Below are 56944 nucleotides of genomic sequence, written 5' to 3' on the forward strand. Positions count from 1 at the left end.
CGCGGTGGGCCGCGACGTCAGGCGTCAGCGTCTGCGCAGCGACCCGGCGGCCAAGCCCGGTCCGAGCGACTGAGCCCTCATCGCAGTCAGCTTCCGACCTGGATTCGACGAATGCAGGTCAATCCCCGACAATCCAAGGAGACGACTTTATGGCCCAGATCAATCGCCAGGTGCTGCTGGTTTCGCGCCCGCACGGCGAAGCCACGCCCGATAACTTCAAGCTCGTCGAAACGCCGCTGGCGCCGCTCGCCGACGGCGAAGTACGAGTGCGCAACCACTATCTGTCGCTCGACCCGTATATGCGCGGACGCATGAACGACAGCAAGTCGTACGCGCCGCCGCAGCCGCTGAACGAGGTGATGATCGGCGGCACGGTCGGCGAGGTCGTCGAGACGAGGAATCCGAAGTTCGCGGTCGGCGACAAGGTCGTCGCGATGTTCGGCTGGCAGGAGTACGGCACCTCGAACGGCGCGGGCATGCAGAAGGTCGACGACACGCACGTGCCGCTGTCCGCGTATCTCGGCCCGGTCGGCATGCCGGGCGTCACCGCGTGGTACGGGCTGAACCGCATCATCGCGCCGAAGGCGGGCGAGACGGTGGTCGTCAGTGCGGCGAGCGGCGCGGTGGGCAGCGTGGTCGGCCAGCTCGCGAAGGTGGCCGGCGCGCGCGCGGTCGGCATCGCGGGCGGCGCGGACAAGTGCCGCTATGTGGTCGACACGCTCGGCTTCGACGCCTGCGTCGACTACAAGGCCGGCAACCTGTACCAGGACCTGAAAGCCGCGACGCCCGATGGTGTGGACGGCTGCTTCGAAAACGTCGGCGGCGAGGGCCTCGACGCGACGCTCGCGCGCATGAACGCGTTCGGGCGCATCGCGCTGTGCGGCTTCATTGCGGGCTATGACGGCCAGCCGCTGCCGCTCAAGCAGCCGTCGCTGATGCTCACGCAGCGGCTGCTCGTGCAGGGCTTTATCGTCAGCGAACATATGGACGTGTGGCCCGAGGCACTCAAGCAGCTCGGCACGCTCGTCGCGCAGAAGAAGCTGCACTATCGCGAGACGATCGCGCAAGGGCTCGAAGCCGCGCCCGAGGCATTCATCGGCTTGCTGAAGGGCCGCAACTTCGGCAAGCAACTGGTCAAGCTGATCTGAGCACGACGTCGTCATGCATCGGCCAGCCGCCACTCAAACAGGGAGTCACTCGATGTTCGAATTCGCAGGCAAGGTGGCGGTGATCACCGGCGCGGGCAGCGGCTTCGGCCGCGCGTTCGCGCACAAGGGCGCGGCGCTCGGCATGAAGCTCGTGCTCGCCGACGTCGACGCAGAGCAGCTCGCGCAGACCGTCGACGCATTGCGCGAAGGCGGCGCCGAAGCGATCGCCGTGCCGACCGACGTATCGAGCGCCGCGCAGGTCGAGGCGCTCGCGCGAGCCGCGCTCGCCGCGTTCGGCAAGGTCCACCTGCTGTTCAACAACGCGGGCGTCGGCACCGGCGGCTTCCTGTGGGAAAGCTCGGCCAACGACTGGTCGTGGGTGTTCGGCGTCAACGTGATGGGCGTCGCGCACGGCGTGCGCGTGTTCGCGCCGCTCATGCTGGCGCAGAACGAGCCCGCGCACATCGTCAACACGGCGTCGGTCGCGGGGCTGCTGGCGCCGCCGGCGATGGGCATCTACAACGCGTCCAAGCATGCGGTGGTGGCGCTGACCGAGACGCTGTATCACGACCTGAAGCTCGCGCAGGCCGGCACGGGCGGCGAGGTCGGCTGTTCGCTGCTGTGTCCCGCCTTCGTGCCGACCGGCATCGCCCAGGCCGAGCGCGCGCGTCCGGACGAGCTGCGCAACGCGAGCCGGCCGACGCGCTCGCAGATCGCTGCGGCCAAGCAGTTGCAGCGTGCGGTGCAGTCGGGCAAGCTCAGCGCCGACGATGTCGCCGACATCGCGTTCGAGGCAATCGCCGCGCGCCGTTTCTATATCATCACGCACCCGGGCATCATGGCGACGGTCAAGCTGCGTCACGAGGACATCGAGCAGTTGCGCGAGCCGTCCGATCCGATGTCGCTGAAACCCGAGGTGAAGAACGCGGAGTAGCGGCCGGCTGCGTGGCCGCTGCACCGGGTCCTGACAACAATCGGCGCACCGCGCGCCGCGCTGCGCTGTGCGCATCACGTTGCTGAAACCATGCCGCTGAATCCAACGATCGAGCAGGTGCTCGACATGATCGCGCGGGCCAAACGCCCGCAGTATCACCAGATGAGCGCGCAAGCGGCGCGCGCGTCGTACGAGAAAAGCGCGCCGATCCTCGAGATCCCGAGCGCGCCGATGTTCTCCGTCGAAGACCTGCGGGTGCCGACGCGCGACGGCGCGACGATCCGCGCGCGCCTGTACTTCCCGGTCGAGCCGAACTGGGCCGAGCCGCTGCCGGCGTTCGTGTACTACCACGGCGGCGGCTTCACGGTCGGCAGCGTCGACACGCACGATGCGCTGTGCCGGATGTTCGCGCGAGACGGCCAGTGCGCGGTGCTGTCGGTCGATTACCGGCTCGCGCCCGAGCACAAGTTTCCGACCGCGGTCGACGATGCCTTCGACGCCCTTAGCTGGCTGCACGCGCACGCGGCCGAGCTCGGCATCGACGACACCCGGCTCGCGCTCGGCGGCGATAGCGCGGGCGGCACGCTCGCGACGGTCTGCGCGGTGCTTGCGCGTGATGCCGGCATCGCGCTCGCGCTGCAATTGCTGATCTACCCGGGCACCACCGGCCATCAGCAGACCGACTCGCACTCACGCCTCGCCGACGGCTTCCTGCTGTCAGGCGACACGATCCAGTGGTTTTTCGAGCACTACCTGCGCGATAGCGGTGATCGCGACGACTGGCGTTTCGCGCCGCTCGACGGTGAGCGCGGCGCGCCGGATTTTCGCGGCGTCGCGCCCGCGTGGATCGCGACCGCCGAATACGATCCGCTCAGCGACGAGGGCGATGCGTATGCGGAAAAACTACGCGCGCTCGGCAATCCGGTGGCGCTCAAGCGCTACGCCGGCATGATCCACGAGTTCTTCAAGATGGGCGGCTTCGTGCCCGAAGTCGGACAGGCGCATGCGGATGCCGCGGCGGCGTTGCGCGCGGCATTCGGCATCGGGTGAGGGCAGTCGTCGCGAAGCGGTGAGCGGCCGGCGGCGCATGCGCCGGCGAGGCGCCGATCAAACGATCACGCCACGCTCATCCGGTCGCGCTCGACGTTGAACGCGAAGCTGCGCTCGAAATCGCCGGGCCGCACGATGCGGTGCGAGCCGTTGTCGTCGCTGCGCTCGGCGACCGCGACGCCGATCACGTCGCCATAGGCGGCGACGCGCAGCGCGGTGGTGCTGCGCGTGCCGTATTCCGGCGATTCGATGAACGCCGCCGACAACACGCGCTCGCGTTCGAGCGGAATACCGGTCGACGGCAATTCGTCGTCGCGCGCGAGCCGCGGATCGCGCATCAGATCGATCAGGCGTTCGAGCGGCGGCATTGCATTGCGCGCGAGCAGCGTGCCGAGCTCGCCGCGCTTTCTGACCAGCTTCGGCCACGCGGTGTCGAGCACCGCGTTCGAGATGCCGTGCGTGCCGGGCGCGAGCAGCGCGGGGCCACTATTTGCGTCGACGGCGCCGCGATTGCAGTACCACGCGAGCTCACGGCGTGTCCAGTCGCCGACCAGCAGGTTGAAGCCGTTGTAGATGTCGCCGCTTTGCGCGACGTGCTCCAGATAGGCGAGCGGCGTTTCGTGCGGATGGCCGTCGGCGTCGCGCGCGGCGCTCGTGAGCCAGTTGCTGACGAGCGTGCCGCGGGTCGGCGCATCGGCGCGCATTTCGCCCGGCGCGCGGTAATTGGTCAGCGCGGCGAAGCGGCCGTCGCGCGACAGCCCGAGCCACGTGCCGCCGCCCACCAGATCGCGGCCCGCCAGCACGCCCGGCGCGTCGCGCCACCAGCCGATCGGCTCGGCCGTGCGGCGGAAAAACTCATCGCGATTCGCGGCGAGCGTGAACAGTGGACCATCGACCGCATCGGGTCGCCAGTCGAAAACGATCAGGCACATCGGGGAGCATCTCCCGTTCAGAGCATGGGCGGCCGCCTGATGCCGCAAAGGCTGACGGCAAAGAAAGCGACAAAAATCAGACGAGAATAAAGCAGCCAATAAAAAACGGCGCCCGATTGCGCCGCTTCTCACCTGCCCAACGATCAGACCTCGGCCGGCAGCCCGTAGGGCAGCGTCAGGAAGCGCAGCGCGGGGCCGTCGGCCGCGCCGACATGCACGCTGCCGCTGTCGAGCGCCGTGAGCTTGATCTCGACCAGCAGATCGACGCCGCCGCCTTGTGCCGATGCCGCGTTGACGATCATCCCGCACGGCTGGCCAGGATCGTCCGAGTGGAACAGCTCGGCGCCGGGGCGCACCGTATCAAGCTCGCCGGCGACGTTGGCGAGCGACGTGCGCCGCTTGATCGTGCCGCGATACTGGCTGCGCGCGACCACTTCCTGACCCGGATAGCAGCCTTTGCGAAAATTGACCGCGCCGAGCACGTCGAAGTTGACCATTTGCGGCACGAACTGCTCGACGACCGGCTGCGTGATGCGCGGCTCGCCCGCGCGGATGTCGAGCCAGTCCCAAACGGCCGGCGACACGCGCTTCAACTTGCCGTCGAGCGACGGCAGCAGCGCTTCGACCTGCGCCTTCGGTCCGATCCACAGATAGCGCAGCCGCTCCAACGCGTCCGGCACGCGGATCAGCGTGCCCGCGGTGCCGTCGACCTGCACGTGCACACCGTCGGGCAGCGCGTCGAACACGCCGGACAGCGCGCCGCGCACGTCGCCCGCGAGGCCGACCACCGCGAGCTCGCCGCTCGCGTCCACGAGCCTGGCTTTTGCTCGCAGCACGAACATCGACAGGCGCTTTTGCACGGCGGCCTGCACGTCTTTCGATACCAGCAGGCGGATCGTGTCGCCGCTGCGCCAGCTTAGGAACGACGCGAGCAGCCGGCCCTTGGCCGAGCAGTAGCCGGCGAGGCGCGCGTTCGCAGCATCGAGATGCTGGACGTCGTTGGTCAACTGGGCGTGCAGGAAGCTTGCCGCATCGTCGCCGGTCGTGTCGATCACGCCGAACTGCGACAGCGGCATGTACGCGCCGTGCTCCAGCACGGCAGCGAATTCTTCGGCCGACGGGCGCGGCAGGATGGGCAGGGCGGCGGGTGCCGCCGCCGTGGGAGCGAGACCGGAAGCGTTACCTGGGGCGTTCACGAGCGGTGTGTTCATGGATTCCGGGAACAGTCAATTCTGACTTTGGCTAAGGCAAACAGTTATTATATTCAGTCCAACCCAGTCACGTTTCGCATGACCCTTTTCAAGAAATGTTTCGCAGCCGGCGCGCTCGTCGTTGTGCTGGCCGCGGCGGCCATCGCCGCTGGATACTACTGGGCCACCCGCCCGCTCGAATTGACCCCGGCGCAACTCGACGTCACCGTCAAACCGCACAGCAGCCTGCGCAGCGTCGCGCTGCAGCTCAATCGCGGCGGCGTGCCGGTCGAACCCGAGCTGTTCATCGCGATGACACGGCTGCTCGGCCTGCAAAGCGACCTGAAGTCCGGCAACTACGAGTTCAAGAGCGGCATCACCCCCTACGAAGTGCTGCAGAAAATCGCCCGCGGCGACGTCAACGAATACGTGGCGACGATCATCGAAGGCTGGACCTTCAAGCGCATGCGCGCCGAGCTCGACGCGAATCCCGCGCTGAAGCACGACACGCTCGGCATGAGCGACGCCGATCTGATGAGCGCAATCGGCGCGCCCGAGGCATCGATCGGCAACGGCGAAGGGCTGTTTTTCCCGGACACCTACCTGTTCGACAAGGACACGAGCGACCTCGACATCTACCGCCGCGCGTACCGGCTGATGCGCGTGCGTCTCGACGAAGCGTGGCTCGCGCGCGCGCCGAACCTGCCGTACAAGACGCCGTACGACGCTCTGACGATGGCGTCGATCATCGAAAAGGAAACCGGCAAGGCGTCCGACCGGGCGCTCGTCGCCGCCGTGTTCGCCAACCGTCTGCGCGCGGGCATGCCGCTGCAGACCGACCCGACGGTGATCTACGGGATGGGCGACAGCTACGCCGGCCGCATCAGGAAGAAAGACCTGCAGACCGACACTCCCTACAATACCTACACCCGGATGGGCCTACCGCCGACGCCGATCTCGCTGCCGAGCGTCGCGTCGCTGCAGGCGGCGATGAACCCGGCGCCGAGCAGCGCGCTGTACTTCGTGTCGCGCGGCGACGGCAGCAGCATCTTTTCTGACACCCTCGGCGAACACAACAAAGCCGTGGACAAATACATTCGAGGGCAATGATGGCGCGCGGCAAATTCATAACGTTTGAAGGCATCGACGGCGCGGGCAAGACCACCCATCTGGGCTGGTTCCGCGAACGCCTCGAGGCGAAGCTCGCGCCGAGCGGCCGCTCGGTGGTGATGACGCGCGAGCCCGGCGGCACGCCGCTCGGCGAGCAGATCCGCGAGATCGTGCTGCATCAGAAGATGGACCTCGAAACCGAGGCGTTGTTGATGTTCGCGCTGCGCCGCCAGCATCTGGCCGAGGTGATCGAGCCGGCGCTCACGCGCGGCGACTGGGTGCTGTCCGACCGTTTCACCGACGCCACCTTCGCGTACCAGGGCGGCGGCCGCGGCCTGCCGCGCGACAAGCTGGAGACGCTCGAGCGCTGGGTGCAGGGTGGTTTCCAGCCGGATTTGACCGTGCTGTTCGATCTGCCGCCCGCCGTCGCCAACGAGCGGCGCAGCGCGGCGCGCAACCCGGATCGTTTCGAGAGCGAGTCGGCGGCGTTTTTCGAGCGCACGCGCGCCGAATACATGCGCCGCGCCGAAGAAGCGCCGCATCGATTCGCTATCATCGACTCTTCGCAGAGCATCGTGCGAATTCAGAAGCAGCTTGAAGAGTTGATCGCAACTCTTTGATTTCAAGCCGATATAATCGATTCTTATAACCACCTGTCAAGTTGATTCGTCACCTGAAGTAACGCGTGCAACCAATTGATTCAAAAACACCAAGATGATCTATCCGTGGCAAGCCGATGACTGGAACCGCCTGCAGCAGCTGCGCGGCCACTGGCCGCACGCGTTGTTGCTGCACGGCCAGGCGGGGATCGGCAAGCTGCGCTTCGCGCAGCACCTCGCGCAGGGCCTGCTGTGCGAGGCGCCGCTGCCGAACGGCGAGCCGTGCGGCGCGTGCGCGGCCTGCAACTGGTTCGTGCAGGGCAATCATCCGGACTACCGCATCGTCGTGCCGGAGGCGCTCGCCGCCGAAGCCGGTCTCGCGAACGCCGCGAACGGCGCCGACGACAAGGCCGAAAAAGCCGATGGCGACGAAGGCAAGAAGACCCGCACGCCGAGCAAGGAAATCAAGATCGAACAGATCCGCGGTCTGCTCGACTTCGTCGGCGTCGGTTCGCACCGCGGCGGCGCGCGCGTGGTCGTGCTGTATCCGGCCGAGGCGCTCAACGTCGCGGCCGCCAACGCGTTGCTGAAGACGCTCGAAGAGCCGCCCGCGGGCGTCGTGTTCCTGATGGTGTCGGCGCGCATCGACCGTTTGCTGCCGACCATCATCAGCCGCTGCCGTCAGTGGCCGATGAGCGTGCCCGCGCCGGACACCGCCGCGCCGTGGCTCGCCGCGCAAGGCGTCGAAGACGCCGCCGCGCTGCTCGCCGAAGCGGGCGGTGCGCCGCTCGCCGCGCTCGCGCTCGCCAGCGACGAGAACCGTCCGCTGCGCGACTGGACGCTCAAGCAGCTCGCGGCCGGCGCCGGCTGCGACGCATTCGCCTGTGGCGAGGCGCTGCAGAAGCTGCCAGTGCCGCTCGTGCTCGGCTGGCTGCAGCGCTGGATGTACGATCTGCTCGCGCAGCGCACCGCTGGCGCGCCGCGCTATTTCCCGCAGGCGTCGGCCGCGCTCACGCGCTGCGCCGCGCAGGCCGACGCCAATGCATTCGCACGCTTTCTGCGCACCGTCACGCGCCAGCGCGCGGTCGAAAACCATCCGCTCAACCCGCGGCTCGTGTTCGAGGAACTGTTCATCGGCTATCGCGCGCTGTTTGCGTGAGCTCGCAGCCAGACAGCCTTCCGTCTCATTCCATTCAAGCCAAGCCACCATGAGCCTTTCCTACCGCGACGCCACGCTCGACGATCTGCCCGCGATCGTCGCCATCTACAATTCGACGATTCCGTCGCGCCAGGTCACTGCGGACCTCGAACCGGTCAGCATCGAGAGCCGGCATGCATGGTTTCATGCGCACGGCCCGCAGAAGCGGCCGCTGTGGGTGGTCGAAGATCCGCAGCAGGCGGGCCGCGTGATCGCGTGGCTGAGCTTTTCCGATTTTTATGGGCGTCCGGCCTACCAGCGCACCGCCGAAGTCAGCATCTATCTCGACGAAAGCGCGCGCGGCCAGGGTCTCGGCAAGCAGTTGCTGGCGGCGTCGCTCGACGCGGCACCGGGTCTTGGCATCGACACGGTGCTCGGCTTCGTGTTCGGTCACAATGAAGCGAGCGTGCGGCTGTTCCGCGGCTTCGGCTTCGACGCATGGGGCACGCTGCCGCGCGTCGCGGTGCTGGACGGCGTCGAGCGTGATCTGGTGATTCTTGGCAAGCGCCTTGCGCACGCGAGTTGAGCACGCTACCTAGGCAAGCTGCCTGAGCAAGCTGCCTGAGCCGCCCCAAGCGGCCCCGGCCACGCCGTCGCCCGGCCGTAAGGCCCTTTTTCGCAGGACCTGACCATGTTTGTCGATTCACACTGCCATATCAACTTCGAAGGACTCGCCGACCGTCTGCCGCAAGTGCTCGACAACATGCGCAGCCATTCGGTGTCGCACGCGCTGTGCGTGTCGGTGGACCTCGAAACGCTGCCGTCGGTGCTGGATATCGCCAGCCGCCATGACAACGTGTACGCGTCGGTCGGCGTGCATCCCGATCACGAGCACATGCGCGAGCCGAGCGTGGCCGAACTGGTCGAACTGGCCGAGCACCCGAAGGTCGTCGCGATCGGCGAAACCGGGCTCGACTACTACCGCCTCGAAGGCCGCTCGATCGCCGACATGGAGTGGCAGCGCGAGCGCTTTCGCACGCACATCCGCGCCGCGCACGCGACCGGCAAGCCGCTCATCATCCACACCCGTTCGTCGTCGGAAGATACGTTGCGCATCATGGCCGAGGAGCGCGCGGGCGTGCCGGGCGGCGTGATGCATTGCTTCACCGAACCGTGGGCCATCGCCGAGCAGGCGCTGGCGCAGAATTTTTACATTTCGCTGTCGGGCATCGTCACGTTCAAGAACGCGACCGATGTGCAGGAGGTCGCGCGCCGCGTGCCGCTCGAGCGTCTGCTGATCGAGACCGATTCGCCGTATCTGGCGCCGGTGCCGTATCGCGGCAAGCCGAATGAACCTGCGTACGTCAGTTATGTCGGACGCTTCATCGCGCAGCAACGCGAGATGCCGGACGAGGTGCTGGCCGCCGCAACCACGCAAAACTTTTTCAGGCTGTTCGGAATCGCCGCGCCGGCCGGTGCCTGAAAAAGCCGAGTAACATCAAGGAGATAGGAAGCTTTCCTAAAGCACCATATGAAAAATATTTCGACGTCGTCTGCTGCTTTCCAACCGCTGTCCGCCGGGCCGGGCGCCCGGGCTCTCGCGCCGGCACGCCGTCTTGCGTGCGCCGCCGCGCTCGCCTGCGCGGCGCTGGTCGTGGTGCCCGCGCATGCAGCGCCGATCGACACGCTCATCAAGGCGGTCAAGTTCGACGACGTCAGCGGCGTCAACAAGCTGCTAGCGAAGGGCATGGACCCGAACAGCGTCGACAATCAGGGCATGCCGCTGCTCGTGATCGCCGCGCGCGAGAAATCCGACAAGGTCGCGGCCGCGCTGCTCGCAAATCCGAAGACCGACATCGAGATTCAGGACAAGGCCGGTGAGAACGCGCTGATGATGGCGTCGCTGGTCGGCGACCTGAACCTCGTGAATCTGCTGATCGCGAAGGACGCCGAGGTCAACAAGAAGGGCTGGGCGCCGCTGCACTACGCGGCCGCCAACGGCCACGACGACATCGTCAAGGTGCTGCTCGACCACTCGGCCTACGTCGACACGGGCTCGCCGAACGGCACCACGCCGCTGATGATGGCCGCGCGCGGCGGCCACGTGTCGACGGTCAAGCTGCTGCTCGACAACGGCGCGGACCTGTCGGTGAAAAACCAGATCGGCATGACCGCGCTCGATTTCGCCAAGACCTACAAGGAGCCGGACGTCGTCGAAGGACTCACGGCCCGCATGCAGCAGACCCAGCAGCAGAAGCAATGACGCTGTCGGCAGGCGGCGCGGCGGGCCCGCGAGGCCGTGCCGTTTTGCTGCGGTTTTATCCGAGCCGCGCGGCAGCGGGCCTGCTGCCGCCGTGTAAAACAGTGCAGAATGACGACTTCGGCGCGCCGCGTAGCGCGCCGCCCGGACGCGGCAGAAAGACCGCGTGATAAACAACCCTGGAAAAGGAACACCATGCTGCGGGCATTGATTTTCGCCGGCGCGCTTGCCTTGCCGCTTTCGGCGGCCGCGTTTACGGGAGGCGACCTCAACAAGCTGTGCACCAAGACGGACATCGCTTCGCGTAGCGCCTGCGCGGCCTACATAGAAGGCGCGGCCGACGGCATCTTCAACACGATCGACGCGATCGGCGGCACCACCGGTCCGCGCGTCGGCCAGTACTTCTGCCTGCCGCCGGATGCGCGCTCGGCGCAGTTGACCGACGCGGTGCGCAAATACATCGCCGAGAATCCTAACGCCGCGGGCTACAACGCTAGCACGGCGATTTCGCTGGGTCTCGGCAAGGCGTTTCCGTGCAAGAGCGGCGGCTGATCGATAACCGCCGCGCATCGAAGAACCCGTTGTAACGCCTGAGGCGCCGTCGAGCGCCTTGGGTGTCGGGGTCGTCGCTCCCGCTGGGGCGCCCCCGGATGTCAGTAGTCCCGCAGGCGCGCCGCCGCTCATCGAGCCCGGAGGAAGATGCCCGTTATGCCTACTATCGACGACTTCTACCGCGTGGCCGCCGCGCCGCTGCATACGTGGCTCGGCGCGCTAATCGTGACGGCATTCGTGACGATCGTGGCGATCGGCGTTCACCGCCTTGGCGCGCGCGTCGTGATGCGTCTGGCGCGACCGCATGCGCTGACGAGCGTCGTGCTGCGCTATATCGACAAGCCGTCGCTGTTCGTCCTCGTGATCCTCGTGTTCGCGTGGGTCTGGTCCGAGGCGCCCGATACCCTCAACTTCATCGAACCGGTGCGCGACATCACCGGCATCGCGCTGATCGCCGCGCTGACGTGGCTGTCGGTGCGCTCGGCCGCGGCGATCGGTGAAGCGATCATCCGCGCTCATCCGCTCGATAGCGCCGATAACCTGCAGGCGCGCCGCATCCATACGCAGGCGCGTGTGCTCGCGCGCTCGGTGATGATCGTGATCGTGATCATCGGTGTCGGCGGTGCGCTGATGACCTTGCCCAACGTGCGGCAAATCGGCGCGAGCCTGCTGGCTTCGGCCGGTGTCGCCGGTCTGGTCGCCGGTATCGCGGCGCGGCCGGTGCTCGGCAACCTGATCGCCGGTTTGCAGATCGCGCTGTCGCAGCCGATCCGCCTCGACGACGTCGTCGTGATCCAGAACGAGTGGGGGCGCATCGAGGAAATCACCGGCACCTACGTGTCGGTGCGGCTGTGGGACCAGCGCCGCCTGATCGTGCCGCTGCAATGGTTTATCGAAAACCCGTTCACGAACTGGACGCGCAACAGCTCGCAGATCATCGGCACCGTGTTCCTGTTCGTCGATTACCGGATGCCGCTAGCGCCGCTGCGCGAGGAGCTCGCGCGCATCGTCGAGAATGCGCCCGAGTGGGACCGCCGCGTGCAGGTGCTGCAAGTGACGGACTGCACCGAGCGCGCGATGCAGTTGCGCGCGCTCGTCAGCGCGCCCGATTCCGGCCTCGCATGGGATTTGCGTTGCCGCGTGCGGGAAGGGCTGCTTGATTTCGTGCACCGGCATTACCCGGAATACCTGCCACGGGCGCGTGCGGAGGTGTCGGCGGAGCTGGAGACGAGCGGCGCTGGCCCGATCGACTGGCTGCCGCGCAGCCGCCAGGCGCCCGCCGGCAGCACCGCCGCGCATACGGAAGCCGATCCGGTGGCGAGCCGCCTCGGCCGCACTGGGACGGGCGAGGTCCCGCAGCAGGCGAAGGAGCAGGCTTAGCCAGGCGTTGCCGAGCGCCAATCTCGAATCGCGCGCCGCGAACGTCGAGCGCGCTCACGCCCTACGATCCCCGGGCACACCGATTGCTCTTTACGGGCGCACCACGCCGGCGCAGTCGGCGCGGCGCAGCGCAAGAAATGGAGGACATGCACTATGGGCCGATTGATCGTCGTGTCGAATCGCGTCGCGACGCCGACGGAGACCAAGGGATCGGCGGGCGGACTGGCCGTCGGCGTATTCGGCGCGCTCAAGGATGCTGGCGGCGTCTGGTTTGGCTGGAGCGGCGACGTGGTCAGCGAGACGGTCGCCAACGCGGGGCCGATGCTCGAGCAGGACGGCGCGGTGACCTTCGCGACCGTCGGCCTCACACGCAAGGACTACGACCAGTACTACCGCGGCTTCTCGAACGCGACGCTGTGGCCGGTATTCCACTACCGCAACGACCTCGCGCGCTACGAGCGCGACGAGTACGCGGGATATCGGCGCGTGAACGCGTGGCTCGCGCACAAGCTGGTCAAGCTGCTCGAACCGGACGACATCATCTGGATTCACGACTACCATCTGATCCCGTTCGCCGAGGCGCTGCGCAGCGAGGGCGTGACGAACCGCATCGGCTTCTTCCTGCACATCCCGTTTCCCGCGCCGCAGATCCTGCTCAACATTCCGCCGCACGAGGAACTCGTCAAGTCGCTGTCGTGCTACGACCTGCTCGGCTTCCAGACCGCCACCGACCAGCAGGCGTTCCACGACTACGTGACCCGTCACGCGCGCGGCACGGTCAGCGCCGACGGCATCGTCGAGGCGTTCGGGCGCAAGCTGCGCACCGGCGTGTACCGGATCGGCGTGTTCCCCGACGAAATCGCCGAGCAGGCCAAGCGCTACGAAAGCCGCCAGCATGTGCTCGAACTGAAGCAGAGCCTCGAAGGGCGCAAGCTGATCATGAGCGTCGACCGGCTCGATTATTCGAAGGGGCTGGTCGAGCGGTTTCGCGCGTTTGAACTGCTGCTCGAACGCTCGCCCGAATGGCGCGGCAACGTCACGCTCGTGCAGATCGCACCGCCGACCCGCTCGGACGTCGCGACGTATCAGAAGATCCGCCAGGATCTCGAATACGAGGCCGGGCGCATCAACGGCCGCTACTCGGGGCTCGATTACACGCCGATCCGCTATCTGAACCAGCAGTACGACCGCTGGAAGCTGATGTCGCTGTTTCGCGAGTCGCAGATCGGCTTCGTCACGCCGCTGCACGACGGCATGAACCTCGTCGCGAAGGAGTACGTGGCCGCGCAGAATCCCGACGATCCCGGCGTGCTCGTGCTGTCGATTTTCGCGGGCGCCGCGGCCGAGCTTTCCGGCGCGGTGCTCGTCAATCCGCACGATGCGATCGGCATGTGCGAAGCCTTGCAGCGCGCACTGCAGATGCCGCTCGACGCGCGCCAGCGGCGTCACGAGATCAACATGGCCGCTCTGCGCGAGAACGATCTCGGTGTATGGCGCGACAGCTTTCTCAGAGATTTGCGCAGCGTGCCCGTGCGCCGATCGGGCGAGGGCGGGGGCCACCAATGACGACGCGGTGATGGCGCGGCAAACGCAAAGTTCGGCCAAAGCCGGCGCGCGGCCCGTGTCACCGGATGTAAGCCGTATGTAACAGCACCGAGCAATTGCAAGACCTGCGGCTTTTCCACCGACGCCAGGGAATAATCCTCCGTAGCGACGATGCATGCGGTGCTTAGGGACCGCGTGAATTGATCCGACGTCATGGCGCTGTCATACTCGGCGTCGCCGACGGCATCGCGATTGCGCGGCAGCCGCCGGCTCACGGAGACACAATATGAAGATTGCGCAGATCGCCCCGCTGACCGAATCGGTGCCGCCGAAGCTTTACGGCGGCACGGAGCGGGTCGTGTCGTACATCACCGAGGCGCTGGTCGAGCAGGGCCACGACGTGACGCTGTTCGCGAGTGGCGACTCCGTCACGAGCGCGAAGCTCGAACCGGTGTGGCCGCGCGCGCTCCGGCTCGATCCGGGCATTCGCGACCGCGTCGCGCCGCACATGCTGCTGATGGAACTGGTGCGTCGCCAGGCCGAAGACTTCGACGTGCTGCATTTCCATCTCGACTATTACTCGTTCTCGGTATTCAAGCGGCAGGAAACGCCGTTCGTCACGACGATGCACGGGCGGCTCGATCTGCCCGAGCAGCAGCCGGTGTTCGACACCTTCAACTCGGTGCCGGTGATCTCGATCTCGAATGCGCAGCGTCATCCGCTGCCGCAGGCGCGCTGGCTCACCACGGTCTATCACGGCCTGCCGGAGCAGCTCTATACGCCGCAACCGGTCGAGCAGAAGTACCTCGCGTTTCTCGGCCGGATTTCGCCGGAAAAACGCGTCGATACGGCGATCCGCATCGCGGGCCGCTGCGGCATGCCGATCCGCATCGCCGCCAAGGTCGATGCGGCCGACCGCGAATACTTCGAGCGCGATATCCGGCCGTTGCTCGACCTGCCGTACGTCGAGTACATCGGCGAGATCGCCGATCATCAGAAGGCCGAGTTTCTGTCGGGCGCGCATGCGCTGCTGTTTCCGATCGACTGGCCGGAGCCGTTCGGCCTCGTGATGATCGAGGCGATGGCATGCGGCACGCCGGTGATCGCGTTCAATCGCGGCTCGGTGCCGGAAGTGCTCGAAGAGGGCGTGACCGGGTTCATCGTCGAGGACGAGATCGGCGCGGTGGCGGCCGTCAACCGGCTGCACAAGGTGCCGCGCGCGGGCGTGCGGCGCCGCTTCGAGGAGCGCTTCACGTCGCACCGGATGGCGCGTCAGTATGTGGAGGCGTATCAGTCGGTGATTCGCGCGCAGAAGCGCTCGCGGTTCAAGGTGATCGATTCGTCGGGCGCTTGACGCGGGATCGTTCGCAACTGTCGAAGCGAAGAACGGCGGTGCGCGAGGCGCGGCGCCGTTTTTTTCGCGCCTGAGTTTTCTGGCGTATGAGCGCCGGCGTCGACACCGCACAACAAAAAAGGCCGCGCGATGGCCCACACAGGGTCCCCTCGCGCGGCCTTCGTCGCGATGCGATCCGGATGCAAAGCCTGCGCGCGTGTCGGGATGCGCGCGCGCAGGTGTTCAGCGAAGCGTACCGGGCAACGCGCTCAGATCTTCAGCCGCGTGACCTTCGTGCCTTGCAGCGACACGTCGCCCATCAAGCCCGCGTTGGTCAACACGAAAACCTGCACCGGCGCGGTGGCCGTGGTCGTGTCGACGGCGCCGTTCGCACCGATCTTCACGAGCGCGACCGATGCATCGACGCCGGCCGACCAGCCGTCCGCGTTGCGGAATTTGTCGAGCGAATCCTGCGTCATGAACAGGAAGATCAATGCCTTCGACTGCGCGCCCGCCGTCAGGCCCAACGAGCCCGACACGGTGCTGTAGTAGCCGACCGTCGCGCCGCCCACTCGCAATGCGCCTTCGCCATACTGGCCGCCGACGATGAAGCCCGCCTGTATCACCGACGGGAACACCAGCACGCCGCGCGCCTTCGACACCAGCTCACGCGAGCCCGGCACGGTCGTGAACAGCCTGGACAGCGTGCCGTCGACGCTGGCGTCGATCGACTGTCGTTTCGAGGCGTTGACATGAGCATTGTCCGGAGTGTTGCCCGTCGTCGTGCACCCGGCGAGTGCAAGGCCTCCGAAAGCTAGCGCAGCGGTCGTCTTCAACATGAAGTGTCGTCTTTGCATCGTTTTTCTCCGTGGTGGATCCGGGGCGCAACCGTGTTGATGTCGCCTGGTTGCCTCTGAGTTATAACACAGCCTGGTCTAAAAGGCGCGTTGCGTGGCAACGCGAAAAGCCTTATGGGACAAGGGTTTGAGGCTAATCGCAAGGTGCTTTTCAGTAACTTTGACCGGCCCGCCGGGTGGTGTCGAAGTACGCGTCGAGCGAAGCTCGGAGGAGGCGAAGCAGACGAGCGCCCGAGGCGCGGCGATTTTGGTGACGCCTCGCCACAGCCCCGCGATGCGCCTGTTTTTACCGATTTTCGCGTGGCGCGGCGGCCCATCGACATGGAAATGAAAGTGTTGTTTCGACGCAGCAAATGGCAGCGGAGTAAAAGCGGCGCGGCCGCTGCTCACCCGTGATTCACCGGGCTCTTGACCGCGGGCGGGCGCCGCAGCGCGCGGCGCACCATGCCGATGATCGCGCCGATCGCGAACAGGATCGCAGCCGGCACGATCCAATAGCCGACGAACGCGTGCCACAGATACGCGAACAGCGTCGAGCGGCGCACGCGGTATTCGTTGATCGCCTCCTGCTGACGCGGCGCGTTGGCGGCCAGAACGTCGGCCGGGCAGCCGGCGGCTTTTGCGTCGTCGGGCTTGCCACGGCAATGCGCGGGCGCGCCGGCGGCGCGCTGCGCCTGAGTGAAATTCCAGGTGGTCAGCGCGCGCTCGAGATCGACCGCGTTGTACGACATTTCCTCGCGGATCTCGTTGACCGCGACGATTGCCACGGGCACGGCCCAGAATATGATGACCAGCAACCACCGCCTTAACCAGCGGTTTTTGTGTTTCGATACCATCCTTGCCTCCGATCGATGCTCAGTAGCACCAACGACAAGATGGCGGCCCCGTTTTAATTGGTTCTATATGTGAGGGTGGGCCGTCTCCGCAGCCATCATAGAAGAAAACGGCGCGTTGCGCCGGTGGGCTACGAAGAAGGGGGCGAGCTGAGCGCCGCGTGGGTGGAACGATGCGCCGGCGCCGCGTCGACAGGCAGGGCGCCGGCTGGAGGAACGGCTACGCGTCTCGCTCAGTTGGCGGGCGCCGACGAGGACAGGCAGGTCTTCATGAACGCCTTGCGGTCGTCGCCTTTCTTGTCGCCCGCCTGCTTGTTGCAGGCCTTCATCTTGTCCTGCTGGCTCATCGGCGCGGCGGCTGCCGGCTTCGCGGAAAGACAGGTTTGCATGAACGCCTTGCGCTCGTCGCCCTTCTTGTCGCCGGCCTGCTTGTTGCAGTCGGCCATCTTGGTCTGCTGGCTGTTCGCCGCGAACGCCGGCGATACGAGTACCGCGCCCAACACCAGCGTAGCGATAGCGGATTGGATTTTCATGGGACACTCCATCGGTGGTGAAAACGTTTCTGGTCGTTTATGCGCGCGGGCGATGCCGGCATCCATGGGCCCATCGGCGCATCCATTATGGCAAATGCCGTCTGCCAGAACGGCTCGAAATGCGTTCCGGTTGACAGCGGTGCGCGCTCGTTTTCCCTGAGTAGCGGGGAGCAACCGGTGATGCGGCGTTTGAAACGATCGAAATCAACGAGTGCGGGAATTTTGTTATGCAATGCAGATTGGTTGCGCCGACTATTCCTTGCTATTTGAATAGAAATTGCGGTTCGAGGTATTTGGATCTATTGCTAGCAGGAAATAAGAATTTCCGCATTGCTGCGAATGCAACTGAATAGAAAAGTGGCATGAAATTCGGCAGCCTCCGTTGTGCAAATCGCGCTCCGATGCATGCCGGTACCGGTGTCGACCTTCATCGTTGCGAGGAGGCTTACCATGCATTACCTGTTGATGTACGAGTTGGTACCCGACTATCTGGAGCGCCGCGGCGAGTACCGCGACGCGCATCTGAAACTCGCTTGGGCCGCCGCCGAACGGGGCGAACTGCTGCTGGCCGGCGCGCTCACCGAGCCGACGGACGAGGCGGTGCTGCTCTTCACCGGCACCTCGCCGGCAGTCGCGCAAGCCTTTGCCAAGGCCGATCCGTACGTGCTATCCGGACTCGTCACGCGTTGGCGCGTGCGCGAATGGACCACCGTCGTCGGCGAGCACGCATCGAAACCAGTGCGCCCGTAGTGTCGCTCGAAGCGACTTCAACGTCTTTGCTCTCGCCTCGAACGCGGCGCATGCAGCAGCGGCCGCATGCGCGCCTCCGATTGCCTCGATGTCACCGCGCGTGCGCGCCGCCGTTCTTTCGCCGACGCTCGACACAGCCGATCAAATCAATCATCAAATGGCATAGAAATGCGTGCTGGATTGGCAATTGCATTTTTAAAGCGCATTCTGTTCGGCAATGCTGTATTGTGCTTTGCAATAGGCGCATTCGATGCCAGATAAGCAGGCGGCTTCTGTTACGGCAATACGAGATCGGACGCAGCGAAACGGAAAAGATTGTTTCTATCCGTAACACTTGTCTCAACTGTACTCATGCAAAGAACGGGATGGTATGCTTCGTGCACAAATTTTCCCGTGCACGAGTGAGACCACGTTTTGTGCTTCGCAATAGGGAAGAGCCGCACCACGCGTGGGCGGACTGCTCCGGCGAGCCGAACGGATAAAACAAATTTGTGCAACCGAGGGCCGCACACGGGTCGTGAACGCTGAGAATCCGTGGCAGGCTCAACGCCGCGGCCAGGCCAGGCCGCGTGGAGAAAATCCAATGTTTTTCGATGAGCTAAACAACGACGAATGGGCGCTGCTCGCGCCGCTCGTCTCCGACGAGCCGGCCGTCCGTCTGAACCGGCGCGGCCGGCCGCGCGCCGAACCGCGCATCGTGACGAATGCGGTGCTGTGGATCATGACCACGGGTGAGCCGTGGTCGAAGCTGCCGGGCCGCTATCCTTCCGGTCCCACGTGCCGTCGCCGCTTCGAAGAGTGGCAACTGAACGGCACTCTGCTGGAGATGGTCCGCCTGCTGTCGCGGAGCGGCCGCACCTTCGCGTACATTCCCCAACCGGCGCCGCCCGTTACGGCCAGACCCGTGGCGCCGGTTGCGCAAACCCCGAGCCCGCGCGAAGACAACAGTCTGCGCGGCGTGTCGTGGAAGAGTCCCGAGTCGTGGCAGGCGCCCGGCGTTGCGAGTGCGTTGAGCCAATGGCGCACGGCCGATCCGATCGGCGACATCACGCGGCAATTGTCGGGGTTCGGGCCCGCGGCAGTGCCGGCGACGCCCGTGGCGACATTCGCGTCGGCCGCGGCGCCAGTGGCGCATGTCGAACCCGCCGCATTCGGCACGGCCCGGACCTTCCCGCCCGACGAGCCGCGCCCGTCTCTGACGATGGCCCTCGCGCCGAGCGGCATGCAGGTCGCCGACTCGCGCGGTTATCTGATCTACGTGGTGGTCGAGGAAGTGCCGAATGCGATGTATCGCGGGTGGGCGGAGATCATCAGGGACGGCAAGCGTGTCGAGCGCTCCGGCCTCGTCGGCCCGCGCTTCGAGGATGCGCAGCACGCGCAGCAATTCGCGCTCGACTGGGCACGTCAGTGGATCGATCGTGAATGCGCAACCGACGCGGCGGCCGCCGCGATGACCGAGGCAAGCGCCGCTGAACCTGCGTCGGCAACCGCATCGAGCAATCCTGTGCAGCGCTCGGCGAGCCGCTCGTTGGCGGGCCTGCGTCATGTGCCGGAACCGGCGTTGATCGATGGCAGCGCGAATCACGGCGCGCCTTTGCACGGGCAGTTGAAGCCATCACTGAATGCATTGCGCGTGCCGCTGCGCCGCTATCCGTCGGACACCGCGAGCGCGGGCGTGACGAGCACGCCCGCGGTGACGACCGACAGCGGCACCGTGGAGCACTTTTCGGCGACCTACAAAGAACTCATCTCGTACGTGGGATGAACCCGGCGGACCCCGCGGCCGCCTGGCGCCGCCGCAGGGTCCCGCATCGTTATCGCGGCCGGTCGCGCGTCATTGCCGTCCGTACGTATCGTCGAAGCGCACGATATCGTCTTCACCGAGGTACGAACCGGACTGCACCTCGATCATTTCGAGCGGCATCTTGCCCGGGTTTTCGAGGCGATGCGTGGTGCCGAGCGGAATATAAGCCGACTCGTTTTCAGACACGATAAAGCGCTCGTCGCCGCGCGTGACGAGCGCGGTGCCGCGCACGACGATCCAGTGCTCCGCGCGATGATGATGCATCTGCAATGACAGCCGCGCCCCCGGTTTCACGACGATCCGCTTGACCTGGAAGCGTTCGCCGGTGTCGACGGAATCGTAGTTGCCCCACGGGCGATGCACCTTGCGATGATTGGCCGCTTCGAGCCCGCCATCCTCGCGAATCCGGTTGACGATCTTCTTGACCTCCTGCACGCGTGATTTATCGGCAACGAGAATCGCATCGGCGGTCTCGACGACGACGAGATCCTGCGTGCCGACGCAGGCAATCAGTCGTCCTTCGGAATGCGCGAAGGTCGAGTTCGCACCTTCGAACATCACGCGGCCGCGGCTCACATTGCGATCGGCGTCCTTCTCGGAGATGTCCCAGATCGCGTCCCACGAACCGACGTCGGACCAGCCGGCCATCAGCGGCACGACCACGCCCGACGCGATGCTCTGATCGGCGCCGAGCTTTTCCATCACCGCGTAGTCGATCGAATTCGACGGCGATGCGCCGAACGCATCGCGTTGCAGCCGGAAGAAGTCGCCGTCCGCCGTGCTGCCCGCAAAGGCCGCTTCGCATGCTTCGTAAACGGCCGGTTGAAAATGGCGAATCGCTTTGAGCCACGTCGATGCGCGCACGATGAAAATACCGCTGTTCCACCAGTATTCGCGTGATTCGACGTAGTGCCGCGCGAGTTCCAGATGCGGCTTTTCGACGAAGCTGTCGAGGCGGTGCGCGACGAGGCGCGCCGATGCATCGGTCTGTCCAACATCCTGCGCATCGTCAGAACCGAGCGGCGCGCCGATGCGGATATAGCCATAGCCGGTTTCCGCGCGCGTCGGCACGATGCCCATCGTCACGATCCGGCCGGCGGCCGCATGCTGGACGCCGGCGGCGACCGCCGCGTGAAAGCCTGCGCTGTCGGTGACCACGTGATCAGCGGGCATCACGACCATGATGCCGTCTTCGTCCTGCGCTGCGACGGACAACGCGGCCACCGTCAACGCGGGCGCGGTGTCACGGCCTACCGGTTCGAGTATCAGCCGGCTCGGCTTGCCGCTCGTGCGCAACTGTTCGGCCGTCGTGAAGCGCTGCTCTTCGTTGGCGACGACTACGAGCTGGCCGGCGAGCGGATAGCCGGCTTCGAGCCCGTCGAGACGGCGGGTCGTCGATTGCAGCAGCGACTCGTCGCCGAGCAGGCCGATCAGCTGCTTCGGATGCTGCTCGCGCGACATCGGCCACAGCCGGGTGCCCGAGCCGCCCGCGAGAATCACGGGATGAACCTTGAGCTTGACGCTGGTTGCGGTTGGGGAGGTGGACGAAGGGGCGGCGGTGGGCCGGGTGCCGGCGGGCGTGACCGGGGCCGGAGCTGTCATGGCGAACTCTCCTCGAGGCTGGATGAATGCGTCGAGTTTTATCACGAAGTCGAGAATCAATAAAAGCGCGTTAAATACAAATCGGATAAAGCGTGCCTCGAATTTATTCGAAATGTCGGAAAAAATTTTCCACCGATCGATTAAAAAATAAAAATTACCTGAAAAAAATCGACAAGCATTTTTTTCGCTTAATGATGCGCAAGAATGATGACACTGATGGAGCCGGGCGTCCCCGGCAGAACCGTTGGAAAAGCGCAAGTTTCGGTGGACAAGGCCTCGGATGGGCGGGTGGGAAACCGCTGTCGAGCCTGATTGCGGCAAAAATTACCTCTCAAAATGCACAAAAAAATGCCGAAATTTTGACCGATACAATTTGAGATTTTTTACGGCCTTGCCGTGCGAATTTTAATACCGCTTTATTGAGGCATGTACAAGGGTATTCACTCATTCTGCCGCGGTTTTTCCGCGGTGGTCTATTCATGCGCATTCAGTCCAATTCAGCCGCGAGGCAAATGGGAGATAAAAAGCGCAACGGTGAAACCCGCATGCAACACCCATTTCAACCAACCGACGGATCGCACTTTGACTGACGAACAGAGGGGCGGCGCATGCTGAGCGTTCTAGCGAGAATCATCGACATAGCCATGGTCGCGCTCGCCGCGATGGTGGCGGCGGCCGTGCACAGCGGCGGAGCGGTATGGCTCGACGATATGCAAAGCGTGTCGCTCGCGTTCGGCTGCCTGCTGGTGGTGGTGTTCTTCCCGGCGCTCGGCATCTATCAGTCGTGGCGCGGCAAGCCGCTCTACGATCTGCTGTCGCGCGTCACGGGCGGCTGGCTGATGGTCGAAGTGACCGGCGTGCTGATCAGCTTCAGCGTGCACCGCGCCGACAGCCTGTCGCGGCTGTGGCTCGTGTACTGGGCGCTCGCGTCGATCGTGCTGCTGGTCGTCACGAAGCTGATCGTCTATTCGATCCTGCGCGGACTGCGACGCGAGGGCTTCAATCAGCGCGCGGTCGCGATCGTCGGCGGCGCGCCTTACGGGCGCTTCCTGATCGAACAGATGCAGGGCCGGCCGGAAGCCGGCTTCACGCCCGTGGTCGTGTTCGACGAGGACGGCACGATCAATCCATACGAAGACCCGGACGCGGCGCACGCGGTCGCGGGCGTGCCGGTCGAGCGCGATTATCAGCGCATGATCGAGCTGGTGCGCCAGCGCTCGATCCGCGAGCTGTGGCTCGCGCTGCCGATCTCGAAGGAGAAGGCGATCCATCGCTTCGTGAGGGATCTGCGCAACGACTTCGTGAATATCCGCTTCATCCCCGATGTCGGCAGCCTGACGCTGTTCAATCAGCCGATGGTCGAGCTGCTCGGCGTGCCCGCGATCAACCTCGCCGCCTCGCCGATCACCGATCTGCGCGTGCTGCCCAAGCGCGTGTTCGACAGCCTGTTCGCGCTCGGCGCGTTGCTCGCGCTGTCGCCGCTGATGCTCGTGATCGCGCTGATGGTGAAGCTCAGCTCGCCGGGACCGGTGTTTTTCCGCCAGCGCCGCAAGGGCATCGACGGCCGCGAGTTCGAGATCTTCAAGTTCCGCTCGATGAAGGTCCACAAGGAAGCGGCCGGCCAGATCACCCAGGCGACGCGGCGCGATCCGCGCATCACCGCGGTCGGCGCGTTCCTGCGCCGCACCAGCCTCGACGAGCTGCCGCAGTTCATCAACGTGCTGCGCGGCGAGATGTCGGTGGTAGGTCCCCGTCCGCACGCGCTCGAGCACGACGACATCTACAAGGATCTGGTGAAGGGCTATATGCACCGCTACCGGATCAAGCCCGGCATCACCGGCTGGGCGCAGATCAACGGTTATCGCGGCGAAACCGACCGCATTGAAAAGATGATGGGCCGCGTGAAGCTCGATCTGTACTACATGCAGCACTGGACCTTCTGGCTCGACATCAAGATCGTCGTGCTGACGCTATGGAAAGGCTTCGCGGGCAGCAATGCCTATTGAACGTGGCGCGCCGGGCCGCGCCGATGCCGCGCATCGCGCGAGCGCATTCCTGAATCAACTTTATTTATCGAGGTGCAATCCATGAACCTGACGATCATCGGTAGCGGCTATGTCGGCCTCGTGACCGGCGCATGTCTGGCCGACATCGGCCACGACGTGTTCTGTCTCGACGTCGACGCACGCAAGATCGACGTGCTCAACAACGGCGGCGTGCCGATCCACGAACCGGGTCTGCAGGAGATCATCGCGCGCAATCGCCGCGCGAAGCGCCTGACGTTTTCCACCGACGTCGAGGCCGCGGTCGCGCACGGCGACATCCAGTTCATCGCGGTCGGCACGCCGGCCGACGAAGACGGTTCCGCCGATCTGCAGTACGTGCTCGCCGCTGCGCGCAACATCGGCCGCCATATGAACGGCTTCAAGGTGATCGTCGACAAATCGACGGTGCCGGTCGGCACCGCGTCGCGCGTACGCGAAGTGGTCGCCGCCGAGCTGACCGCGCGCGGCGTCGAGCAGATGTTCTCGGTGGTGTCGAATCCGGAGTTCCTGAAGGAGGGCGCCGCGGTCGAAGACTTCACGCGGCCCGATCGCATCGTGCTCGGCTGCGACGACGACGTGCCCGGCGAAAAGGCACGCGAGCTGATGAAGCGCCTGTATGCGCCGTTCAATCGCAATCGCGAACGCACGCTGTATATGGACGTGCGTTCCGCCGAGTTCACCAAGTACGCGGCCAACGCGATGCTCGCGACGCGCATCTCGTACATGAACGAGCTCGCGAATCTGGCCGATCGCGTCGGCGCGGATATCGAGGCGGTGCGCCGCGGCATCGGTTCCGATCCACGCATCGGCTACGACTTCCTGTACGCGGGCTGCGGCTATGGCGGCTCGTGCTTTCCGAAGGACGTGCAGGCGCTGATTCGCACCGCCGCCGATCACAGCGCGAACCTGCGCATTCTCGAAGCGGTGGAAGCGGTCAACGACGCGCAGAAGCAGATCCTCGCGCAGAAGATCGTCGCGCGTCTCGGCGAGGATCTGTCGGACCGCACGTTCGGCGTGTGGGGGCTCGCCTTCAAGCCGAACACCGACGACATGCGCGCGGCGCCGAGCCGCGAGCTGATCGCGGAACTGCTGCGCCGCGGCGCGCGCGTGAAGGCCTACGACCCGGTCTCGATCGACGAAGCGAAGCGCGTGCTCGCGCTCGATCTGAAGGACGTGCCGCAGCAGCATGCGCGCCTGTCGTTCGTGAACGAGGAGATGGAAGCGGCGAGCGGCGTCGATGCACTCGTGATTCTGACCGAATGGAAAGTCTTCAAGAGCCCCGATTTCGATGCGCTGAAGCGCATGCTGAAGACGCCGCTGATTTTCGATGGCCGCAATCTGTACGAGCCGGATGTGCTGCTCGAACTCGGCATCGAGTATCACGCGATCGGCCGGCGGCACGCGTTGCGCAATGCGCCGGCACGGGTCGGCGCGAACGGCGCGCTGCATGCGGAGGACCTCGCCGCCGCGGAAACCTCGGGCCGCTGACGCCATTGCGACCGCCGCGCGAGGAAATCCGCCATGTTCGCCAACGTTCTGATCGTGTGCCACGCCAACGTGTGCCGCTCGCCTGCCGCCGAGATGCTGTTCAAGGCGCGTCAGGCGCGCGCGCCGCGCCCGGGCGCCGCGCCGATCGCGTTTCATTCGGCGGGCATTCGCGCGGTCAATGGCCACGGCATGGACCCGGTGATGCGGCGCCTGCTCGAAGAGCGCGGCGTCGCGGCCGGCCTCCATCACGCGCGGCGTCTCGACCGCTCGCTCGTGCGCGCGGCCGATCTCGTGCTGGTGAGCGAGCGCGCTCAGGTGAGCAAGGTCGAAGCGCTCGATCCGTCCGCGCGCGGCAAGGTCTATCCGCTCGGCAAGTGGGAAGCCGATTCGGACGTCGCCGATCCGCACAGCGGCGCGGAAGACGAATACAGGGAGAGTCTCGTGCTCATCGAACATCTGGTCATCGGATGGCTGAAAAAAATATGAAGCAACCCCGCATCGAAAACTCATTCGCGAGCTTGCGCACGAAGCTCGCCGCCTCACTTCTGCTGACGTCTTTTCTGTCGGCCTGCGCGACCGCACCGGGCAATTATCTCGACACGTCGCGGCTCAAGGACAACGATCAGGCTCCGAGCGAAACCTATCCGGTCCATCTGATCGACGCGAACCTGATCATCGCGCAGGCGCAAGCCGCCGCCGCGAAAACCGAGCCGTTGCCGCCGTCGGCGCTGTCCGATCCGTCGCTGTACGTGTACCACCTCGCGCCGCAGGATATTCTCGGCATCACCGTGTGGGATCACCCCGAGCTGACCACGCCGCAGGGCAGCACCTTGTCCTCGGGCGGCAACACCACGCAGACGATCGCGGGCGCGTTGCAGCAGCCGTATACGGCCGCGCTGCCGGGGCAGGCCGATCCGTACGGCCAGACGATCGCCGCCGACGGGACGATCTTTTTCCCGTTCGTCGGCCGCATCCAGGCCGCGGGCAAGACCACCACCCAGCTGCGCGATCAGCTCGCCGCGCGCCTCGTGCCATATATCCGCAATCCGCAGGTCGACGTGCGCGTGCTGTCGTATCGCAGCCAGAAGGTGCAGGTCACCGGCGAAGTGAAGCAGCCGGGACCGCTCGCGCTCAGCGACGTGCCGCTGACGCTGGTCGACGCGATCACGCGCTCGGGCGGCACCAACCCGGACGCCGACATCCAGCGCGTGCGCCTCACGCGCAACCACAAGCTCTACGTGCTCAACGCCGATCGCATGCTCGATCAGGGCGACACCAGCCAGGACGTGATGCTGCAGAACGGCGACGTGGTCAACGTGCCGGACCGCACCGACAGCCGCATCTTCGTGATGGGCGAAGTGAAGACGCCGATCCAGGTGCCGATCATCCGCGGCCGCATGACGATCGCCGATGCGCTCACGCAAGGCGGCGGCATCCTCAATACCGACGCCAATCCGCGCCAGATCTTCGTGATGCGCGGCATGCGCGAGCATCCGACCACGCCCGAGGTGTTTCGCCTCGACATGACGCAGCCGGACTCGATCATGTTGTCCTCGCAGTTCCAGTTGCAGCCGCTCGACGTCGTGTACGTGGGCACCGCCGCGTCGACGACCTTCAACCGCGTGTTGCAGCAGGTGCTGCCGAGCGTGCAGACGCTGTTCTATCTGAAGCAGCTGACGCGCTGAACGTTTGGGCTGTAACGTCCCGCGCGCGCCGTTGTTGTCCGGGCGGCGCGGGACGCGCAACGAAAGCAGAAGTACCGCTGACGCGAAAGCCGAAGCCAACGACACGGGATGGAACAGTGAGCAATCAACTCTCTCCACACATGGCTGGTCCGATCAAGACCGAAGAAGAAGACGTCGTCCTCGGACAACTGGTGCAGGTGATCCTCGACGACATCTGGTGGCTGCTCGCGATCACCGCGGTCATCGTCACGATGGCGGTCGCGTACTGCTACCTCGCCAAGCCGACTTATTCGGCCGATGCGCACGTGCGCGTCGAGCCGTCCGACAGCATGTCGCAGGCGCTCACGCAAACGCAGACCGGTGCCGCGATCACGAGCGGCTCGACGTCGCTGCCGACGGACGCCGAGATCGAAATCATCAAGAGCCGTGGCGTGGTCGCCCCGGTCGTGCAGCAGCTGAAGCTGAACTTCAGCGTGACGCCGAAGACGATCCCGCTGCTCGGCAACATCGCTGCGCGCCTCGCCACGCCGGGCCAGCCCGCACGCGCGTGGCTGGGGCTCACGTCATACGCCTGGGGCGGTGAAAACGTCGAGGTCGATTCGATCGACGTGACGCCGTCGCTCGAAGGCGAGAAGCTGCTGCTGCGCGTGATCGACGCGCAGCACTACGAGCTGTTCGCGCCGAACGGCTCGCTGCTGCTGCGCGGCGAGGTCGGCCAGCAGGCGCAGGGCGGCGGCGTCACGATGGTCGTCAACACCCTCGTCGCGCGCCCAGGGCAGGAGTTCACCGTGGTGCGCTCGAACGATCTCGACGCGATCACCGCGTTCCAGTCGGCGATCACGGTGCAGGAGCAGGGCAAGCAGACCGGCGTGATCCAGATCTCGCTGGAGGACAAGAGTCCGCAGCATGCGGCGCTCGTCGCCAATGCGCTCGCGCAGTCGTATCTGCGGCAGCACGTGTCGAACAAGCAGGCCGATGCGAGCAAGATGCTCGACTTCCTGAAGAGCGAGGAGCCGCGCCTGAAGGCCGACCTCGAACGCGCGGAAGCCGCGCTGACCGCCTACCAGCGTCAGTCCGGCTCGATCAACGCGAGCGACGAGGCGAAGGTCTACCTCGAAGGCAGCGTGCAGTACGAGCAGCAGATCGCCGCGTTGCGGCTGCAGATGACGCAGCTCGCCGAGCGCTACGGCGACGACCATCCGACGCTCGTCGCCGCGCGCGAGCAGATGGCCGAGCTGCAGGCGCAGCGCACCAAATACGCGGACCGTTTCCGCGATCTGCCGGCCACCGAAGTGAAGGCCGTGCAGTTGCAGCGCGACGCCAAAGTCGCCGAAGACATCTACGTGCTGCTGCTCAATCGCGTGCAGGAACTGTCGGTGCAAAAGGCGGGCACGGGCGGCAACGTGCATATCGTCGACGCGGCGCTGCGCCCCGGTGCGCCGGTCAAGCCGAAGAAGATGCTGATCATGTCGGCGGCGGTGATTCTCGGGCTGATCGCGGGCACCGGCTTCGTGTTCCTGCGCCGCAATCTGTTCAAGGGCATCGACGACCCCGATCACGTCGAGCGCGCGTTCCATCTGCCGGTGTTCGGCCTCGTGCCGCAAAGCGCCGAGCAGGTGCAGCTCGAAAACAGCTATGCGCGCGGCGGCGAACGGCTGCGTCCGGTGCTCGCGAATGCGCGGCCGAAGGACCTGACGATCGAAAGTCTGCGCAGCCTGCGCACCGCGATGCAGTTCACGCTGATGGACGCGCGCAATCGCATCGTGATGCTGACGGGTCCGATGGCCGGCGTCGGCAAGAGCTTCCTCAGCGTGAACCTCGCGATGCTGCTCGCGCATTCGGGCAAGCGCGTGCTGCTGATCGACGGCGACATGCGGCGCGGCGCGCTCGAACGTCAGATCGGCGGCGAGCAGGAGAACGGCATGTCGGAGTTGCTGAGCGGGCAGATCTCGCTGGAAGAGGCGATCCGCCCGTCGAACGTCGAGGGCCTCGCCTTCATTTCGTGCGGCCGCCGTCCGCCGAATCCGTCCGAGCTGCTGATGTCGCCGCGTCTGCCGCAGTACCTCGACGGCCTCGCGAAGCGCTACGACGTGATCCTGATCGACACGCCGCCGGTGCTCGCGGTGACCGATGCATCGATCATCGGCGCGTATGCGGGCTCGACGTTCTTCGTGATGCGCTCGGGCATGCACAGCGAGATCGAGCTAGCCGACGCGCTGAAGCGCCTGCGCGCGGCCGGTGTGCACGTGCAGGGCGGCATCTTCAACGGCATGCCGGCGCGCTCGCGGGTCGGCTACGACCGCGGCTACGCGGCGACCCAGGAATACCTGAGCACGTGACGCGCGCACCGCACCCCGGCACCGACTTCTGCACGACAGGAACAGAGGACATCACGATGAAAGTAACGGTACTGGTACCGACTTATCGCCGCCCGCCCGATCTCGCGCGCTGCCTCGCGGCGCTCGAGCGGCAATCGCGCGCGCCCGACGAAGTGATCGTGGTCGCACGGGTCGACGACGACGCGACCCATGCATGCCTGCGCGATCCGTCCACGCGCGGCCGCCTGCCGCTGGTGATCGCGCCAGTGGACCTACCCGGCCAGGTCGCTGCGCTCAATCGCGGGCTCGATGCCGCCAGCGGCGACGTGATCGCGATCACCGACGACGACGCCGCGCCGCGCCGCGACTGGGTCGAGCGCATCGCCGCCGCGTTCGAAGCCGACGCGCACCTGGGCGCCTTGGGCGGGCGCGACTGGGTGCACGAAAAAGGCCGCGTGCTCGACGGCGAGCGGCCGCTGGTCGGCAAGGTGACCGCGCACGGCAAGATCATCGGCAATCATCACCTGGGGGTCGGTGCCGCGCGCGAAGTCGACATCCTGAAGGGCGCCAACATGAGCTACCGGCGCGACGCGGTGCGCACGATCCGCTTCGACCCGCGTCTGCGCGGCGCGGGCGCGCAGGTGCACAACGACATGGCATTCAGCCTCGCGGTAAAGAACGCGGGCTGGAAGCTCGTCTACGACCCGCAGGTCGCCGTCGATCATTTCCCCGCCGAACGTTTCGACGACGACAAACGCGACGCGCAGACGATGGCCGCGCTGCGCAACGCCGCGTTCAACTTCCATCTGATCCTGCGCGACCAGTTGCCGCCGCTGCGCCGCGAAGCCGCGTGGTGGTGGTGGACGCTGGTCGGCACACGGCTTTATCCGGGCCTCACGCATGCGGCGCTCGCGCTGCTGTCGAAGCAGGCGCAGTTGCAGCTGTCGCGCTGGCGCGAGGTGCGCGCGGGCGCCCACGAAGCGCGGCGCGCGCTGTCGAAGAGCGGAGTATCCGCATGAGTACCAAGGTTCATGTTCATCTGTTCTACGGCGCCGATCCGCGCTTTTATCGCAAGGGCGACGATATCGGCTGTCTGTACGGTTATCACCACGCGGAGTCCGAAGCATTCGCGCTGACCTATTCGCAAGACGCGCGCGAAAGCCGGCCCGTACGGCTCGTGCGGCGCGCGCTGAAGGCCGCGCTCGGCTTCGATTTCATCCATACGTGGCGCAATCGCGGCGAGATGCTGCGCTCGGACGTGATCTGGACGCATACCGAGCAGGAATGGCTGTCCGCCGCGCTGATGCTGCTGCTGTGCGGCCGCAAGGCGGGGCCCGGCGCGTCGCCGCTGCTGCTCGCGCAAAGCGTGTGGCTGCTCGACAAGTGGCCGTCGTACGGCATCGTGCGCAGTTGGCTGTATCGCAAGCTGATGACGCGCGCCGATCGGCTGACCACGCTCGCGAGCGAAAACGCCGAGCTATGCCAGGACTACTTCCGCCGCGATGCGACGCCGCTGCTGTACGGCCTGAACACGCGCGACTTCCCGGTCAATGCGCCGACGCAGTGGACGCCGCGCACGCCGCTGCGCGTCGCGGCGATCGGCAACGACCGCGACCGTGACTGGGAGACGCTGATCAGGGCGTTCGGCAACGATTCGCGCTATTCGGTGAAGCTCGCGACGCGGCGGCGGATTCCCGCGTCGCTGCGCGCGTCGAATGTCGAGATCGCGCTGTTCTCCGGCATCAAGAAGCAACACGAGCTGTACGACTGGGCCGACGTGATCGTCGTGCCGTTGCGGCCGAACTCGCACGCATCGGGCATCACCGTGATGCTCGAAGCGGCGGCGGTCGGCAAGCCGATGGTCGCGACCGACGTCGGCGCGCTGCGCGACTATTTTCCCGCCGACGAAGCCACCTACGTGCCGCCGTTCATTCCAGAGGCGCTGCGCGCCGCGGTCGACCGGTTCGCCGCCGACCCCGCCCTGGCGCTGCGCCAGGCGCAGGCAGCCGCGGACGGCCTGCTCGCGCGCGATCTGACCACCGAGCACTACGCGATGCAGCACGTGCGGATCACGCGCGAGATGCTGAGCGCGCGCGGGCAGGCGAGCGCGCACGCGGCCGCGGCCAGGCACGAGCAACGCGCCGCACCTGCGCGCGAATCGCGCGGAGGCCTCTAGGCGATGTCGACGATTCCGCGCGCGAACCCATTGCCGCCGGCCGGCGCGGGCAACGCCGGCGCCGCGCAAACCAATGCGAGCGGGCTGCTGTCCGGCGCAACGCGAGAATGGCTGCCGCCGCTGTTGCTGTGGCTGATCACCGCGGTGCTGATCGTCGCGCATCAGGGCACGGTGCTGACGCTCGCGTTTCCGGTGCTCGCGATCCTCACGGGCCTGTGGCTCTACTTCAAGAGCCCGGCGCGCTATATCGGCTTCATGTGGTGGCTGTGGTTCCTGAGCCCCGAAGTGCGGCGTCTCGCGGACTGGTCGAAAGGCGCGTTCACGCCGACCAGCCTGATCCAGGTCGCGCCGCTCGCCGTGACGATGATCAGCGGCCTGTCGCTGCTGCGCTACTACCGGCTGCTCGCGCAGCGCCGTGGTTTGCCGGTGCTGCTGATCCTGCTCGGCCTCGTCTACGCGTTCCTGATCGGCGTGATGTCGAGCGGGCCGCTTGCGGCCACCTACGACCTCGCGAACTGGCTCTATCCGATCCTGATCGGCTTTCACATCATGGCGCACACGCGCCAGTATCCGCAGTACCGCGACACGATCGTGGGCACGTTCATCTGGGGCATGCTGGTGATGGGCGGCTACGGCCTGATCCAGTTCTTCATCATGCCGCCGTGGGACGCGCTGTGGATGCTCGGCTCGCAGATGAACTCGCAGGGCGACCCGGTGCCGATGGGCGTGCGCGTGTTCAGCACGATGAATTCGTCGGGCCCGTTCGCGTTCGCGATGATGGGCGCGATGGTCTTCGTGATGGCCGCGCAGCACCGCGTGCGCTGGATCGCCGCCGGGCTCGGCTTCTTCTCGTTCGCGTTGAGCCTCGTGCGCTCGACGTGGGGCGGCTGGGTCATCGCACTCCTGATCCAGCTGGTGAAGTCGAACAACAAGGTGCGCGTGCGCATCGTCGCGAGCGCGGTGCTGCTCGCCGGCTTCTGCGTCCCATTGCTGGCGGTCGGTCCGGTCGCCGAACGGATGCAGGCGCGCCTGAACACGATCGTCAACCTGCACGACGACCAGAGCTACGCGGCGCGTAACGAGTTCTACGCGACCTTCGCGAAGACCGCGTTTACCGACGTGTCGGGCGAGGGCATGGGCGCGACCGGCACCTCCACGAAGCTCTCCAACGACGGCGGCCAGCTCGGCCAGTACGGCAACTTCGACAGCGGCGTGATGAACATTCCGTTCGTGCTCGGCTGGCCCGGCACCTTGCTGTATATGTCCGGCATCGTGTGGCTGCTGACGCGCGCGGTGCTCGCGTCGTTCAGGCTGCGCGACGACAAGTTCGTCTCCGCGTGCCTGAGCCTGTGTCTGGCGACCTTCGCGATGCTGGTGTTCACGAACTCGCTGGTCGGCACCGGCGGCCTGCTGCTTTTCATGAGCGCTTTTTCGATTCTTTCCGCGGTTCACTACGAAAAAATGAACCGTGCACGCACGCTATTTCTCAACGGAGGCACGGATTGAGAGTCGCCATAGTCACGCACGTAGTGCGTCATAACGACGGCCAGGGGCGCGTCAATCACGAGATCGCGCGCGCGGCGCTCGACGAGAACATCCGCGTGACGCTGGTCGCGTCGCACGTGGCGCCCGAACTGCTCGCGCATCCAAACGTGCGCTGGGCGCCGGTGAAGATCGGCCGCTGGTGGCCAACCAATCTGCTGCGCCAGCAGGTGTTCGCTCTCAAGAGCGCGCTATGGCTGCGCGCGCATCGGCGCGACTACGACGTGCTGCACGTGAACGGCTTCATCACGTGGATGCGCGCCGACGTCAATACCTCGCATTTCGTGCATAGCGGCTGGTTCGCGAGCAAGTACTACCCGTTCGGTTTGACGAAGGGCGTGTGGTCCGCGTACCAGTCGGTCTATACGCGCTGCAATGCGCTGCTCGAACGCTGGGCGTACCGGCGTTCGAAGGTGATCACCGCAGTGTCGCAAAAGGTCGCCGACGAAATCCGCGCGATCGGCCTCACGCCGCGCAACCGCGTGGACGTGATCTACAACGGCGTCGACACGCAGGGCTTCGCGGCGGCGAGCGGCGATCGCGCGAAGTTTCGGTTACCGGACGATGCGTTCCTGCTGCTGTTCGTCGGCGATCTGCGCACCCCGCGCAAGAATCTCGGCACCGTGCTCGCCGCGTTGAAGCATCTGCCCGAGCACGTGCAGATCGCGGTGGCCGGCTTTCTGCCGGGCAGCCCGTATCCGGACCAGGCGAAGGCGCTCGGCATCGCGCATCGGGTGCATTTTCTCGGGCTGGTGAAGGAGATGCCAGTGCTGATGCATTCGGTCGACGCGTTCGTGTTTCCGTCGCGCTACGAGGCGATGAGTCTGTCGCTGCTCGAAGCGATGGCGGCGGGGCTGCCCGTCGTGACCGCGCGCACCGCGGGCGGCGCCGAGATCATCACGCCGGAGTGCGGCATCGTGCTCGACGATCCCGATGACCCGCAGGCGCTCGCTCGCGCGGTCGCGCAACTCGCCGGCGACGACACCGCGCGCCGCGCGATGGGCCAGGCCGCGAGCGAGCTCGCAACCGGCTTCGGCTGGGCGCGCATGGCCGCGCAATACATCGCGCTGTACCGGCAACTGGCCGGACAGCAGGAAAACCGCCGGCGCATCCAGACGGAGGCGACGGCCGTCGCGCAGAACGATGCGCTGACGCTGAATCAACTCGCCGGACAGAAGAGCGTGGAATGAACGCGCGAGCCGCGCCATCCACGCAACGACATAGCAACTCACCGCAAGCAACACACAGGGGCACACCATCATGACGACTGGCTCAATCAAATCACTGCAGATCGGGATGCACTGGTTTCCCGAACGCGCGGGCGGCCTCGACCGCATGTACTACTCGCTGGTCGGCGCGCTGCCGGGCGCGGGCGTCGCGGTGCGCGGCGTCGTCGCCGGCTCGCCGAAAGTCGCGGCCGATACCGGTGGCGCGATCAACGGTTTCGGCTCCGCCGCGCAATCGCTGCCGTTGCGGCTGATGGCGGCACGCCGCGCGCTGCGCCAGGAGATCCGCAGGTCGCGGCCCGACGTGATTTCATCGCACTTCGCGCTCTATACGTTTCCGGGCCTCGACGTGACGCGCGGCATTCCGCAGGTGTCGCATTTCCAGGGGCCGTGGGCCGACGAGAGCCACGTCGAAGGCGCCGATTCGCTCGGCCAGCGCGCGAAGCGTTATCTGGAGCAGTCGGTGTACGCGCGTTCGTCGCGGCTGATCGTACTGTCGGACGCGTTCGGCAAGATCCTGACGACGCGCTACGGCATCTCACCGGAGCGCGTGCGCGTGGTGCCGGGCTGCGTCGACGTCGAGCAGTTCAATCTGCCGATCACGCAGGCCGAAGCGCGTCTGCGTCTGCAATTGCCGCAGGATCGGCCGATCGTGCTGGCGGTGCGACGGCTGGTGCGGCGCATGGGTCTCGAAGATCTGATCGATGCGGTGAAGCTGGTGAAACGCAGCGCGCCCGACGTGCTGCTGCTGATCGCCGGCAAGGGGCGGCTCGAAAGCGAGCTTCAGGCGCGCATCGACGACGCGGGGCTCGAACACAACGTGAAGCTGCTCGGCTTCGTGCCCGATCAGCATCTGGCGGCACTGTATCGCGCGGCCAATCTCAGCGTCGTACCGACGGTCGCGCTGGAAGGCTTCGGGCTCATCACGGTCGAATCGCTTGCGTCGGGCACGCCGGTGCTGGTGACGCCGGTCGGCGGATTGCCGGAGGCGGTGGCGGGCTTGTCGCCGGATCTGGTGTTGCCGGAAACCGGCGCAGCGGCGATCGCCGCGGGTCTCGCCGGCGCGTTCAACGGCACGCTAAAGCTGCCCGATGAGGATGCATGCCGCCGCTATGCGCGCGAGCACTTCGATAACGCAGTGATCGCGAAGCGGGTCGCGGCGGTGTATGCCGAAGCGATCGCGGCGCACGCACTGCATTGAAGCGCAGTGGGCCAACAAAAAAAGGTCATTAATAACGGCATTTTTCTGTCGAACTTGAGCCCGGATTGGCCCTGATTCACGAATTTTTCGGCCTTATTTTTCAAAACCCCAAAACGTGTGGTCCGGCGTCGACTTCGTCACGTTGACGTCACACATCCGCGACGATAATCCCCGCGCCCGAAAGTACAAAAACACACGGGCGTCCCGCTCAATGCGTGGACCTTGTATTTTCAGACCTCGGGGATTCTCAGATGACCATCCGTCACCGCATCACGCTACTCGTCATTCTGATGCTCGTCGCGTTATCCGCCATTGGTGGATACGCTGTGCTTCAGACTCGCAACAGCGCCGCCAACGTCAGACAGGTTACCCAGGGTGTCGTGCCGAGCGCGCTCGCGTCGGCCGACCTCGTGTCGCAGCTCAAGGACGTGCAGCTCGCGATGATGACGCTCGTCTATGCGCCTGACGAGAATATGGTCTCGCAGGCGCGAGACCTGCTGAAAAGCAAGGAAGCGTCGCTGCACGCGGCGCTCGACGTGCAGGCGAAGGCCGCGCAGGGCCAGGCGCAAACCGGGCTCGTGAGCCAGGCGCGCGACAGCCTCGCCAACTATTTCAACGCGGTCAACGACACCGCGAGGATGAAGGCCGACGGCAAGAACGAACTGGCGCAGGCGTATCTGTTCGCGAACGTCGCGCAATACCGCGATGAACTCGAAGGCATCGTCGAGACGCTGCGTATCGAGAAGAACCGCCAGAAAGACGCCGCGATCGACGACCTGAACAGCGCGCTCGCCACCACGACGACGGCGATCGGCGCCGCGACCGGCGCGGCCATCGTCGTGCTGCTGCTGATCAGCGCGCTGCTGTATCGGCAGATCACCCGGCCGCTGAGCCGCATGCAGGTGGAGATGAGCGAGATCGCGGCAAGCCAGGACTTCACGCGCCGCGTGCCGGTCGGCCGGATGGACGAGATCGGTCATTCGATCGTCGCGTTCAACGGCATGATCGAGAAGATCCAGCAAAGCTCGCTGCAGTTGAAGCAGAAGACCGCCGATATCCAGGCGATGCTGCAAAACATGCAGCAGGGGATTCTGACTGTGGTCGAAGGCGTGGTCGTGCATCCGGAATACTCCGCGTGTCTCGAGGCGATCTTCGAGACTCGCGAGATTGCGGGCCGTCCGCTGCTCGACCTCGTGTTCGGCGGCACCGATATCAACAGCGATGAGCTCGCGCAGATCGAAGCGGCGCTGCACGCATGTATCGGTGAAGACAGCATGAACTTCGAGTTCAATCAGCACCTGCTGGTCAACGAAATCGCCAAGCCGATGGCCGATGGCCGCGTGAAGACGCTCGACCTGAGCTGGTCGGCGATCACCGACGAACACGACGTCGTGCAGCGTTTGATGCTGTGCGTGCGCGACGTGACCGAACTGCGCGCGCTCGCCGCCGAGGCCGGCGAACAGAAGCGCCGGCTGGAAATGATCGGCGAGATTCTCGCGGTGAGCCAGGAGAAGTTCCATCACTTCGTCGAAAGTGCGACGGGCTTCATCAGCGAGAACGAGCGGATCATCCGTCAGCATCACGAGCCGAGTCACGAAGCGGTCGCCGAGCTGTTCCGCAACATGCACACCGTCAAGGGCAATGCGCGCACCTACAGCCTTCAGCATCTGACCGGCGTCGTCCACGAAACCGAACAGCGGTACGACGCATTGCGCCGCGCGGACGGCGGTGAAGCGTGGGACCAGCAGCTGCTGATCGACGATCTGCAGCGCGTGAAGGCCGCGCTCGAAACCTACGCGACGATCAACGAAGTGAGCCTCGGCCGCAAGGGTCCGGGCCAGAACGGCGCGGTGGATCGCTACCTGATGGTCGATCGCGAGTTGATCCAGAAGCAGTTGGACTTGCTCGAAAGCGCCGATCCGGCCGACCGGGACGCACTCGTGTCGATGCGCGAATCGTTGCAGCGTGAGCTGCGCCTGTTGGGCACCGAATCGATCTACGAAGCGCTCGCGGGCGTGCTCGAATCGCTGCCGTCTCTGGCGGCCGAACTCGGCAAGGAAGCGCCGATCGTCAGCATCGACAACAACGGTTATCGCGTGCGCAGCGAGGTCAGCAATACGCTGCGTAATGTGTTCACGCACCTGCTGCGCAATTCGGTCGATCACGGCATCGAGCCCGCCGCCGAGCGTATCGCGAACGGCAAGGACGCGGCTGGCGTCATCGAGTTGGAAGTGGGCGTCGACCATCACGCGCTGCAGATCACCATCAGCGACGACGGCCGGGGTCTCGCGCTCGCAAAGATCCGTGCTGCGGCGATCGAACGCGGCTGGATCGACGCCGATGCCGCGCTCAGCGACGAAGCGATTGCCGAGCTGATCTTCCGTTCCGGGTTTTCGACCGCGCAGAGCGTCAGCGAGATTTCGGGCCGCGGCGTCGGGATGGATGCGGTGCGCGATTTCGTGCGGCGCGAGCATGGCCGCATCGAATTGCGTTTCACCGACGATCGTCGCGGCGCCGACTATCGCCGCTTTCAGACCGTCGTGTCGTTCCCCGAGGACTGGGCGGTCGACAGTCTCGATGCGTCCACCGATGCAGCGCGCGAGCGTGACGCGGATGCGGTAGCAGGCTGATCGCCTGAACGATTGAACGAAGCGATGGGAGCAGGTTGTGTTTGAAAGTTATCTTGTGGCCGCAGGCGTTGGCGGTATCGTCTGCGCGCTCGCGACGGGAATTTATTATCGTCGGGGGCTTCGCGCCAGTGCGGAAACTCAACGTGTCGACACGCTCGCGCGGCAAGCCCTCGAACAGCAACTCGACGCAGCGCTCCAGGCCGGTGAGCGGGCCAACGGCGAACGCGCCGCCCTGGAGGCGATGCTCGCCGATCTGCGCGCGCAGGCCGAGCAGGGCGAGCGGAATCGCGAATCATTGCAGGCGAGCCTCGACGCCGCGAGCGCGCGAAGCGACGAATGGCTGCAGCATGCGACGCGGATCGCGCACGAGGCCGCCCGACTGAAGACGCTGACGATCACGTTCGAGCGCTGGCACGAGCAGATGATTTCGCTGATGTCGCAGAACCGCGACATGCACAAAAAGAACCAGGAGCTGTCGTCGATCGTGCAGCACGTGCTGATCGTTTCCCTGAATGCGTCGATCGAAGCGGCGCGCGCCGGCACCGCGGGTCGCGGCTTTTCGATCGTCGCGGGCGAAGTGCGCTCGCTCGCGTCGCGCTCGCAGGAACTGTCGAAGAGCTATCAGGAGAGTCTGCATCGCAACGATCTGACGACCGCGGCGACGTTCCAGGACATCCAGGCCGGCGGCAAGATGATCACGGCGTCGCTCGGCGGCGTCGAAGCGCTGGCGACCCAGTTTCAATCCAGGCTCGAGCAGGCCGCAGCGTGATTACCGATCAGGCGTTGCAAAGCATCGCGGACATCTTCTGTCACGCGGCTCGCGCGAGATTGCCCGCGACGCCGGGTGATGCGTGCGAGATCAGCGCGGTGCCGAGGTGGGATCGCGATCATCCGCCCGGACCTTGCGCGATGGCGCTGACGATCTCGTCGATCGGTTTTCGTCTGCTGTTCGTGCTGCATTTCAGCAAGGACGAAGCAACGCGCGGCTACTACGCGAGCGGCGACACGACGCGTTCGCTGTCCGAAACGCTGATGGAACTCGGCAACCTGTGCTGCGGCTACATGAACCAGCAACTGGTCGAGCATTTTCCCGATCTCGGCATGTCGACTCCGTATGAATTGAACAGCCGCTGTATCGAGTATCTGGACGAGTTGCGGCCCGATCACGTGTGGGCATACGAGCTGACGATCGGCGCTGCGGCCCGGCTGGGCGTCACGTTATGCGTATGCGCGCAGGCGCCACTCGATTTCAAGGCTGAAGTCGCGACGGCCGACGAGGCCGAAGGCGAACTCGAACTTTTCTAGCAACACTGCATTCGCAGACTGAAACACGATGAATACCAGCAAGCCCGTCAGCAAGGTGCTCGTGCTCGACGACTGTCCGGCACACGCGCAAGCGCTGAAGCTCTTTTTCGACGAGCACAATCTGATAGCGCTGAAGGTGCGCGACAGCAGCCGCCTCGGCTCGGTTCTCGCCACCAATATCGATCTCGGCGGCGTTCTGCTGGCGGACAACTACGGTGGATCGGTCGAACAGGCGGCGACGACCGCGGCGCGGATCAATACGTTGCGCCCCGAACTGCCGGTGATCCTGCGTTCGAGCGGCAACTTGCCCCTCGAACAGCTTCCGAAGCCGTTGCAGAACGCGGCGTGCGCGCATTTCTATGGCGCCGATCTGACGGCGCTGCGTGAAGCCGTCGATCAATACATCTTCAGCCTCGACTTCCCGAATGCGCTCGTGCGCGGCATCGCCGAGATCACGGAAGCGCGGCTCGCCGCGTTATTCGACGGCGTCACCGTGCAACGCGACACGCCCAGCGTCGTGCGCGATCGCATCATCTTCGGCGAGGTGTTCAGCCTGATTCCGCTCGAAGGCACCTGGTGCCGCGGCTATATGTTGATGCAGGCCGAAGAGGAGCCGCTGCTCGGCATGATCGAGCGCGATCGCGCCGCACGCGGCCCCGGCATGCGCGCGGCGCAAGCGGGCTTTCGCGATCTGAACAACGTGCTCGGCGAATTGACGAATCTGATCTGGGGCGCGTTCAAGGACCGGTTCCTCGCTGCGCGGAACGCTCGCGAAGCGAGCCAGGTGCAGGTGCCTCTGCTCGTCAATCACAAGCACCGCTATATCTCGTTCGGCTCGGACAATCCGCAGTTGCGGTTTCAATACCGATTGAGCCACGCGGCGAGCGGACAGTCGGTGTCGATCGACCAGCGCTTCGTTTTCAACCTGAGCTGGTCACCCGAAGATTTTTCTGAAAACACGGTGGATGTCGACGATCTCGTCGAGTCCGGCGAGCTGGATCTGTTTTGATACTACGCGTCGATGACGCAAGGGAATGGCTATGGCAAAGATTCTGGTGGTGGACGATTCGAGCACGGTACGCGAAGAAGTGGCGGGCTTTCTGGCGAAAAACGGTCTGGACGTCGCGACCGCCATCGACGGCAAGGATGGTCTTACGAAGCTGAAGACGGATTCGAATATCCGCCTGATCGTCAGCGACGTGAACATGCCGAACATGGACGGCCTGACGATGGTCGAAAAAATTCGCGGCGAACTCGCGAACAAGACCGTCAACGTGATCATGCTGACGACCGAAAGCAGCCCAGCAATGAAGGAGCGCGGCAAGGCCGCCGGCGTGAAGGGCTGGATCGTCAAGCCGTTCAAGGGCGAAGCGGTGCTGGAGACGTTCCGCAAACTGGCGGGTTGACGCAATAGTGTGCGGCGAACCCGCCGCACACGGATGCCGTGTTAGAACGTCTCGTGGTGCTCGTTGCGCGCGATGTCCGCCTGCACCATCATCTGGCACAGCTGTTCGAGGGAGGTTTGCGGTTGCCAGCCGAGCGTGTCGCGCGCCTTTTCCGCGCAGCCGATCAGCAGGTCCACCTCGGCCGGCCGATAGAACTTCGGGTTCACGCGCACGAGCGTCTTGCCGGTTGCGACATCGATGCCGGTCTCGCGCTCGTCCTTGCCCGACCATTCCAACTGGAAGCCGGCCGCCGTGAACGCCATGCGCACGAAATCGCGAACCGTTTCAGTGCGACCGGTCGCGAGCACGAAGGTGTCCGGAGCGTCGGCCTGCAACATGCGCCACATGCCCTCGACGTATTCGAGCGCGAAGCCCCAGTCGCGCTGCGCGCTCAGGTTGCCGAGTTCGAGTACGTCCTGCTTGCCGAGCTTGATCTTCGCGACCGTGTCGGTGATCTTGCGCGTGACGAATTCGCGGCCACGTAGCGGCGATTCGTGATTGAACAGAATGCCGCTGCTCGCGAACAGGTTGTACGACTCGCGATAGTTGATCGTCGACCAGTGCGCGAACAGCTTCGCGACGCCATACGGGCTGCGCGGGTAGAACGGCGTGCTTTCGCGTTGCGGCACCGCCTGCACGAGGCCGAACATCTCGGACGTCGACGCCTGGTAGAAGCGCGTCTTCGGGCTCAGGATACGCAGGCCTTCGAGCAGATTCAGCGCGCCGACACCGGTCACTTCGGCGGTGGTCACCGGCTGGTCGAACGACACGCCGACGAAGCTCTGCGCGGCGAGGTTGTACAGCTCGTCGGCTTGGGTGCCGTCGAGCAGACGCAGCGTCGAGCCGAGGTCGGTGAGGTCGTGTTCGACCAGACGCAGATTCGGATGATCGAGCACGCCAAGCTCACGCATGCGCCAGAAGTTGACCGAACTCGTGCGCCGGTAGGTGCCGGTCACGTGATAGCCCTTGTCGAGCAGCAGCTTGGTCAGATAGGCGCCGTCCTGTCCGGATACGCCGGTGATGATCGCTTTGCGTGGTTGGCTCATAGCTTGCCTTCTAGTTTGTGAATGAAAAAAGAACGGAACGCGCGTAAAAGCGTGGCTCAATGTGTTTCGTCCAGCAGTCGCCGCACCAACGGTTCGACGACTCGATAGTCCTGTTCGGCCTTCAGCCGGTACAACTCCGGTTTCGGATGCGCGCCGTCCGACATCAGCGATTTCCAGTCGGGCAGGCCGCTCACATACGCGTATTGATCGACGAGCGGCACCTGCTGTTCGGCCGCCACGCGTCGCGTCATCGCGACCATCGTCGCCAGCATCGCGTTGAGCCGGTTATCGGGCATCGGGTTCGAGGTCTGCAAAACAGGCTGCTTGCCGAGTGCTCGCGCCGTTTGCACAAGCGATGTTTCGGCCGCGTAGAACTGCTCGGGCGTCTGGTTTTGCATCACTTCGTTGATGCCGTAGTTGATCAGCACGATTCGCGCGGACGAGGCGGCGAGACGTTCGCGCCACGGCAGGCCCGCCGTCGGTCCCGCGCGGCGATTGCCGGTGCCGTCGCGCAACTGCCAGGCCATCGTGCCGCCGACGCCGTAGTTCGTGACGCGCACGCGCTCGCCGTCATGCGCCTGCAACGCCTGCTGCAGATACGTGACGGCATTGCGCGCTTGCGGGCCGCAGTGGCCATCGCTGCAGGTAATGCCGAGCGTGGTCGAGTCGCCGTACGCGTCGATCAGCAGTTGCGTCGGCGATGACGTTGGCGGCTCGTCCACGGCCGCGCTCGTTGTCGGCGCGAGTAACGTCAGCGCCGACACGACGCCCAGCACGCGGGCAGCAACAACGGCCAGGCGGTTCATGCGCGGCTTTGCGGTGCTTGCCGCGCAACGCTGGCGCCGGCGTGGGCCGTCGCTCTCGACCCGCTCGTGGCGAAAATCAGGCGCTTCTCGAACGCGAACCATGTGATGCTCGCGTACACGAGCGTGATCGCGAGCGCGATCACGGCGCTCAGATAGCGATTCAGATGCAGCGGCCACACCAGGTACAGCACGCTCAGGTGGATCAGATAGATCGTGTAGCTGATCGTGCCGATATAAACGAGCACGGGGTTGCACAACAGGCGCTTGACGATGCCCTTGCTCTGCAGTGCGATCACCACGATCGACGTGCAAAGCACCAGCGACACGCTATAGAGCCCCGCATTCGACAACGGCGTGCTCGCCGCGCGAAAACGCGGGAAGTGCAGATGCAGCCATGCCAGCACCGCGAGGGCGGCGAGTGCGCCGAGCACCGCGAGGCCCTTATACGGTTCGAGCGCATTGCGATCACGCCGCACGGCCACCGCGAGCAGCGCGCCGGCCGCGAGCAGATCCATGCGGAACGGCGTCAGGTAATAGATCGGCCAGAACGAATCGAACCACGGCGTCGCAAGCGCGCGCAGCAGCGGCACCAGCACGATCAGCGCCGCCGCCACGCCGCCGAGCAGACGCTCGGGTACGAGCAGGATCACGAACGGCCAGAAGATGTAGAACTGCTCTTCGACCGCGAGCGACCACAGCACGTTGAGGCTTTCGTGACCGCTTTGATTGAGCGCATCGCCGATATTGGTCGCGAAAAACGCGTACCAGTACCAGTGCTGTGCCCACGCGAGGCCGAACAGCACCGACGACACGGCCATCAGCAGCAGGTACGGCGGCAGGATGCGGCGCGCGCGCCGCGCATAGAAATAGCTGAAATACGACTGCTGACGCGACTTGCGATCGAGCAGGATGCCGCTGATGAGAAAGCCGCTCAAAACGAAAAACAGATCGACGCCCATCCATAGCGGCGCTTTCAGCGCGTGCTGCGCGAACACCGCGAGCACGGCGATCGCACGCAGACCGTCGAGTTGCACGATGCGGGAATGGGAGGGCGCGAGGGGCAATGCGCTGGCTGTCATGAACCGTCCATGGTGTAAAGCGGATGGGCCGGGCGAAGGGCCGCGCGGTTCGCAACGGATAGCCGGCGAACAGGCGCGCGCTTCGCGTCGCAACTGAAGTGCAATCGATTCTAGGGAAAAGAAAATCGAGAAAAAATCTATTGGAACGGGCTATTTGAATCAGATTGAAACAGGGTATTTCTTTGGCCATTCCAGAAAGATTTATATGGTTATGTGGCGGGCGCCGGGCAGTCCGCGATAAATGCGTATTGCGTGATCCCACATCGCTACGAACGGAAGAGCGCGGCGACGGAGGCGCGCGCGACACCGCGGCTTTCGTTTTTCGTCGATTTTTAAATTCATTTCTTTTGCGACGTATAAGCGAACGAATATTTTTGAATTATTTTCGACTTTCGTTGTTGCATTTTTTCCGCGTAACTTAGTCGTGCGGACGGCTGCCTTCAGCGCCGCGCTTCAATCGGGTGCGCTTCGTTTTGCTTTACCACATCACTGATTTTCGCCCCGAGCGGGCAACGGGTCCGCGTGCATCGCGTTGACCGGACATCGACTGGAGGTTCCGCCTTGCGCCGCATCACGTTCAAACGCTGGTTCGCCCTGACAGCCTGCGCCGCCGGCGTCGTCGCCGCAACGGCCGTTCTGCCGGCTCGCGCCGAAATCGCGTTGAACGCGAAGACCTCATGGATCGGCAACAGCTTCGGCTTCGGCGATGGCACATGGACGCAGATCAACATCACCGCGATCGCGGTCACGTCGGACGGCAAGGTCTATACGAACGCGCCGTGGGATGAAAGCGGCGCCGAAGCGAGCGTCTATCAGGACGGCAAGATGCTCGGCTTCGCGGGTGGCACGCATGGCTGGGGCAACGCCGGCGGCAATGCGATCGCGGTCAACCGCAAATATGCGTTCGTCGCGATCGCGGTCGGCAATGAGAAGGGGCACCTGGTCGAGCCGGGCGTATGGCCGGACAAGGGCAAACAATGGTTCGGCATTTCGCGGCGCCTGATCGGCGAGCCGAAGCGCGTGGCACCGATTCAGCCCGCCGTCAAAAACGCGGACCCGCATGCGCAGCTAGCGGCCGGATTTCTGATGATGAACGAAGTGCCGACCGGCACGAACGCGGAGATAGACGGGCTCGCTGCGAACGACACGACGCTGTTCGCGGCCAATACCGCACGCAATCGCATCGAAGTCTACGATGCCGAGTCGATGCAGCAGAAGGCGACGTGGAGCGTGCACGAGCCTGGACGTCTCGCGCTCGCACCCGACGGCACGCTCTGGGTGCTGAGCGGCACGCGCAGCGATCGCGCGCCGGGCATCGAGCATTACACCGCGACCGGTCAGCGCATCGATGAAACCATCACGCTGCCGGCCGACACGGTCGCGGTCGACCTCGCCGTCGATGCGCAAGGCCGCCTGCTGATCGCCGACAACGGTCCGCGCCAGCAGGTGCTGTTCTTCACGAAGCGCGACGGCCGCTACACGGCGTCGGGCACGCTCGGCGAGCGCGGCGGCATTTTCAGCGGCGTCGCGGGCAAGCCGGGACCGTTGCGATTCAACGGCTTGACTGGCGTCGGTGTCGATGCGCGCGGCAATGTGTACGTATCGACCAATGGCATCGGTCCGCGTTACGAGCCGATCGGCGCGGGCCTCGGCGCGACGCTCGAAAGCTACGCGCCGGACGGCAAGCGCAACTGGCAGGTCGAAGGGCTGCTGTTCGTCGACGGCGCGTGGATCGATCCGGCCCGGCCCGACAGCGTCTATACCGGCAACAAGCGCTTCGAGCTCGATCTGTCGAAGCCGTCGGGGCAGGACTGGAAATACGCGGGATTCCTGTCGAATCGGTTCAAGTACCCGGACGATCCGGTGTTCCATACCGACCAGTATCCAGGCCTGCCGATCGCGCGGCGGTTGAAGGGGCGCACGTTCCTCTATCTGACCGACATGTATGCGGACCATCTGAAGATCTATCGCTTCGATCCGCAGCACGACGGCGAGAGCGCGATTCCGTCTGGATTTATCGCAGGCCGCGAGCGCGCGGTCACGAAGGTGCCGAATGCGCCGCCGGGCGGTGACTGGATCTGGCGCGACACGAATGGCGATGGGCAGTTCGAGCGCGACGAATACACGCTGAACACGAGCGGCACGAAGCTCGCGGGCGGCTGGGGCTGGTGGGTCGATACGGCCGGCGACATCTGGCGCACCCGGGATACGAAGGGCATCTATCGCTTCCGTTTCGGCGGACTCGATGCGAAGGGCAACCCTGTCTACTCGTACTCGAACCTGGCTCAGTACCCGGTGCCGGCACCGTTCAGCGAACTGCATCGCGCGATCTACGAACCGGACACCGACACGATGTACGTAAGCGGCTATACGGCGGATATGCCGACCGCGCAGGGCTTCTGGAAGGAAGTGGGGCGTGTGCTGGTGCGCTACGACAAGTGGTCGAGCGGCAAGCCGGTGCAGCGTTACGCGATCGACCTGCCGTGGCAGACGCAGAGCAAGCCGATCGCGACGATCATCGGCGTCACCGTCGAGGGGCAATACGTGTTCGGCGTCGAGCCGGTCGGCGCGGTGCACGTGTGGGACAAGGACAGCGGCAAGGAACTCGGCGTGATCCGGCCGGGCCCCCAAGTGGGCCGCGCGTCGGGCTGGGTCGACGTGCCGAACGGCATCAGCGCGACGAAGCGCGCCGATGGCGAGTACCTGGTGTTCGTCGAGGAAGACGCGCGCGGCAAGGTGCTGATGTATCGCTGGAAGCCTTGAGGCGCATTGGCCTCGCTGACGCAGCCCCGCACGCAATCTAACCGCAAAATCCAAGGGATTCGATGGACAAAGGCATTCTCCGGAACGTAGCGATCAATTTTTTCGGGCTCGTGCTGCCGACGTTCGTGTCGCTCGTGACCGTGCCGGCGTATATCCGGCTGCTCGGCGTCGAGCGCTACGGTGTGATCAGTCTCGTGTGGACGCTGATCGGCTACTTCGGGATTCTGGATCTCGGCATGAGCATGGCCGCGCAGAACCATATTTCGAAGGCGCGCGCGTCGGGCGATCAGCGGGAAAGCGCGCGCGTGTTCTGGAGCGCGACGTGGCTCAATCTGACGACTGGCGTGGTCGGCGGTTTGATCATCTACTTCGGTGCGTTCCTGTACACCGCGTATTTCACGAAGGTGTCGCCCGAGCTGCAGCACGAAGTGTATATGGCGCTGCCGTGGCTCGCGGTCGCGATTCCGATCGCGAACGTGTCGTGGGTGTTCGCGGGCGCGATCAATGGCGCGGAACGCTTCGGCGTCTACAACACGAATCAGACCATCGGCACGTTCCTGTTCCAGCTTCTGCCGCTCGGTGCCGCGTTGTGGCTCGGCGCGACCTTGCAGAATGTGCTCGCCGCGGCCGTGGTCGCGCGGATTCTCGCGGCGCTGCTGCTCGGCCGCTACGCGCTGAAAGTGCTTGAGATACGCAGCATTGAACCGCCGCGGCTCGGCGTCTCGAAAGGGCTGTTCAACTTCGGCGGCTGGATGCTGATCGCGAGCGTGACGACGATGGTCGCCGATTCGCTCGATCGCGTGATGCTCGGATCACGCCTCGGCGCGCGTTTCGTCACGTACTACACGGTGCCGCAGAATCTCGTCACGCGTCTGAACATCGTGCCGACCGCGCTGGTACGCACGCTGTTTCCGCGGCTGTCGGCGGTCGGTCGCGCGGATGCCGACACGATCACGCAGCAGTCGCTCGAATTTCTCAACGGCGTGTTCACGCCGGTCGCGCTCGTTGCGATGCTGGTGCTCGAACCGTTCCTGCATCTGTGGGTCGGCAACGAGATCGCGACGGTCGCGGCGCCCGTCGGCCGCATCATGATCGTTGCCGTGTGGCTCGTCGGCCAGGCGAACGTGACGCGCATCCTGATTCAGTCACAGGTCAATCCAGCCACCGCCGCGCGCATCGGGCTCGTCGAGTTGCCGCTGTTCGCCGGCGCATTGTGGCTCGGGATCACGCATTTCGGGCTGACGGGCGCGGCGGTCGCGGTTTCCGCGCGCGCACTGTTCGACTACGCGGTCCTGCTGCATTTCGCGGCGATCCGCGCGCGCCAGATCGTGCTCGACATGCTCGCCCATCTCGCCTTCCTGCTCGCCAGCCTGTGGCTCGCGAGCTTCCTGCCGAGCCTCGCGCTCGCGATCGCCGCTGGCTTGCTGATGGTCGGCGCGAACGTCGCGTGGTCGATCACGATGACGCCCGCCTTGCGCAATCTTGCGCGTTCACTGCTATTGCGACTGAATCCGAGGAAAAGCGCATGAATCACGACGTCCTTGAAAAAAACCTGTTGAGGCCTGCGACGCGCGGCGCGCTCGACGAACTGACGAGCGTGTCCGGCATGCAGCCGGCAGTGCGCCGTACCGCGCCGCGCGCGAACAAAAACGTGCGCATTGCGATCGTGCACGATTGGCTCGTCACCTACGCGGGCGCGGAGAAAGTGCTCGAGCAGATCATCGCGTGCTTTCCCGATGCGGACCTGTTCAGCCTCGTGGACTTTCTCGACGATCGCAGCTTCCTGCGCGGCAAGCCGGTGACGACGTCGTTCATCCAGAAACTGCCGCTCGCGCGCAGCAAGTACCGCTCGTATCTGCCGCTGATGCCGCTCGCGATCGAACAGCTCGACGTGTCGGCGTACGACGTGGTGATTTCGAGCAGTCACGCGGTCGCCAAGGGCATTCTCACCGGTCCCGACCAGGTGCATATCAGCTACGTGCATTCGCCGATCCGCTATGCGTGGGATTTGCAGCATCAGTATCTGCAGCAGTCGAAGCTGACCAACGGCCCGAAGTCGGCGCTCGCCCGGCTGATTCTGCATTACATACGCAACTGGGATATCCGCACGTCGAACTCGGTCGACGGCTTCATCGCGAACTCGGCGTTCATCGCGCGACGCATAAAAAAGGTGTATCAGCGCGACGCGCAAGTGATCTTCCCGCCGGTCGATGTCGACGCGTTCACGCTGTGCACGCAGAAGGAAGACTTCTATCTGACCGCATCGCGAATGGTGCCGTACAAGAAAATCGATCTGATCGTCGAGGCGTTCGCGCGGATGCCCGAGCGCAAGCTCGTCGTGATCGGCGACGGACCCGACATGGCGAAGATCCGTGCGAAGGCGGGGCCGAACGTCGAGATCATGGGCTATCAGCCGTTCAAGGTGCTGAAGGACCGCATGAGCCGCGCGAAGGCATTCGTGTTCGCGGCCGAAGAGGACTTCGGCATTTCCGTGGTCGAGGCGCAGGCTTGCGGCACGCCGGTGATCGCCTACGGCAAGGGCGGGGCGCTCGAAACCGTGCGCGATCTGTCGGAGCCGAAGCCGACCGGCATCTTCTTCGATGAACAGGATGCCGACTCGATCATCGCTGCCGTGAATCGTTTCGACGAGCTTGGGCACCGGTTCCAGCCCGAGCATTGCCGCGGCAACGCCGAGCAGTTTTCGGCCGCGCATTTCCGCGAGCGCTTTTTCGCGCAGGTGCGCGCGGCGGTGCCCGCGCTGCGCGCCGCCACGCTGCCGCCCTTTACGCCATATCGGCCGGGCGCGCAGAGCGCCGCGAACGTGCCGCGGATTCTCGCCGTCGATCAGAGCGGCGTGCTCGGCGGCGCCGAGCTGTCGCTGCTCGAAATCGTCAAGGCGCTGCGCTCGCGCATCGAGGTCGTGCTGTTCGACGACGGGCCGTTCAACACCGCGCTCGCGAAGACCGGCGTCGAGGTCTCCGTGCTCGATGCCGGGGTGCTGAAAAACGTGCGCAAGCAGGGCGGTTCGCTGCCGAAAGGTCAGGCATTGAAGGGGCTCATCTCACTCGTGCGTGCCACCGCGAAACGGGCGCGCAAAGCGGACGTGATCTACGCGAATACGCAGCGTGCGATGGTGATTGGCGCAGTGGCCGGCAAGCTCGCAAGACGGCCGGTGGTCTGGCATTTGCGCGACATCGTCAGCGCCGAGCATTTCGGCGGCAAGCAGCTCGCGATCATCAAGTGGTGCGCGCGGCTCGGCCTCACGCACGTGATCGCCAATTCGGCCGCGTCGGCGCAGGCGTTCGCGAAGCTCACGCGGTTCGACGGCAAGCGCATCGACGTCGTATTCAATGGGATCGACGCGGAGCCGTTCGACGCGTTGCGCACGGTGCCGCAAGAGGTGCTGCGCGAGCGCCTGAATCTGCCGCGCGACGCGTTCCTCGTCGGCTCGTTCAGCCGCCTTGCGCGTTGGAAGGGACAGCATGTGTTGCTCGAAGCGATGGTGCTCAATCCGCAGATGCATGCGGTGCTGGTCGGCGCGGCGTTGTTCGGCGAGGACCAGTACGAAATGGAACTGCGGGCCTTCGTTGCCGCACACGGGCTCGGCGAGCGGGTGCATTTTCTCGGCTTCCAGCACGATATTGCCGCCTGCATGTGCGCGGTCGATGCGGTCGTGCATACGTCGATCACGCCGGAACCGTTCGGCCGCGTGATCGTCGAGGGGATGCTCGCGCAGCGGCCGGTCGTGGCGTCGCGCGCGGGCGGCGTGCTCGAAATCATCGAGGACTATGAGAACGGCGTCCTGTGTACGCCGGGCGACGCGCATGCGCTCGCCGATACGCTCGCCGAATTGCGCTCGAACGGCGACTTGCGCGACAAGCTGGTCGAGAACGGCTATCGGACCGCGCAGGAGCGTTTCGGCACGCGCAGCTATGTGGATAGGGTCGCGGGGATTCTGAAGAGTGTAGCGGGGGCGGTAGAGCGGGGGTTTTTTGCGCGAGGGTAGACAGGGGCTTGGCCAGTCCTTGCTTGGCGTGACGGGGCGGAAGTCGAATGACCTTCGCTCCGTTTTTTTTGCGCCGCATTCAACGACACCACGTATGCCCCCGCAAACCGTCGTGGTCCGGCTTTTCCGCGAACATCACCGCGCGTGCATGCGCAGAGTGACATCGAACCCCCTCGCGCGACGACCAGTAGATTACTCGCTCAGAAGGCGCTTCAACTCGTCAAGGAATGAGGCTGTAGTGTGGCCCCACAGATTAGGATCAAACCCTGAACCGTAATCTCTTTCGAACGCAGAATCCAGGTCGGACGGATGTTCACTCATGAACGAATTTATTTCATCAATTATTTCTTTTCGATATTCCGGTGAACTATCATCTTTATAGCATGAGACAATTTCAGGGATCGTGTTTCCCCATAAATCAAAATCTTCATTGAAATACGCGCCGAAAAGCTCGTACATTCTGGGGTAGCGGTCAGATAACATTGACCATCCTTTAGCCGACGTGCGCAGTTAATATGTAATACGGCATATTGTTATATTCTTGAAACTTCAGTACTACCGTGACTAGAGCGGTGTTTTTTTACGCGAGGGTAGACAGGGCTTGGCCAGTCCTTCCTTGGCGTAACGGGGCGGAAGTCGAAGGGCTATCGCTCCGTTTTTTTGCGCGCCGCGCGCGTGGCACATAACAACCCTCGCGCGGCGATCAGTGGATTACTCGCTCAGAAGACGTTTCAACTCGTCAAGGAACGACGCCGTAGTGTGCCCCCAAAGCCTCGGATCGCAATGGCTTCCAAAGAGATCATCAAACGCCATATCCAGACAGTTTGAGTTGAGCTTCTGGAATCGGACGATCTCTTCCAGCATCGCGACTCTTTCGTCCTCGTTCATCCCCGCTTTATAGGAGAGAACGAGTTCCGGTATCGAATTCCCATAGATCGAATAGTCCTCATGGAATCGTCCCATGATCAACTGTTCGAGATTGTTGTACGTCCCGTAGTTCATGACCGTTCTGTGGAATGTTACGCGACAAGCATCGCTGTCAGGACATATAAGGCATGCCATTGTACGTCTGATAGCGGAGGATCACTTTGACCCGGCTCGCGGGTCTATATTCTCCTGATTTTCTGCTCACCACATTTCCAACGTTTCTTCCAACGTCTTCGAATAGTGTCAAATCGTTACGCGGTGCTCGTGTCCACGCCTTGATTTTGGTGGCATTGGCGCGCATCGCTTCCGTAATAGCCCATTCTGCCTGCCTGATATCTGCAAATGATGATGCCGCGGCGATGTGCAAGTCGCGTTTCAGGCGTTCCCTGAGCCATGCCTCATTGTTCTCGACGTGCTTCAGAATCGTATGCCCACCAAGCCCTGGATTAACGACCCTGGCCTCGTGCATTTGCAGATTGATGCGGCCCATCGTGACGCTGGCCACGCGTGCAGCCTTGATCGAGCCAGCGAAACCAAACGGCACGATCATATCGACTGACGGGCCGATCTTATTCGCCATGTCGGGACTGGCCTTCATCGCCTCGGCCAGTTTCGTCGTACCTTGCTGGATCAGCGCGGCGGTATCCCGGCCTGTCCAGATTTTGCGTACACCTGCCGACACCGTATCTGAGCCATGTGCTCCGAACACAACACATCCGGCCTTGCTTGCCATCGTCGGTTCCGGCAGCACGCAAAGCGCTGCCGCTCCAACCATTTCCAGTACCCCGCCGACTACCTGCAAGCCGCCCCATAGCCGGTTGGAAAGCATTTCGGTGGGGTTGATCGACTGACGGGAGAGCACCGCAGCCAGTTGAGGAACACTGAACACCACGCGCACGGCGCCCGAATCCTGTTGATACGACATCGTGAATTCCTCTGTAGCGATTGGGGGTGCCACGCTAGCAGGCGAATACAGGGATTTGGAATGGGCGATGGATGATTTTTGTGTCGTCTTTGTGCGCGTCAATCAATCACCCGCGCAGGGCGAGCGCCTTTTCGCGGCCGGTCGCAATCGAAACTTCGGGATGCATACCTAAGCCCCCGTCGCGGCACTTGGCCGTTACGGGGCTGACACAGCGCAGGGTGTACTTACGCCTTGAGACTCCCCGACCACTTCATCGCGGGCATTTCGATCACCCGATAGAACACGTAGGCAGCCGGCACCGCGACCAACATATAACCAAACGACGGCCAGATCGACACCTGCAGCGACGAACGAAACAGCCACGCCGAGAGCAGCACGAAGATCGGCAGATGAATCAGATACAGCGAGAAACTGAAGTCACCCACGCGGGACAGCAAGCGCGACAGCGCGCGCGACCCAGTGCGAAGCAGCGCGAGCACGCCACTCCTTTCGTGTTGCGGGTCATTGGGCACATCGAGCGCCTTGTACAGATAGCACGCGAAGCCCAGCGCCCAGATCTGGAACGCACCATACTGACCGAAATGAAACGCGACGCAGCCTGCCGCGATCAATCCCCCCGCGAGAACGTACAGCAATGCGGGCGCGCGCGCCTCTCGCGCGTTGCGCGCCCTGACATCGGCGATCCACGCACCGAGCGTCCACGAAAACCAGTACGACGTGAAGAACTGCAGATCATGTCGTTCCAGCCCATACGCGGACGCAACGTTGATCACCGCGACGAGCGCGAGCACGGCGTTCAGTCCGATGCGCCGCCGCAGCGCGAACAGCAGCGGATAGATCGCATAGAACTGCACTTCGAGCGACAGCGTCCACAGCGCGCCGTTCGAGCCATACGTTTTGCCCGCCACACCCTGCAGCGAAAACAGATTGACCAGAAACGGCTGCAAGCCGATCTCGCGAATCTTGTGACTGACGGGCGGCAATTGCAGGCTCAGCGAATCGAGCGCGAAGGTCAGAACCAGCGCCGCGAGCAGCACCGGATAGATGCGCGCGAAGCGCCGCAGCCAGAAGTTGCCTGCATCGAGCCGGTAAGCGGGATTGCCCGCGAGCCGCAGCGCGCCGCCGCGATGGATGCAGTAGCCGCTGATCACGAAGAACATCGGCACGCCGGCCGAGCCCCATGCGATCGGAAACGTCAGATACGCGGCGAGACTGCCCGGACTCAGCGAATGTCCGACGCTTTGATGAAACGCCTGCATGCCGACCCACACGATCTGGCGGCAATGAAAATAGGCGACCAGCAGTGCGGCGAAACCTCGCATCGCGTCGATCACATGCTCCTTGCCGACGCTATCGGTACGCGCGTCGCTGCGAGCGTGCAGCGCGGCCGGGTTTTTCTCGGGGCACGGCAGCGGGGAGAGGGGCAGGGATGAGCCGGCGGCATCCAATGCTGGGTCGCTCATACGCGGTCCTTATCTGAAGCGGAAAGAGAAAAAATCGACGCGGAATTGGCCTTCGAGCGGGCGTCCTTGCACACCCCGCGACGCACCCATGCTAGAGCACAACAATCCCACAAAATGATTAAAAAATTGCGTTTCGAATTGAATCGGAATCTATTTTGTGACGAATTGTAATTACGCAGCGATGTATCGAGCGTCGAATTATTTATCGCTTTTGTCGTGCTAATTTAGATCAAGGATTCTCTGACCCGAGGTGAAGTCATGAACCTGCATTTACTGGCCGGCATCGCCGTCCTGCTGATCCTGGTGGCCGCCTCCGCCTACCGCGACGCCTTGCGCAACGAGCCGATCCGTCGCTACAGAATGAACCCAGGCAAGCTGCCGCCCGTTGACGAACAGGACTGACGTGCTGCCGAAGCCGGTCGCCAGATCGCCAGACGGGCCAGGCCAAGGGCTGTCCGAAAGGTAAGACTTTCGGATTTTGTCATTCGCCGCCTGGCAAATATATGCGTAACAAGTTACTCAATTTTTCGCAATATCGCATTGCGATCGATGCATGAATTATCCGAATTAAATCGGAGAAAGACCGCTTCCGTGAACCTCGCAGATTTTTCTGCTAGTCTTGCGCCGACATCGATTGGCCGCCAGGTCCGCGAACACACCAACTTCTAACCGATGTGGGAATGCCTACCATGCTGAAAGTCACCAAAGCCGTGTTTCCCGTAGCGGGCCTCGGGACACGATTCCTGCCGGCTACCAAAGCAAGTCCGAAGGAAATGCTGCCGATCGTCGACAAGCCGCTGATCCAGTACGCGGTCGAAGAGGCGATCGCCGCCGGCATCACCGAGATGATCTTCGTGACGGGCCGCAGCAAGCGCGCGATCGAAGACCACTTCGATAAATCCTATGAGATCGAGTCCGAACTCGAAGCGCGCAACAAGCAGAAACTGCTCGATCTGGTTCGCAGCATCAAACCGGCCAACGTCGACTGCTTTTACGTGCGCCAGGCCGAAGCGCTCGGTCTCGGCCATGCGGTGCTGTGCGCCGAAAAACTGGTGGGCGACAGCCCGTTCGCGGTGATACTCGCCGACGACCTGCTGCATAGCTCGAAGCCTGTGATGAGCCAGTTGGTCGATACCTTCAATCACTATCACAGCTCGGTGATCGGCGTCGAAACGATCGCGCGCGAGGACAGCCGTTCGTACGGCGTCGTCGACGGCCGCGAGTGGGAAGACAACGTGATCAAACTGTCGGGCATCGTCGAGAAGCCGGCGCCGGACGAGGCGCCGTCGAATCTCGGCGTGGTGGGGCGCTACGTGCTGATGCCGACGATCTTCAAGCATATCCGCGCGCTGAAGCCGGGCGCGGGCGGCGAGCTGCAACTGACGGACGCGGTGCAGTCGCTGCTGACCGAAGAGCAGGTGCTCGCGTATCGCTACTTCGGCACGCGCTTCGATTGCGGCAGCAAGCTCGGCTATCTGAAGGCGACCGTCGAATTCGCGCTGCGCCATCCGGAGGTGAAGGCTGAATTCGAGGCGTATCTGCAGGCGTATATGCAGAAGGAAGCGCCAGCCGGCGAGGCGGGGCAATTGACGGCAGAAGCCGCGTGAACTGACGAGGCCCTGAAATAAACAATGGGCGCCGCGTTGCGCGGCGCCCGTTGTCGTTCAGCAGGACGGCCTCAACCTTGCTGCTTCACCTCGAGCCGGAACTTGTGCAGCAACGGCTCGGTATAGCCGTTCGGCTGCTGGCGCCCCTCGAATACGAGCGCTTGCGCGGCCCTGAACGCAATCGTGTGGAAGCCCGGCGCCATCGGCTGGTAGAGCGGATCACCGGCGTTCTGCGCGTCCACGACCTTGGCCATGCGCTTGAACGTCTCCTCGACGAGCTCGCGTTCGATCACGCCGTGATACAGCCAGTTGGCGATGTGCTGGCTCGAAATACGCAGCGTCGCGCGGTCTTCCATCAGGCCGACGTTGTGAATGTCCGGCACCTTCGAGCAGCCGACGCCCTGATCGATCCAGCGCACCACGTAGCCGAGAATGCCTTGCGTGTTGTTGTCGACCTCGGCGCGGATTTCTTCGTCGCTCCATTGCGCCTTTTCGACGACCGGAATCGTCAGCAGGCCATCGAGCAGTTCGTCGTACACCTTCGCGTAGTCGGTGCGTTCAAGTTCCTGCTGGACCGCCTGCACGTCGACCTGGTGATAGTGCAGCGCGTGCAGCGTCGCCGCGGTAGGCGAGGGCACCCACGCGGTATTCGCGCCAGCCTTCGGATGGCCGATCTTCTGCTCGAGCATCGCGTGCATCAGGTCGGGCATCGCCCACATGCCTTTGCCGATCTGCGAGCGGCCGCGCAGGCCCGCGCTCAAACCGACCAGCACGTTGCTGCGCTCGTACGACGCGATCCACTTGCTCGACTTCATGTCGCCCTTGCGGATCATCGGGCCCGCTTCCATCGCGGAGTGCATCTCGTCGCCGGTGCGATCGAGGAAGCCCGTGTTGATGAACGCGACGCGCGCCGACGCTTCGGCGATACACGCCAGCAGGTTCACGCTGGTGCGGCGCTCCTCGTCCATGATGCCCATCTTGAGCGTGTTGCGCGGCAGCTTCAGCAGGTCTTCGACGCGCGCGAACAGCTCGCTCGCGAACGCGACCTCGGCCGGCCCGTGCATCTTCGGCTTCACGATATAGATCGAGCCGGTGCGCGAGTTCAGCTTGTTCTGGCGGTCGCGCAGCGCGCACAGCGTCGTGATTACCGCGTCGAGAATGCCTTCGGGAATCTCGTGGCCGTCTTTGGTCAATACGGCTGGGTTCGTCATCAGGTGGCCGACGTTGCGGATGAACAGCAGCGAGCGGCCATGCAGCTTGACCTGCGACTTGCCGTCCGCGCCGGTGTACTCTCGGTCCGCGTTGAGCCGGCGCGTGAAGGTCTTGCCGTTCTTTGTGACCTGTTCGGTCAGGTCGCCGTTCATCAGGCCGAGCCAGTTGCGATAGAGCTGCACTTTGTCGTCGGCGTCAACGGCCGCGACCGAGTCCTCGCAATCGATGATCGTCGTGACCGCCGCTTCCACGACGACGTCCTTCACACGCGCCGCGTCGGTCTTGCCGACCGGATCGTTCGCATCGATCTGGATCTCGACGTGCAGGCCGTTGTGCTTGAGCAGCACCGCCGACGGCGCGCTCGCGTCGCCCTGATAGCCGACCAGTTGCGCGGGTGTCTTCAGCGCGGTAGTGCCGTTCTTCAGCGCGACCACGAGCTGGCCGTTCTCGACGCTGTAGCGCGTCGCATCCGCGTGCGAGCCGTTCGCGAGCGGCGCGG

Annotated in this window: 53 protein-coding genes (2 of these 53 only partly in view); 38 read left to right on the forward strand and 15 right to left on the reverse strand. The window is 64.4% G+C overall.

What is annotated here, in order from left to right; translation table 11 throughout:
• From AB3X86_RS20735 to AB3X86_RS20750, 4 genes are all read left to right on the forward strand, one after another.
• Positions 1–73, forward strand: the end of a protein-coding gene (locus tag AB3X86_RS20735; protein WP_368597429.1) for a PaaI family thioesterase. 413 nt of this gene lie to the left of the window's left edge; the window shows 73 of its 486 coding nt (coding positions 414–486); the start codon falls outside the window, past its left edge; its stop codon occupies positions 71–73.
• A gap of 76 nt (positions 74–149) precedes the next feature.
• The gene (locus AB3X86_RS20740) at positions 150–1148 is read left to right on the forward strand and encodes an NADP-dependent oxidoreductase (protein ID WP_368597430.1); all 999 of its coding nucleotides are present in this window, start codon (positions 150–152) and stop codon (positions 1146–1148) included.
• 52 nt (positions 1149–1200) lie between these two features.
• The gene (locus AB3X86_RS20745; RefSeq protein ID WP_368597431.1) at positions 1201–2082 is read left to right on the forward strand and encodes an SDR family oxidoreductase; all 882 of its coding nucleotides are present in this window, start codon (positions 1201–1203) and stop codon (positions 2080–2082) included.
• Positions 2083–2172: 90 nt separating this feature from the next.
• Positions 2173–3132 (forward strand): alpha/beta hydrolase, encoded by a 960-nt coding sequence (locus AB3X86_RS20750; RefSeq protein ID WP_368597432.1) that lies wholly within the window; start codon positions 2173–2175, stop codon positions 3130–3132.
• Positions 3133–3197: 65 nt separating this feature from the next.
• Here the strand turns inward: AB3X86_RS20750 and AB3X86_RS20755 are convergent, their stop codons facing one another.
• Together AB3X86_RS20755 and AB3X86_RS20760 are read right to left on the reverse strand one after the other, a co-directional pair.
• Entirely contained in the window at positions 3198–4064 is an 867-nt protein-coding gene (locus tag AB3X86_RS20755; protein ID WP_176119835.1) for an NRDE family protein, read from the reverse strand.
• Between the two features lie 143 nt (positions 4065–4207).
• Positions 4208–5275 carry a folate-binding protein YgfZ gene (locus AB3X86_RS20760; protein WP_368597433.1) on the reverse strand — a complete coding sequence of 356 codons (1068 nt, stop codon included), beginning with the start codon at positions 5273–5275 and terminating at the stop codon, positions 4208–4210.
• Positions 5276–5353: 78 nt separating this feature from the next.
• On the opposite strand from AB3X86_RS20760, the gene mltG reads away from it, so the two are divergent.
• From mltG to AB3X86_RS20810, 10 genes are all read left to right on the forward strand, one after another.
• The gene (gene mltG / locus AB3X86_RS20765) at positions 5354–6364 is read left to right on the forward strand and encodes an endolytic transglycosylase MltG (RefSeq protein WP_013089429.1); all 1011 of its coding nucleotides are present in this window, start codon (positions 5354–5356) and stop codon (positions 6362–6364) included.
• The gene (gene tmk, locus AB3X86_RS20770) at positions 6364–6984 is read left to right on the forward strand and encodes a dTMP kinase (RefSeq protein ID WP_176108577.1); all 621 of its coding nucleotides are present in this window, start codon (positions 6364–6366) and stop codon (positions 6982–6984) included. The genes mltG and tmk overlap by 1 nt, the downstream gene beginning before the upstream one ends.
• 94 nt (positions 6985–7078) lie before the next feature.
• Positions 7079–8122, forward strand: coding sequence for a DNA polymerase III subunit delta' (locus AB3X86_RS20775; protein ID WP_368597434.1), 1044 nt, complete (start codon positions 7079–7081; stop codon positions 8120–8122).
• Positions 8123–8171: 49 nt separating this feature from the next.
• The gene (locus AB3X86_RS20780) at positions 8172–8687 is read left to right on the forward strand and encodes an N-acetyltransferase family protein (protein ID WP_368586290.1); all 516 of its coding nucleotides are present in this window, start codon (positions 8172–8174) and stop codon (positions 8685–8687) included.
• Between the two features lie 105 nt (positions 8688–8792).
• Positions 8793–9584, forward strand: coding sequence for a TatD family hydrolase (locus AB3X86_RS20785; RefSeq protein ID WP_368597435.1), 792 nt, complete (start codon positions 8793–8795; stop codon positions 9582–9584).
• Between the two features lie 48 nt (positions 9585–9632).
• Complete coding sequence (locus tag AB3X86_RS20790; RefSeq protein ID WP_368597436.1) at positions 9633–10364, forward strand: ankyrin repeat domain-containing protein; 732 nt, start codon at positions 9633–9635, stop codon at positions 10362–10364.
• Positions 10365–10556: 192 nt separating this feature from the next.
• Positions 10557–10913: a Rap1a/Tai family immunity protein gene (locus AB3X86_RS20795; RefSeq protein WP_176108572.1), complete on the forward strand. Its 357-nt coding sequence runs from the start codon at positions 10557–10559 to the stop codon at positions 10911–10913.
• A gap of 156 nt (positions 10914–11069) precedes the next feature.
• Positions 11070–12293, forward strand: a complete 1224-nt coding sequence (locus AB3X86_RS20800; RefSeq protein ID WP_368597437.1) for a mechanosensitive ion channel family protein — start codon at positions 11070–11072, stop codon at positions 12291–12293.
• A 153-nt stretch (positions 12294–12446) separates the two neighbouring features.
• Complete coding sequence (otsA, locus tag AB3X86_RS20805; RefSeq protein WP_176108570.1) at positions 12447–13859, forward strand: alpha,alpha-trehalose-phosphate synthase (UDP-forming); 1413 nt, start codon at positions 12447–12449, stop codon at positions 13857–13859.
• Between the two features lie 265 nt (positions 13860–14124).
• On the forward strand, positions 14125–15192 hold the full coding sequence (locus tag AB3X86_RS20810; RefSeq protein WP_176119827.1) for a glycosyltransferase family 4 protein: 1068 nt from the start codon (positions 14125–14127) through the stop codon (positions 15190–15192).
• Positions 15193–15440: 248 nt separating this feature from the next.
• Here the strand turns inward: AB3X86_RS20810 and AB3X86_RS20815 are convergent, their stop codons facing one another.
• The 4 genes from AB3X86_RS20815 to AB3X86_RS20830 form a co-directional block, all read right to left on the reverse strand.
• On the reverse strand, positions 15441–16028 hold the full coding sequence (locus AB3X86_RS20815; protein WP_176108568.1) for a YSC84-related protein: 588 nt from the start codon (positions 16026–16028) through the stop codon (positions 15441–15443).
• Between the two features lie 78 nt (positions 16029–16106).
• Positions 16107–16418: a hypothetical protein gene (locus tag AB3X86_RS20820; protein ID WP_368597438.1), complete on the reverse strand. Its 312-nt coding sequence runs from the start codon at positions 16416–16418 to the stop codon at positions 16107–16109.
• Positions 16415–16864, reverse strand: a complete 450-nt coding sequence (locus tag AB3X86_RS20825; protein ID WP_368597439.1) for a hypothetical protein — start codon at positions 16862–16864, stop codon at positions 16415–16417. The genes AB3X86_RS20820 and AB3X86_RS20825 overlap by 4 nt, the downstream gene beginning before the upstream one ends.
• 230 nt (positions 16865–17094) lie before the next feature.
• Positions 17095–17394: a PsiF family protein gene (locus tag AB3X86_RS20830; protein ID WP_018431983.1), complete on the reverse strand. Its 300-nt coding sequence runs from the start codon at positions 17392–17394 to the stop codon at positions 17095–17097.
• Positions 17395–17844: 450 nt separating this feature from the next.
• Here AB3X86_RS20830 and AB3X86_RS20835 point away from each other — a divergent pair, with 450 nt between their 5' ends.
• From AB3X86_RS20835 to AB3X86_RS20845, 3 genes are all read left to right on the forward strand, one after another.
• A complete protein-coding gene (locus tag AB3X86_RS20835) occupies positions 17845–18144 on the forward strand; it encodes a YciI-like protein (protein ID WP_176367301.1) in 300 nt (99 codons plus the stop codon).
• A gap of 66 nt (positions 18145–18210) precedes the next feature.
• The gene (locus AB3X86_RS20840; protein WP_368597440.1) at positions 18211–18405 is read left to right on the forward strand and encodes a hypothetical protein; all 195 of its coding nucleotides are present in this window, start codon (positions 18211–18213) and stop codon (positions 18403–18405) included.
• Between the two features lie 322 nt (positions 18406–18727).
• Positions 18728–19909 (forward strand): transposase, encoded by a 1182-nt coding sequence (locus tag AB3X86_RS20845; protein ID WP_368597441.1) that lies wholly within the window; start codon positions 18728–18730, stop codon positions 19907–19909.
• A 69-nt stretch (positions 19910–19978) separates the two neighbouring features.
• Here AB3X86_RS20845 and AB3X86_RS20850 read toward each other — a convergent pair whose 3' ends face one another.
• Positions 19979–21550, reverse strand: coding sequence for a mannose-1-phosphate guanylyltransferase/mannose-6-phosphate isomerase (locus tag AB3X86_RS20850; RefSeq protein WP_368597442.1), 1572 nt, complete (start codon positions 21548–21550; stop codon positions 19979–19981).
• A 92-nt stretch (positions 21551–21642) separates the two neighbouring features.
• Between AB3X86_RS20850 and AB3X86_RS20855 the strand changes: the two genes are divergently transcribed.
• The 16 genes from AB3X86_RS20855 (at position 21643) to AB3X86_RS20930 (ending at position 40572) form a co-directional block, all read left to right on the forward strand.
• Positions 21643–21927 (forward strand): hypothetical protein, encoded by a 285-nt coding sequence (locus AB3X86_RS20855; RefSeq protein WP_368597443.1) that lies wholly within the window; start codon positions 21643–21645, stop codon positions 21925–21927.
• Positions 21928–22158: 231 nt separating this feature from the next.
• Positions 22159–23556 carry an undecaprenyl-phosphate glucose phosphotransferase gene (locus AB3X86_RS20860; protein ID WP_368597444.1) on the forward strand — a complete coding sequence of 466 codons (1398 nt, stop codon included), beginning with the start codon at positions 22159–22161 and terminating at the stop codon, positions 23554–23556.
• 81 nt (positions 23557–23637) lie between these two features.
• Entirely contained in the window at positions 23638–25083 is a 1446-nt protein-coding gene (locus AB3X86_RS20865; RefSeq protein ID WP_368597445.1) for a UDP-glucose/GDP-mannose dehydrogenase family protein, read from the forward strand.
• A 33-nt stretch (positions 25084–25116) separates the two neighbouring features.
• On the forward strand, positions 25117–25569 hold the full coding sequence (locus AB3X86_RS20870; RefSeq protein WP_368597446.1) for a low molecular weight phosphotyrosine protein phosphatase: 453 nt from the start codon (positions 25117–25119) through the stop codon (positions 25567–25569).
• On the forward strand, positions 25566–26768 hold the full coding sequence (locus AB3X86_RS20875) for a polysaccharide biosynthesis/export family protein (protein ID WP_368597447.1): 1203 nt from the start codon (positions 25566–25568) through the stop codon (positions 26766–26768). Before AB3X86_RS20870 ends, AB3X86_RS20875 begins: the two co-directional genes overlap by 4 nt.
• A gap of 140 nt (positions 26769–26908) precedes the next feature.
• Positions 26909–29107: a polysaccharide biosynthesis tyrosine autokinase gene (locus AB3X86_RS20880; protein ID WP_368597533.1), complete on the forward strand. Its 2199-nt coding sequence runs from the start codon at positions 26909–26911 to the stop codon at positions 29105–29107.
• A gap of 56 nt (positions 29108–29163) precedes the next feature.
• Positions 29164–30105, forward strand: a complete 942-nt coding sequence (locus AB3X86_RS20885) for a glycosyltransferase family 2 protein (protein WP_368597534.1) — start codon at positions 29164–29166, stop codon at positions 30103–30105.
• A complete protein-coding gene (locus AB3X86_RS20890; protein WP_368597448.1) occupies positions 30102–31262 on the forward strand; it encodes a glycosyltransferase in 1161 nt (386 codons plus the stop codon). The genes AB3X86_RS20885 and AB3X86_RS20890 overlap by 4 nt, the downstream gene beginning before the upstream one ends.
• Positions 31263–31265: 3 nt before the next feature.
• On the forward strand, positions 31266–32768 hold the full coding sequence (locus AB3X86_RS20895; RefSeq protein ID WP_368597449.1) for a glucose-6-phosphate isomerase: 1503 nt from the start codon (positions 31266–31268) through the stop codon (positions 32766–32768).
• Complete coding sequence (locus AB3X86_RS20900; protein ID WP_368597450.1) at positions 32765–33994, forward strand: glycosyltransferase family 4 protein; 1230 nt, start codon at positions 32765–32767, stop codon at positions 33992–33994. Before AB3X86_RS20895 ends, AB3X86_RS20900 begins: the two co-directional genes overlap by 4 nt.
• A 70-nt stretch (positions 33995–34064) precedes the next feature.
• Positions 34065–35231, forward strand: a complete 1167-nt coding sequence (locus AB3X86_RS20905; RefSeq protein WP_368597451.1) for a glycosyltransferase family 4 protein — start codon at positions 34065–34067, stop codon at positions 35229–35231.
• A gap of 251 nt (positions 35232–35482) precedes the next feature.
• On the forward strand, positions 35483–37861 hold the full coding sequence (locus tag AB3X86_RS20910) for an ATP-binding protein (RefSeq protein ID WP_368597452.1): 2379 nt from the start codon (positions 35483–35485) through the stop codon (positions 37859–37861).
• A 37-nt stretch (positions 37862–37898) separates the two neighbouring features.
• A complete protein-coding gene (locus tag AB3X86_RS20915; RefSeq protein WP_368597453.1) occupies positions 37899–38630 on the forward strand; it encodes a methyl-accepting chemotaxis protein in 732 nt (243 codons plus the stop codon).
• Positions 38627–39166, forward strand: a complete 540-nt coding sequence (locus tag AB3X86_RS20920; RefSeq protein ID WP_368597454.1) for a hypothetical protein — start codon at positions 38627–38629, stop codon at positions 39164–39166. Before AB3X86_RS20915 ends, AB3X86_RS20920 begins: the two co-directional genes overlap by 4 nt.
• A 28-nt stretch (positions 39167–39194) precedes the next feature.
• Entirely contained in the window at positions 39195–40175 is a 981-nt protein-coding gene (locus AB3X86_RS20925; protein WP_368597455.1) for a chemotaxis protein CheX, read from the forward strand.
• A 31-nt stretch (positions 40176–40206) separates the two neighbouring features.
• Positions 40207–40572 carry a response regulator gene (locus AB3X86_RS20930; protein ID WP_176108549.1) on the forward strand — a complete coding sequence of 122 codons (366 nt, stop codon included), beginning with the start codon at positions 40207–40209 and terminating at the stop codon, positions 40570–40572.
• A 41-nt stretch (positions 40573–40613) separates the two neighbouring features.
• Here the strand turns inward: AB3X86_RS20930 and gmd are convergent, their stop codons facing one another.
• From gmd to AB3X86_RS20945, 3 genes are read right to left on the reverse strand one after another with little or no spacing between them, the layout of a single operon-like run.
• Positions 40614–41657, reverse strand: a complete 1044-nt coding sequence (gene gmd, locus AB3X86_RS20935) for a GDP-mannose 4,6-dehydratase (protein WP_176377787.1) — start codon at positions 41655–41657, stop codon at positions 40614–40616.
• Between the two features lie 56 nt (positions 41658–41713).
• Positions 41714–42463 carry an SGNH/GDSL hydrolase family protein gene (locus tag AB3X86_RS20940; protein WP_368597456.1) on the reverse strand — a complete coding sequence of 250 codons (750 nt, stop codon included), beginning with the start codon at positions 42461–42463 and terminating at the stop codon, positions 41714–41716.
• Positions 42460–43542: an acyltransferase family protein gene (locus AB3X86_RS20945; protein ID WP_368597457.1), complete on the reverse strand. Its 1083-nt coding sequence runs from the start codon at positions 43540–43542 to the stop codon at positions 42460–42462. The genes AB3X86_RS20940 and AB3X86_RS20945 overlap by 4 nt, the downstream gene beginning before the upstream one ends.
• A 561-nt stretch (positions 43543–44103) precedes the next feature.
• Between AB3X86_RS20945 and AB3X86_RS20950 the strand changes: the two genes are divergently transcribed.
• From AB3X86_RS20950 to AB3X86_RS20960, 3 genes are all read left to right on the forward strand, one after another.
• Positions 44104–46305 carry a hypothetical protein gene (locus tag AB3X86_RS20950; RefSeq protein ID WP_368597458.1) on the forward strand — a complete coding sequence of 734 codons (2202 nt, stop codon included), beginning with the start codon at positions 44104–44106 and terminating at the stop codon, positions 46303–46305.
• A 62-nt stretch (positions 46306–46367) separates the two neighbouring features.
• The gene (locus AB3X86_RS20955; protein ID WP_176108543.1) at positions 46368–47834 is read left to right on the forward strand and encodes a flippase; all 1467 of its coding nucleotides are present in this window, start codon (positions 46368–46370) and stop codon (positions 47832–47834) included.
• On the forward strand, positions 47831–50311 hold the full coding sequence (locus AB3X86_RS20960) for a glycosyltransferase family 4 protein (RefSeq protein ID WP_368597459.1): 2481 nt from the start codon (positions 47831–47833) through the stop codon (positions 50309–50311). The genes AB3X86_RS20955 and AB3X86_RS20960 overlap by 4 nt, the downstream gene beginning before the upstream one ends.
• Before the next feature lie 192 nt (positions 50312–50503).
• Here AB3X86_RS20960 and AB3X86_RS20965 read toward each other — a convergent pair whose 3' ends face one another.
• From AB3X86_RS20965 to AB3X86_RS20980, 4 genes are all read right to left on the reverse strand, one after another.
• Positions 50504–50794 (reverse strand): contact-dependent growth inhibition system immunity protein, encoded by a 291-nt coding sequence (locus AB3X86_RS20965; protein WP_368597460.1) that lies wholly within the window; start codon positions 50792–50794, stop codon positions 50504–50506.
• 228 nt (positions 50795–51022) lie between these two features.
• Positions 51023–51313: a contact-dependent growth inhibition system immunity protein gene (locus AB3X86_RS20970; protein WP_368597461.1), complete on the reverse strand. Its 291-nt coding sequence runs from the start codon at positions 51311–51313 to the stop codon at positions 51023–51025.
• 37 nt (positions 51314–51350) lie between these two features.
• Positions 51351–52163 carry an RNase A-like domain-containing protein gene (locus AB3X86_RS20975; protein ID WP_368597462.1) on the reverse strand — a complete coding sequence of 271 codons (813 nt, stop codon included), beginning with the start codon at positions 52161–52163 and terminating at the stop codon, positions 51351–51353.
• Positions 52164–52387: 224 nt separating this feature from the next.
• Positions 52388–53626 (reverse strand): acyltransferase family protein, encoded by a 1239-nt coding sequence (locus AB3X86_RS20980; RefSeq protein ID WP_368597463.1) that lies wholly within the window; start codon positions 53624–53626, stop codon positions 52388–52390.
• A gap of 258 nt (positions 53627–53884) precedes the next feature.
• On the opposite strand from AB3X86_RS20980, the gene AB3X86_RS20985 reads away from it, so the two are divergent.
• Positions 53885–54028 carry a hypothetical protein gene (locus AB3X86_RS20985; protein WP_176108538.1) on the forward strand — a complete coding sequence of 48 codons (144 nt, stop codon included), beginning with the start codon at positions 53885–53887 and terminating at the stop codon, positions 54026–54028.
• A 287-nt stretch (positions 54029–54315) separates the two neighbouring features.
• Positions 54316–55233 carry a UTP--glucose-1-phosphate uridylyltransferase GalU gene (galU, locus tag AB3X86_RS20990; RefSeq protein WP_368597464.1) on the forward strand — a complete coding sequence of 306 codons (918 nt, stop codon included), beginning with the start codon at positions 54316–54318 and terminating at the stop codon, positions 55231–55233.
• Between the two features lie 71 nt (positions 55234–55304).
• Here the strand turns inward: galU and AB3X86_RS20995 are convergent, their stop codons facing one another.
• On the reverse strand, positions 55305–56944 hold the 3' portion of the coding sequence (locus AB3X86_RS20995) for a malate synthase G (RefSeq protein ID WP_368597465.1). The gene runs 535 nt beyond the window's last position; 1640 of the gene's 2175 nt are visible here — the last part of the coding sequence; the start codon falls outside the window, past its right edge; it ends in the stop codon at positions 55305–55307.

Source organism: Paraburkholderia sp. BR14374 (assembly GCF_040948685.1).
GTDB classification, from domain to species: domain Bacteria; phylum Pseudomonadota; class Gammaproteobacteria; order Burkholderiales; family Burkholderiaceae; genus Paraburkholderia; species Paraburkholderia youngii.

Bases quoted from the DNA above. Each gene is read 5' to 3' on its own strand.
- AB3X86_RS20740 (WP_368597430.1), top strand. From the start codon at position 150: ATGGCCCAGATCAATCGCCAGGTGCTGCTGGTTTCGCGCCCGCACGGC.
- AB3X86_RS20745 (WP_368597431.1), top strand. From the start codon at position 1,201: ATGTTCGAATTCGCAGGCAAGGTGGCGGTGATCACCGGCGCGGGCAGC.
- AB3X86_RS20750 (WP_368597432.1), top strand. From the start codon at position 2,173: ATGCCGCTGAATCCAACGATCGAGCAGGTGCTCGACATGATCGCGCGG.
- AB3X86_RS20755 (WP_176119835.1), bottom strand. From the start codon at position 4,064: ATGTGCCTGATCGTTTTCGACTGGCGACCCGATGCGGTCGATGGTCCA.
- AB3X86_RS20760 (WP_368597433.1), bottom strand. From the start codon at position 5,275: ATGAACACACCGCTCGTGAACGCCCCAGGTAACGCTTCCGGTCTCGCT.
- mltG (WP_013089429.1), top strand. From the start codon at position 5,354: ATGACCCTTTTCAAGAAATGTTTCGCAGCCGGCGCGCTCGTCGTTGTG.
- tmk (WP_176108577.1), top strand. From the start codon at position 6,364: ATGGCGCGCGGCAAATTCATAACGTTTGAAGGCATCGACGGCGCGGGC.
- AB3X86_RS20775 (WP_368597434.1), top strand. From the start codon at position 7,079: ATGATCTATCCGTGGCAAGCCGATGACTGGAACCGCCTGCAGCAGCTG.
- AB3X86_RS20780 (WP_368586290.1), top strand. From the start codon at position 8,172: ATGAGCCTTTCCTACCGCGACGCCACGCTCGACGATCTGCCCGCGATC.
- AB3X86_RS20785 (WP_368597435.1), top strand. From the start codon at position 8,793: ATGTTTGTCGATTCACACTGCCATATCAACTTCGAAGGACTCGCCGAC.
- AB3X86_RS20790 (WP_368597436.1), top strand. From the start codon at position 9,633: ATGAAAAATATTTCGACGTCGTCTGCTGCTTTCCAACCGCTGTCCGCC.
- AB3X86_RS20795 (WP_176108572.1), top strand. From the start codon at position 10,557: ATGCTGCGGGCATTGATTTTCGCCGGCGCGCTTGCCTTGCCGCTTTCG.
- AB3X86_RS20800 (WP_368597437.1), top strand. From the start codon at position 11,070: ATGCCTACTATCGACGACTTCTACCGCGTGGCCGCCGCGCCGCTGCAT.
- otsA (WP_176108570.1), top strand. From the start codon at position 12,447: ATGGGCCGATTGATCGTCGTGTCGAATCGCGTCGCGACGCCGACGGAG.
- AB3X86_RS20810 (WP_176119827.1), top strand. From the start codon at position 14,125: ATGAAGATTGCGCAGATCGCCCCGCTGACCGAATCGGTGCCGCCGAAG.
- AB3X86_RS20815 (WP_176108568.1), bottom strand. From the start codon at position 16,028: ATGCAAAGACGACACTTCATGTTGAAGACGACCGCTGCGCTAGCTTTC.
- AB3X86_RS20825 (WP_368597439.1), bottom strand. From the start codon at position 16,864: ATGGTATCGAAACACAAAAACCGCTGGTTAAGGCGGTGGTTGCTGGTC.
- AB3X86_RS20830 (WP_018431983.1), bottom strand. From the start codon at position 17,394: ATGAAAATCCAATCCGCTATCGCTACGCTGGTGTTGGGCGCGGTACTC.
- AB3X86_RS20835 (WP_176367301.1), top strand. From the start codon at position 17,845: ATGCATTACCTGTTGATGTACGAGTTGGTACCCGACTATCTGGAGCGC.
- AB3X86_RS20840 (WP_368597440.1), top strand. From the start codon at position 18,211: ATGCGCGCCTCCGATTGCCTCGATGTCACCGCGCGTGCGCGCCGCCGT.
- AB3X86_RS20845 (WP_368597441.1), top strand. From the start codon at position 18,728: ATGTTTTTCGATGAGCTAAACAACGACGAATGGGCGCTGCTCGCGCCG.
- AB3X86_RS20850 (WP_368597442.1), bottom strand. From the start codon at position 21,550: ATGACAGCTCCGGCCCCGGTCACGCCCGCCGGCACCCGGCCCACCGCC.
- AB3X86_RS20860 (WP_368597444.1), top strand. From the start codon at position 22,159: ATGCTGAGCGTTCTAGCGAGAATCATCGACATAGCCATGGTCGCGCTC.
- AB3X86_RS20865 (WP_368597445.1), top strand. From the start codon at position 23,638: ATGAACCTGACGATCATCGGTAGCGGCTATGTCGGCCTCGTGACCGGC.
- AB3X86_RS20870 (WP_368597446.1), top strand. From the start codon at position 25,117: ATGTTCGCCAACGTTCTGATCGTGTGCCACGCCAACGTGTGCCGCTCG.
- AB3X86_RS20875 (WP_368597447.1), top strand. From the start codon at position 25,566: ATGAAGCAACCCCGCATCGAAAACTCATTCGCGAGCTTGCGCACGAAG.
- AB3X86_RS20880 (WP_368597533.1), top strand. From the start codon at position 26,909: ATGGCTGGTCCGATCAAGACCGAAGAAGAAGACGTCGTCCTCGGACAA.
- AB3X86_RS20885 (WP_368597534.1), top strand. From the start codon at position 29,164: ATGAAAGTAACGGTACTGGTACCGACTTATCGCCGCCCGCCCGATCTC.
- AB3X86_RS20890 (WP_368597448.1), top strand. From the start codon at position 30,102: ATGAGTACCAAGGTTCATGTTCATCTGTTCTACGGCGCCGATCCGCGC.
- AB3X86_RS20895 (WP_368597449.1), top strand. From the start codon at position 31,266: ATGTCGACGATTCCGCGCGCGAACCCATTGCCGCCGGCCGGCGCGGGC.
- AB3X86_RS20905 (WP_368597451.1), top strand. From the start codon at position 34,065: ATGACGACTGGCTCAATCAAATCACTGCAGATCGGGATGCACTGGTTT.
- AB3X86_RS20910 (WP_368597452.1), top strand. From the start codon at position 35,483: ATGACCATCCGTCACCGCATCACGCTACTCGTCATTCTGATGCTCGTC.
- AB3X86_RS20925 (WP_368597455.1), top strand. From the start codon at position 39,195: ATGAATACCAGCAAGCCCGTCAGCAAGGTGCTCGTGCTCGACGACTGT.
- AB3X86_RS20930 (WP_176108549.1), top strand. From the start codon at position 40,207: ATGGCAAAGATTCTGGTGGTGGACGATTCGAGCACGGTACGCGAAGAA.
- gmd (WP_176377787.1), bottom strand. From the start codon at position 41,657: ATGAGCCAACCACGCAAAGCGATCATCACCGGCGTATCCGGACAGGAC.
- AB3X86_RS20940 (WP_368597456.1), bottom strand. From the start codon at position 42,463: ATGAACCGCCTGGCCGTTGTTGCTGCCCGCGTGCTGGGCGTCGTGTCG.
- AB3X86_RS20945 (WP_368597457.1), bottom strand. From the start codon at position 43,542: ATGACAGCCAGCGCATTGCCCCTCGCGCCCTCCCATTCCCGCATCGTG.
- AB3X86_RS20955 (WP_176108543.1), top strand. From the start codon at position 46,368: ATGGACAAAGGCATTCTCCGGAACGTAGCGATCAATTTTTTCGGGCTC.
- AB3X86_RS20960 (WP_368597459.1), top strand. From the start codon at position 47,831: ATGAATCACGACGTCCTTGAAAAAAACCTGTTGAGGCCTGCGACGCGC.
- AB3X86_RS20965 (WP_368597460.1), bottom strand. From the start codon at position 50,794: ATGTTATCTGACCGCTACCCCAGAATGTACGAGCTTTTCGGCGCGTAT.
- AB3X86_RS20970 (WP_368597461.1), bottom strand. From the start codon at position 51,313: ATGAACTACGGGACGTACAACAATCTCGAACAGTTGATCATGGGACGA.
- AB3X86_RS20975 (WP_368597462.1), bottom strand. From the start codon at position 52,163: ATGTCGTATCAACAGGATTCGGGCGCCGTGCGCGTGGTGTTCAGTGTT.
- AB3X86_RS20980 (WP_368597463.1), bottom strand. From the start codon at position 53,626: ATGAGCGACCCAGCATTGGATGCCGCCGGCTCATCCCTGCCCCTCTCC.
- AB3X86_RS20985 (WP_176108538.1), top strand. From the start codon at position 53,885: ATGAACCTGCATTTACTGGCCGGCATCGCCGTCCTGCTGATCCTGGTG.
- galU (WP_368597464.1), top strand. From the start codon at position 54,316: ATGCTGAAAGTCACCAAAGCCGTGTTTCCCGTAGCGGGCCTCGGGACA.